This is a genomic window from Streptomyces sp. NPDC002669, from assembly GCF_042889165.1.
In the GTDB taxonomy this organism is placed as follows: Bacteria; Actinomycetota; Actinomycetes; order Streptomycetales; family Streptomycetaceae; genus Streptomyces.
This window is the reverse complement of record NZ_JBIAQQ010000003.1, coordinates 348,827-404,875: the sequence shown is the minus strand read 5'-3', so window position 1 is coordinate 404,875 and position 56,049 is coordinate 348,827. Positions and strand designations below refer to the sequence as shown.

The following is a 56,049-nucleotide window of genomic DNA, read 5'->3' as shown; positions in this document are numbered from 1 at the left end:
CCGCCGGGGCGGTGTGCGAGCATGAATGGAACAGGCAAGCGCTCGGCCCGGAATGAATCCGCGGCTCCGACGGTTGCAACGTCGGCAAGCAGTCTCCGTACAACCCGGGAGAGAAGCAGATGTCCGTATCGGACGAGACCACCACCGTGAGCGACGGCATCCTCCTGTCCGACGCCGCCGCAGCCAAGGTCAAGAGCCTGCTGGAGCAGGAAGGCCGTGACGACCTGGCGCTGCGCGTCGCGGTTCAGCCCGGCGGCTGCTCGGGCCTGCGCTACCAGCTCTTCTTCGACGAGCGTTCGCTCGACGGGGACGTCGTGAAGGACTTCGACGGCGTCAAGGTCGTCACCGACCGGATGAGCGCCCCGTACCTGGGCGGCGCCTCCATCGACTTCGTCGACACCATCGAGAAGCAGGGCTTCACGATCGACAACCCCAACGCCACGGGCTCCTGCGCCTGCGGGGACTCCTTCAGCTGACCCCCGCGGGCCGCACGCCCCGACAGGGCGGGCGGATCCCGGGAACGGCGGAACGGCACGACGGCGGCGGCGGTGGTTCCTGGCCAGGGACCACCGCCGCCGCCGTCGTGCGTGTGTGCGGTTCAGCCGCGGGGCACGGCGCCGCCCGAGGTCGCGTCGACCACCTTCCGGTCACCGAGCGGCGCGTCCAGCGTCACCGTGCGGGTCAGCTCCTTGGCGATCATGATGCAGACCTTCTTCTCCGGCTGCTTCGTCTCCGTCACCGTCACCGTGACCCGGTTCCCGTCCTCGGTCGCGCTCGCGGTGTACGTGCTGCACACCCCGCCCCAGAACTTCACCGACAGGGTCCGCCCGTCGGCGCTGTACGACAGCAGCCGGCCGGACTTCTCGCCGTCCCCGGGGGGCTGCGTCGGCGTCGGCACGGGCACGGCCGTCGCCGGTGCGTCCTTGGCCAGGTACGAGGGGGCCACGGCGACCCGCGGCATCGTGGTGCCCGGGCCCCCGGCATCCTGCCGCACCGAGAAGAGCCAGGACGGCACGAGCGTCCGCTCGCCCGCCACGTACTGCATCGACAGGCCGAAGACCGCCTTCTCGATCGTCACGGTCCTCGTCGGCGGCCGCTCCGCCCCGGTCCGCGTCCCGCAGTCCACCTTCGGCTGCTGCTTCGGGTCGCCCTTCCCGTCCTGCAGCGGTACGGGGGTGGCGCAGCCGCCGATGTCCTTCCGCAGGCCCCCGCGCATCGAGCGCCCGTTCAGCTGCTTCAGCGCCTCGCCCGCGCTGATCACCGGATAGCTGTCGCTCTTCTCCGGGGCCTTCAGGTTCCCGGCGCCGCCCACCACTTCACCGCCGGGGCCCACCTGGATGCCGGTCGACCAGCCGTACGTGGGAAGCCCGCCCACCTTCGGGTCGGCGTTCACCACCCGTACCGAGCCCATGAGCTGGCGGGTGTCGAGTGCGGCGTCGTCCTGCCCCACCGCCTTCAGGACCGGGGTCGCGGCGGCCTTGGCCGCGCTCTCGCCCAGCGGGTCGCCGGAACCGCCCGGGGACACCTTCTGGCTCGAACAGACCTTGGTGTCACGGCAGTTGTCCGTGCCGCCGGAGCCGTAACGGCTGAAGGACCAGGTGCCCGGGGCCTGCTTCTCCACCCGGAGGACCGGGCCCGAGCCGTCCCCGGCGGACCCCACCGTCCAGGTCGTGCCCTCCGCCCGGGGCGTCCCCCGCAGGCCCAGCGCCTTCGCCAGCCGGGTCACCTCGGCGGCCGAGACGGTCCCCGTCGCCCGCCGCACCGCAGCCCTGCCGGGGCCCTGGGGCAGCTCGCCGGACACCCGGTAGACCACCCGGCCGCCGCTCGGGTCGGGCTCGCCGGGCGCGATGCCCCGTGCGGGCCCGTCCGACCTCGCGGGGCCGTCCGATCCGGCGTCCAGGGCCAGCGGGGGAGGGGCGCCGCCACTGTCGTCCGCGCTGCCGGCCGTCGTGCGGTCACCGTCGGCGGCGGTCGCGGCCCAGTAGGCGCCGCCACCCCCGGCCAGCAGTACGGCTGCCGCCACCGAGGCCACGGCGAGCGGCGAACGCCGCCGGGGGCCGGTCACGTCGTTGTCGGGTCGCTCGGTGCTCACCGGATCGCTCCTTCGCCTGCGTGGCCGTCACGTGTCGTGATCCGGCCCGTCGTCCGTCCCCGGGGTCCGGGGACAACGGTGGGACGGGGCAGGGGCGCGAGCGGTTCCCTCCCGGGGCGGGCGCGATCGTTGCCGGTACCGGCACCGTGCCGGTACCGGCCGGAATCAGTCGCCGTACTCGGGCATGGCATCGACCAGCCGGGCGGAGGCCGCGGGCACGGTGACGCCGTGAATCCGGGACGGAGCCACCGGAACAGGGGCAGACTTCGGATGGGCCGCCCAGTGCGGAGCCATCTGCGCGCAGTCCCCGCGCAGCTCGGCCAGGCTCATTTCGGACTCGTGAGTGGCGATGTGGTTCGACATAACCGCACCGTAGGCACCACACGGCTCGGGAGGAAAGCCCTACTATCGGGTAGTTTTCCCCGCTTCAGCCGGGTCCGGGGAGCGGGTAGCGTGAACTGTCACGCCGCCCAGGGAACGCCGTCAACCGTTCCCCCCGATCTCCGCAGGAGCAGTCTCCCCGTGCGCATCGCAGTCACCGGCTCCATCGCCACCGATCACCTCATGACCTTCCCCGGCCGTTTCGCCGACCAGCTGGTCGCGGATCAGCTGCACACGGTCTCGCTCTCCTTCCTGGTCGACAACCTCGACGTGCGCCGGGGCGGTGTCGCCGCCAACATCTGCTTCGGCATGGGTCTGCTCGGTACGAACCCGATCCTGGTCGGCGCCGCCGGTTCCGACTTCGACGAGTACCGCGCCTGGCTCGACCGGCACGGCGTCGACACCGGTTCGGTCCGGATCTCCGAGGTCCTGCACACCGCACGCTTCGTCTGCACCACGGACGCCGACCACAACCAGATCGGCTCCTTCTACACGGGTGCGATGAGCGAGGCCCGGCTCATCGAGCTGAAGGCCGTCGCGGACCGGGTCGGCGGACTCGACCTGGTCTCGATCGGCGCCGACGACCCCGAGGGCATGCTCCGCCACACCGAGGAGTGCCGCAGCCGGGGCATCCCCTTCGCCGCCGACTTCTCGCAGCAGATCGCCCGGATGGACGGCGAGGAGATCCGGATCCTCCTCGACGGCGCCACGTACCTCTTCTCCAACGAGTACGAGAAGGGGCTCATCGAGTCCAAGACCGGCTGGACCGACGAGGAGATCCTGGGCAAGGTCGGCCACCGGGTCACCACGCTCGGCGCCCGCGGCGTCCGGATCGAGCGCGCGGGCGAGGACCCGATCGAGGTCGGCTGCCCGGAGGAGGAGATCAAGGCCGACCCCACCGGCGTCGGCGACGCCTTCCGCGCCGGATTCCTCTCCGGCCTCGCCTGGGGCGTCGGCCTGGAGCGCGCCGCCCAGGTCGGCTGCATGCTGGCCACCCTGGTCATCGAGACGGTCGGCACCCAGGAGTACACCCTGCGCCGCGCCCACTTCATGGACCGCTTCACCAAGGCGTACGGCCACGACGCCGCCGCCGAGGTCCGCGTCCACCTGGGCTGACCCGACGGGTGTCGGGCGGGCCTCCGGCCGGAGGCCGCCCGGCGGGCTCTCAGACGAGCCGGCGCACCACATGGGCCGAGCCGCGGTCCGCCGGCTCCTCGCCCACGTACTCCTGCTCGCGCATCGCGCACCAGGCGGGGATGTCCAGGCGCGCCGCCTCGTCGTCGGAGAGCACCGTCACCGTCCCGCCCACTGGTACCTCCCCGATCACCTTTGCGAGTTCGATCACCGGGATCGGGCAGCGCTTCCCGAGCGCGTCGACCACCAGGGACGCGGCCGGGGCGGGGGAGACGGCCGCCGACGCGGGCGCACCGAGCCTCGCCCGTACCTCCGCCACCGCCCGGGGCAGCGCCTCCAGGAAGGCGTCGACCTCCTCGTCGCGGGTGCCGTCCGGCAGCGAGACCCGTACGTTCCCCTCCGACAGCACCCCCATCGCCCTGAGCACATGGCTCGGCGTCAGCGTGCTGCTGGTGCAGGACGAACCGGACGACACGGAGAAACCCGCCCGGTCCAGCTCGTGCAGCAGGGCCTCCCCGTCGACATAGAGACAGGAGAAGGTCACCAGGTGCGGCAGCCGCCGCACCGGATCGCCGACCACCTCCACATCGGGCACCAGCTCCGGCACCCGGCTCCTGATCCGGTCCACCAGGACCCGCAGCCGCGCGGCCTCGGCCTCCGCCCCGGCCCGCACCGCCCGCAACGAGGCCGCCGCGGCGACGATCGCCGGAATGTTCTCGAACCCCGCCGACCGCCCGGACTCCCGCTCGTCGACCGGCCCGCGCGGCGCGAACCGCACTCCCTTGCGCACCACCAGCAGCCCCACCCCCGAGGGCCCGCCCCACTTGTGGGCGCTGCCCACCAGCAGCGACCAGCCGCCCGGCACCGGCACCCGGCCCAGCGACTGCGCCGCGTCCACCAGCAGCGGCACCCCCGCCTCCCGGCAGACCTCCGCGACCTCCGCCACCGGCTGCTCGGTGCCGACCTCGTGGTTGGCGGACTGCAGACAGGCCAGCGCGGTGTCCGCCCGCAGCGCCCGCGCCCAGTCCGCCGCGTCCACCGCCCCCGAGCGGTCCACCGCCACCTCGGAGACCGAGCCGCCCTCGGCTTCATGGGCGGCGGCCGAATGGAGTACCGACGAGTGTTCGACCGAGGAGACGAGCAGATGGCGGCCGACACGCCGACGGCCCGCGAGCGCCCCGGAAATCCCGGCGTGCACGGCCCGGGTCCCCGAAGGGGTGAATGTGAGCTCGTCCGGCCGGCATCCGACGGCCTCGGCGGCGGCCTCCCGGGCGGCGTCCAGCAGCAGCCCGGCCCGCCGCCCCTCGCGGTGGAGCCTGGCGGGATCGGCCCAGCCCTCGTCCAGTGCGGCAAGCAGCGCCTGCCGTGCGACGGGGTGCAGGGGAGCGGAGGATGCGGTGTCGAAGTAGGGCACCCGGCCACGCTAGCCCGCCCCGGGCCGGGGGGCCGGAACGGGCCTTCCGCGCCGCCGGGAGAGGGGGCGTCAGATGGCGGCCGGAGCCGTGCATTCCACCCCTTCGGGGAGTCGGACGGCGCGTTGGGCACCCTCCCCGCGCGACCCCAAATAGCGTCCAGTAGGGTTTGGTCCGCATAAACATCCAAACCCCTGCCCGCGTCAGGGCGGCGACCGACCAGAAAGACGGCCGCGCCGACCGCGCGGGCGAGACTCTCGGGAAGGCGCTACGTGAGTCCCAACGGCTCCGACCGCTCGTCGCGGCGCCCGATGCGGCGGAAGCTGCCGCAGGTGCTGACTGCGGGCCTGATCCTGGCGACCGCAACCGGTTGCACATACAAGGACTTCCCCCGCCTCGGTATGCCCACGCCGGTAACGGAAGAGGCACCACGGATCCTTTCTCTCTGGCAGGGCTCGTGGGCGGCAGCGCTCGCCACGGGCGTGCTGGTCTGGGGTCTGATCCTGTGGAGCGTCATCTTCCACCGGCGCAGCCGAACCAAGGTCGAGGTTCCTACGCAGACCAGGTACAACATGCCCATCGAGGCGTTGTACACCGTGGTACCCCTGATCATCGTCTCGGTGCTGTTCTACTTCACCGCACGCGATGAATCGAAGCTCCTCTCGCTCTCCGAGAAGCCCGCCCACACCATCAACGTGGTCGGCTACCAGTGGAGCTGGGGATTCAACTACATCGAGGACGTGGACGGCTCGGCCGCCACGGGCAGCGAGATCCCCAAGGAGCTCAACGCCATCCCCGACCGGTTCCAGAAGGACTTCCCGAAGAACGCCGAGGGCGTCTACGACTTCGGCATCCCGGGAACCCGGAACCCGCAGAACGGCAACCCGGGCCCGACCCTGTGGCTGCCGAAGGGCGAGAAGGTCCGCTTCGTCCTGACTTCGCGTGACGTCATCCACTCCTTCTGGGTGGTGCCGTTCCTCATGAAGCAGGACGTCATTCCGGGCCACACCAACGCCTTCGAGGTGACTCCGAACCAGGAGGGCACCTTCATGGGCAAGTGCGCCGAGCTCTGCGGCGTCGACCACTCCCGCATGCTCTTCAACGTCAAGGTCGTCTCCCCGGAGCGCTACCAGGCGCACCTGAAGGAGCTGGCGAAGAAGGGCCAGACGGGCTACGTGCCGGCCGGCATCGAGCAGACTGACCCGGCCAGGAATGCGGAGACGAACAAACTGTGAGCATCCTCAACGAACCTCAGGGTGCCGCGGCAGCAGACGACTCGTACGAGGACGAGCTGCCGGTCCGGCGCAAGCAGCCGGGAAACGTCGTCGTCAAGTGGCTGACCACCACTGACCACAAGACGATCGGCACGATGTACCTGGTCACGTCGTTCGCGTTCTTCTGCATCGGCGGTCTGATGGCGCTCTTCATGCGCGCCGAACTGGCCCGTCCCGGCACGCAGATCATGTCGAACGAGCAGTTCAACCAGGCGTTCACGATGCACGGCACGATCATGCTGCTGATGTTCGCGACGCCGCTGTTCGCCGGATTCGCGAACTGGATCATGCCGCTGCAGATCGGCGCGCCCGACGTGGCGTTCCCGCGGCTGAACATGTTCGCCTACTGGCTGTACCTGTTCGGCTCGATCATCGCGGTGGCCGGCTTCCTCACCCCGCAGGGTGCGGCGGACTTCGGCTGGTTCGCCTACTCCCCGCTCTCGGACGCGGTCCGTTCGCCGGGTGTCGGCGCCGACATGTGGATCATGGGTCTGGCCTTCTCCGGCTTCGGCACGATCCTCGGTTCGGTCAACTTCATCACCACGATCATCTGCATGCGCGCCCCCGGCATGACGATGTTCCGCATGCCGATCTTCACCTGGAACGTCCTGCTGACCGGTGTGCTGGTCCTGCTGGCCTTCCCGGTCCTCGCCGCCGCGCTCTTCGCGCTGGAGGCCGACCGTAAATTCGGCGCACATGTCTTCGACGCGGCCAATGGCGGCGCATTGCTCTGGCAACACCTCTTCTGGTTCTTCGGCCATCCAGAGGTGTACATCATCGCGCTACCATTCTTCGGAATTATTTCCGAGGTAATTCCGGTCTTCAGCCGGAAGCCGATGTTCGGTTACATCGGTCTGATCAGCGCGACGATCGCCATCGCCGGTCTTTCCGTGACGGTGTGGGCCCACCACATGTACGTCACGGGCGGTGTGCTGCTGCCGTTCTTCTCGTTCATGACATTCCTCATCGCGGTACCGACCGGTGTGAAGTTCTTCAACTGGATCGGCACGATGTGGAAGGGATCGCTGTCCTTCGAGACACCGATGCTCTGGGCCGTCGGCTTCCTGATCACCTTCACCTTCGGTGGTCTGACCGGCGTGATCCTGGCATCGCCCCCGATGGACTTCCACGTCTCGGACTCGTACTTCGTCGTCGCGCACTTCCACTACGTCATCTTCGGCACCGTGGTGTTCGCGATGTTCTCCGGATTCCACTTCTGGTGGCCGAAGTTCACCGGCAAGATGCTGGACGAGCGGCTCGGCAAGATCACGTTCTGGACGCTGTTCGTGGGCTTCCACGGCACGTTCCTGGTGCAGCACTGGCTCGGTGCCGAGGGCATGCCGCGTCGTTACGCGGACTACCTCGCGGCGGACGGCTTCACCGCGCTGAACACGATCTCGACGATCGCCTCGTTCCTGCTCGGCCTGTCGATGCTGCCGTTCTTCTACAACGTGTGGAAGACCGCCAAGTACGGCAAGAAGATCGAGGTCGACGACCCGTGGGGCTACGGCCGTTCGCTGGAGTGGGCGACTTCCTGCCCGCCGCCGCGGCACAACTTCCTCACGCTGCCCCGGATCCGTTCCGAATCCCCGGCCTTCGACCTGCACCACCCGGAGATCGCCGCGCTGGAACAGCTGGAGCACCACTCCGAGGATGACAAGGCCCTCGCTGGCGGCAAGGAGGCCGGCAAGTGAAGATCCAGGGCAAGATGTTCCTCTGGCTGAGCATCTTCATGCTCGCCATGGCCATCACCTACGGCGTGTGGGCGAAGGAGCCCGTCGGCACCACCGCGCTGTTCCTGTCCTTCGGTCTGAGCGTGATGATCGGCTTCTACCTGGCCTTCACGGCCCGGCGGGTCGACGCCATGGCGCAGGACAACAAGGAGGCCGACGTCGCGGACGAGGCCGGCGAGGTGGGGTTCTTCTCCCCGCACAGCTGGCAGCCGCTCTCGCTGGCGATCGGTGGCGCGCTCGCCTTCATGGGCGTCATCTTCGGCTGGTGGCTGCTCTACTTCTCGGCCCCGGTGATCATGATCGGTCTGTTCGGCTGGGTCTTCGAGTACTACCGCGGTGAGAACCGCACCCAGTGACACCGCTTCACCGCTCCACCTGACGGGGGGCCCGTACTTCTCCACCGAGAGGAGTACGGGCCCCCCGTTTGCAGTCACCCCGCGCGCTGACGCGGACGCGCCTCCATAACGTGGATCCATGAACCGCACGCCGCGCATCCGCCCCGTAGTGAGCTGCACTCTGCTGGCCGTGACCCTGGCCGCAGTCGCGACCGCCTGCGGCGGATCCGGCCATCCGCTGGCGGAGAAGCCGTACGACGCCGCGGACGAGATCTCCTCCAACGTCTCCGAGGGCGACCGGAAGGTCGACCCCGACAAGCCGCTGGAAGTCACCGCCGACGACGACGGCCGGATCACGGACGTGACGGCGGTGGACGCGACCGGACGCCATCTGGCGGGCGAACTCGACGCGGACGGGAAGCGCTGGCACTCCACGGCCCCGCTGGCCGCCGGCGCCCACTACACGGTCCGGGTCGGCGTGGAGGACGACGACGGCGCCCCGGGCAGCCGCACGCTCTCCTTCGGGACGACCACGGCCAAGAAGTTCCTGAAGGTCGCCTTCGGCCCCCGGGCGGGCACCTACGGCGTCGGGCAGCCCATCACCGCGGAACTCAGCGCCCCGGTCCGGGACCGGGCCTCCAGGGCCACCGTGGAGCGCGCCCTGCGGGTCCGCTCGACGCCCGCGGTGACCGGTTCCTGGTACTGGGTCGACGACAAGACCCTGCACTACCGCCCCAAGGAGTACTGGCCCGCCAGGGCCACCATCGAGGTCACCAGCGGCCTGGCCGGCATCAGGGTCACCGACACCCTCCACGGCGCCCCCTCCAAGGCGCTGAAGCTCACCACGGGCGACCGCATCGAGGCCGTCACGGACGCCTCGACGCACTCGATGACGGTCAAGCGCAACGGGAAAGTGATCAACACCATTCCGGTGACCACCGGGAAGCCCGGCTTCGCCACCCGAAACGGCGTCAAGGTCGTGCTGGGCAAGGAATACCGCGTACGTATGCGCGGGGAGACGATCGGCATCGCGGAGGGTTCCTCCGACTCGTACGACCTGCAGGTCTATTACGCCACCCGGGTCACCTGGAGCGGCGAGTACGTGCACGCGGCCCCCTGGTCCACCGGCTCGCAGGGGTACGAGAACGTCAGCCACGGCTGCACGGGCATGAGCACCAACCAGGCCGAGTGGTTCTTCAACACCGTGCGCGAGGGCGACATCGTCGAGGTCGTCGGCAGCCAGGGCGAGACGATGGCGCCGTTCGGCAACGGCTACGGGGACTGGAACCTCCCGTGGGCCACATGGCTGAAGGGCAGCGCACTGCAGAAGAACACCGCCCCGGACCGTTCGGACACGATCCAGGCGGCGCGACTGCGCCCCGAGGTCTGACCGGATCCGGGGAGTGCGCTGCCCCTCGGCAGAACCGCGCAGGAGCCCGCGTGGGGGCCCGTGGCAGGACTCAGGCCCCCACGGAGAGCCTGCTGCGCAGCAGGGCGGCCAGGGCGTCCGCGAACTCCACCGGTTCGACCGGCAGGGTCACCGCGGCGTCCGCGCGGCTCCAGGTGGCCAGCCAGGCGTCCTGCGGGCGCCCCATCAGCAGCAGCACGGGCGGGCAGCGGAAGATCTCGTCCTTGATCTGCCGGCAGACCCCCATGCCGCCCGCGGGCGCCGTCTCGCCGTCCAGCACGCAGACGTCGACGCCCCCGTGCTCCAGCGCCTCCAGGACCGCGGGCAGCGTGGCGCACTCCAGGAACTCCACCGGTGGCACGTCGGCCGCGGGCCTGCGCCCGGCTGCCAGCCTCACCTGCTCACGGGTGTTGGCGTCGTCGCTGTAGACCAGGACCGTGGCGGTCGGCTGCATAGTTCCTCCGTGACATCTGTGTCTTCGGGGCTTTACGGGCATGAACCGATGCGCGGATCGTACTCCGCCCGACGGCCTGTCAGCACCGGTCAGGACAGCTGTTCCATGGGCCGTTCGGGGCGGACACACCCCGCTGACACACCGAACGGCACCCCCCGGGGTGAGGGCTGGATAAGCGACCGACATAATGTCGGTCGTGGCGACAGCAACGACAGTAGAAACCGGGCACGCGCACCCGTCGGTCAATCGACCGAACCTCACCAGCGTCGGAACCATCATTTGGCTGAGTTCCGAGCTGATGTTCTTCGCGGCCCTCTTCGCGATGTACTTCACCCTGCGATCGGTGATGGGACCGGATCACTGGAAGGAGATGGCCGAGCACCTGAACTTCCCGTTCTCGGCGACAAACACCACGATCCTGGTGCTCTCCTCACTCACCTGCCAGCTCGGCGTCTTCGCCGCGGAGCGGGGCGATGTGAAGAAACTCCGCACCTGGTTCATCATCACCTTCGTGATGGGTGCGATCTTCATCGGAGGCCAGGTCCTCGAGTACACCGAGCTGGTCAAGGAGGCGGGCCTCTCGCTCTCCTCCGACCCGTACGGTTCGGTGTTCTACCTGACCACCGGTTTCCACGGGCTGCACGTGACAGGCGGACTCATCGCCTTCCTGCTCGTCCTGGGCCGGACGTACGCGGCCAAGAGGTTCACCCACGAACAGGCCACCTCGGCCATCGTCGTGTCCTACTACTGGCACTTCGTCGACGTCGTGTGGATCGGCCTCTTCGCCACGATCTACATGATCAAGTAATCGGGCCCGGCCCGACCCGCATGATCAAGTAATCGGGCTCGCACCCGAACCACATCCAGCATCGACGCAGAAGATCCTGACACCGGGGTAATCCGTGAAAAAGCTCTCCGCACGACGACGCCATCCGTTGGCGGCGGTCGTCGTACTACTCCTCGCGCTGGCGGCCACTGGGGGGCTGTACGCCGCGTTTGCGCCCGCGAGTAAGGCGCAGGCCGACGAAACCGCCCAGTCCCTCGCCATCGAAGAGGGCAAGAAGCTGTACTCCGTCGGTTGCGCCAGCTGCCACGGAACCGGCGGTCAGGGCACCACCGACGGGCCGAGCCTGGTCGGCGTGGGCTCCGCCGCCGTGGACTTCCAGGTCGGTACGGGCCGTATGCCGGCGCAGCAGCCCGGCGCCCAGGTACCGAAGAAGAAGGTCATCTACACCCAGGCGCAGATCGACCAGCTCGCGGCCTACGTCGCGTCGCTCGGCGCCGGCCCGATCACTCCGACCAAGAAGCAGGTCAACCCTGCGGGCGCGGACATCGCCAAGGGTGGCGAGCTGTTCCGCACCAACTGCGCGCAGTGCCACAACTTCACCGGTGAGGGCGGCGCGCTGACGAACGGCAAGTACGCGCCCAGCCTGGAGGGCGTGGACCCGAAGCACATCTACGAGGCCATGCAGACCGGCCCGCAGAACATGCCGTCCTTCCCGGACACCACGATGCCCGAGCAGCAGAAGCGGGACATCATCGCGTACGTCCAGACCGTGAACAGTGACCAGTCGGAGAGCCCGGGCGGTCTCAAGCTGGGCGGCCTGGGGCCGGTCAGCGAGGGCCTGTTCGCCTGGATCTTCGGTCTCGGCGCACTGATCGCAGTTGCCGTCTGGGTCGCGGCCCACACCGCTAAGGCCAAGAAGTCATGAGTAGCCAAGAGATTCCAGACGAGAACCTGCCCGCTGAGCAGGACCCCGCGCACGGCGCGGTGAAGGTCGCGGACGACCCGTTCGCGGACCCGGGGCTGCCGGCCCACAAGCCGCGCATCCAGGACATCGACGAACGGGCCGCGAAGCGCTCCGAGCGCACCGTCGCGCTGCTGTTCACGCTGTCCATGCTGGCGACGGTCGGCTTCATCGCCTCGTACGTCATCTTCCCGGTCGACAAGATCGTGTACATCTGGCCCTTCGGCCATGTGAGCGCGCTCAACTTCTCCCTGGGTCTGACCCTGGGCGTGGCCCTCTTCACGATCGGCGCCGGTGCCGTCCACTGGGCGCGCACGCTGATGTCCGACGTGGAGGTCGCCGACGACCGGCACCCCATCGAGGCCGCGCCCGAGGTCAAGGCGAAGGTCCTCGCCGACTTCGCGGACGGTGCCCGGGAGTCCGCGATCGGCCGTCGCAAGCTGATCCGCAACACCATGTTCGGCGCGCTGGCCCTGGTGCCGCTCTCCGGTGTGGTGCTGCTGCGCGACCTCGGCCCGCTGCCCGAGAAGAAGCTCCGCGAGACCATGTGGAGCAAGGGCAAGCAGCTCATCAACATGAACACGATGGAGCCGCTGCGTCCCGAGGACGTGATCGTGGGTTCGCTGACCTTCGCCATGCCCGAGGGCCTGGAGGAGGACGCGGAGGACTTCAACAACCAGATCGCCAAGGCCGCGCTGATGATCGTCCGGATCCAGCCGGAGAACATCAAGGACAAGCGCGAGCTGGAGTGGTCCCACGAGGGAATCGTGGCCTTCTCCAAGATCTGCACCCACGTCGGCTGCCCGATCAGCCTGTACGAGCAGCAGACCCACCACGTGCTCTGCCCGTGCCACCAGTCCACCTTCGACCTCTCCGACGGCGCCCGCGTCATCTTCGGTCCGGCCGGTCACGCCCTCCCGCAGCTGCGGATCGGCGTGAACAGCGAGGGCAACCTCGAAGCGCTCGGTGACTTCGAAGAGCCCGTCGGTCCTGCCTTCTTCGAGCGGGGATGACACGGATGACTACTGTGACCGATACGAAGCGCAAGGCGCCCGCCGGCGAGCGGGTGGCCGACTGGGCGGACGGCCGACTGGGGATCTACTCCCTGGCCAAGGCCAACATGCGCAAGATCTTCCCGGACCACTGGTCCTTCATGCTCGGGGAGATCGCCCTCTACAGCTTCATCATCATCATCCTCACGGGTGTGTACCTGACGCTGTTCTTCCACCCGAGCATGAACGAGATCGTGTACCACGGCTCGTACGAGCCGATGCAGGGCATCCGGATGTCCGAGGCCTACGCCTCGACGCTGGACATCAGCTTCGACGTCCGCGGTGGTCTGCTGGTTCGCCAGATCCACCACTGGGCCGCGCTGATCTTCCTGGCCGGCATGTTCGTGCACATGATGCGCGTCTTCTTCACGGGTGCGTTCCGCAAGCCGCGTGAGATCAACTGGCTGTTCGGCTTCCTGCTGTTCGTGCTGGGCATGTTCACCGGCTTCACCGGCTACTCGCTCCCGGACGACCTGCTGTCCGGTACGGGTGTCCGCTTCACCCAGGGCGCGATCCTGTCGATGCCGATCGTCGGCACGTACATCTCGATGTTCCTGTTCGGCGGGGAGTTCCCCGGCCACGACATGGTGGCCCGGTTCTACTCGATCCACATCCTGCTGCTGCCGGGCATCATGCTCGGCCTGCTGGTGGCGCACCTGATCCTGGTCTTCTACCACAAGCACACGCAGTTCGCGGGTCCCGGCCGCACCAACCAGAACGTCGTCGGCATGCCGCTGCTGCCGGTGTACATGGCGAAGGCCGGTGGCTTCTTCTTCCTGGTCTTCGGCATCATCGCCGTCATCGCGGCGATCGCCACGATCAACCCGATCTGGAACATCGGCCCGTACCGTCCGGACCAGGTGTCCACCGGCGCCCAGCCCGACTGGTACATGGGCTTCGCCGAGGGTCTGATCCGAGTGATGCCGGGCTGGGAGATCAACCTCTGGGGCCACACGCTCGTCCTGGGCGTGTTCATCCCGCTGATGGCCTTCGGACTGGTGCTCGCGGTTCTCGCGGTCTACCCGTTCATCGAGTCCTGGATCACCGGGGACAAGCGCGAGCATCACATCCTGGACCGCCCGCGCAACGCCCCGACCCGGACGGCCTTCGGCGTCGCCTGGATCACCGAGTACGTCGTCGTCTTCATCGGCGGTGGCAACGACCTGTGGGCCACGCACTTCCACCTGTCGATCAACGCCATCTCGTGGTTCGTCCGGATCTTCATCTTCGCGGGCCCGATCATCGCGTTCATCGTCACCCGGCGGATCTGCCTCGGCCTCCAGCGCCGCGACAAGGAGAAGGTGCTGCACGGACGCGAGTCCGGCATCATCAAGCGCCTGCCGCACGGTGAGTTCGTCGAGATCCACGAGCCGCTCGGCCCCGAGCAGCTGCACACGCTCACCGCGCACGAGCAGTACAAGCCGGTCGAGATCGGCCCGACGGTCGACGAGAACGGTGTCGAGCGCAAGGTGTCGCCGCTGGAGAAGCTGCGCGCCCGACTCAGCAAGGGCTACTACGGCGAGAACAACCAGATCGCCAAGCCCACCGTCGAGGAGTACAAGGAGATCACCAGCGGCCACGGTCACCACTGATCGCCTGAACTGATCGCCACGGCAGGAGCCCCGTCCACGCGTTGGACGGGGCTCTTCGCCGTCCTCTTCCGGTCGATAGGGTGGAGACGATTCTTTTACCGACTGTGGACCCCGGGAGCGGACCATGAACGTTGTGACCCCGATCGGCGGCGACAGCGTGGCGGACCGTTCCTGGCCCGGCGTGCTGAACGCCCTGCTGCGCGGCGAGAACCTCACCGCGGACGCCACCGCCTGGGCCATGGACCGCATCATGAGCGGCGAGGCGACCGATGTGCAGATCGCCGGGTTCGCGGTGGCGCTGCGGGCCAAGGGCGAGACCATCGACGAGGTGACCGGCCTGGTGCGGGCGATGTACGAGCACGCCCGCACCATCGAGGTGCCCGGCCGCACGGTCGACATCGTCGGCACCGGCGGCGACCTCGCCAAGACGGTCAACATCTCCACCATGTCGGCGATCGTCATCGCCGGCACCGGCGCCAAGATCGTCAAGCACGGCAACCGGGCCTCGTCCTCGGCGAGCGGCTCCTCCGACGTGCTGGAGAAGCTCGGCGTCAACCTGGACCTCTCCGCGGAGCGGGTCGTCGAGGTCGCCGAGGAGGCGGGCATCACCTTCTGCTTCGCGGTGAAGTTCCACCCCGCCCTGCGGTACGTCGCCAGGGCCCGCAAGGAGCTCGGCACGCCGACCACGTTCAACATCCTCGGCCCGCTCACCAACCCGGCCCGGGTGCGTTCCCAGGCCGTCGGCGTGGCCGACCCGAAGATGGCGCCCATCGTCGCCGGGGTGCTCGCCGAACGCGGCAACTCCGCGCTGGTCTTCCGCGGCGACGACGGCCTGGACGAGCTGACGACGACCGCGACCTCACGGGTCTGGGTGGTGCGCGACGGAGCTGTCCGCGAGGAGACGTTCGACCCGCGCGACGTCGGTCTGGAGCTGGTGCCCGTGGAGGCGCTGCGCGGCGCGGACGCCTCGTACAACGCCGATGTGGCCCGCCGGCTGCTGGCGGGGGAGCAGGGGCCGGTGCGCGATGCCGTGCTGCTCAACTCGGCGGCGGCCCTGACGGCGCTGGACCCGACGGACGGCACGCTGAACGAGCAGCTCGCCGCCGGGATGGCGAAGGCGGCCGAGTCCATCGACTCGGGCGCGGCGGCGCGGACGCTGGAGCGCTGGGTGGCGGCCAGCAACGCCTGAGAGCCCGTCGGGCGGTGTCACCCGATGACCGCCCGACGGGCCCCGACAGGTCCCGGCAGGCCCCGACGGGCTCTCGAACGGGCGGAGAGATGACGCAAGGCGCGGTCCGGATCCTGGACCGCGCCTTGCGCACGTCCGCGCGTATGGCAAGATGCTGGGCAGGTCATGAGTGACAGCGACTACGGCCCCGGCCCGCTGTCCGGCAACCCTCCGTCCGTGGCGGGGTGCCCCGGGTGAAGACCAGGCCGTGGGCAGCGAGGTCCACGGCAAGCGCGGGCCCCTCGGCATCTGTGAATGCCAACCCCCGGGGTCCTGGTCCCTAGGGAGCCTCTTGTGAGCACGCGAATGCGATAGGGCCGCCCGGCCCTCTTCCGCACACCCTTTTTTCTCCTTCCGCCGCACTGTCGCGTGTCCGCCGGTGCGCGTTCTTCGCCTGCCTCTTACGGGAGTTCGCCATGTCTGTACCCACCGCTGCCATCGACGAGTCGGTTTGTTCCCCGCTGCCCGTTCTGGGGGAGGACGTGACGGTTCCGCTGGTCACGGGCGGTGAAGTCGCGTACGCCGCCCTCGACTACGCCGCCAGCGCGCCCGCCCTGCGCCGGGTCTGGGACGACGTCGCCGCGTACGCCCCGTACTACGGCAGCGTCCACCGCGGCGCCGGCTATCTCTCCCAGCTCTCCACGGACCTCTTCGAGAACAGCCGCGCCACCGTCGCGGAGTTCCTCGGCTGCCGCGCGGACGACCAGGTGGTCTTCACCCGCTCGACCACCGACTCGCTGAACCTGCTGGCCGCGGCGCTCCCCGCCGACTGCCAGGTCTTCGTCTTCGAGACCGAGCACCACGCCTCGCTGCTGCCGTGGCGCGACGCGCGGGTGACCTACCTGAACGCCCCGCGCACCCCGGCCCAGGCCGTCGAGACGCTGGAGCGGGCCCTGGCCGCGCGCGACCCCTACGGCCCCGCGCTGGTCTGCGTCACCGGCGCCTCCAACGTCACCGGCGAGCTGTGGCCGGTCGGGGAGCTGGCGGCCGCCGCGCACGCGCACGGCGCCCGGATCGTGCTGGACGCCGCGCAGCTCGCCCCGCACCACCCCGTCGACATCGCCGAGCTGGACGTCGACTGGGTCGCCTTCTCCGGGCACAAGCTGTACGCGCCCTTCGGCTCCGGCGTGCTCGCCGGCCGGGCCGACTGGCTGCGGGAGGCCGAGCCCTACCTGGCCGGCGGCGGCGCCTCGCGCAAGGTCGCCCGCCGCCCCGACGGCGGGGTGGACGTCGAGTGGCACACCACGGCCGCCCGGCACGAGGCCGGTTCCCCCAACGTCATCGGCGCGTACTCCATCGCCTCGGCCTGCAAGGCGCTGAAGGAGGCGGGCTTCGACGCGCTGGTCGCCCGCGAGCAGCGCCTCGTGGCCGGTGTCCGGGCCGGTCTCGCCGCAATTCCCCAGGTCAAGGTGCTCTCGCTGTTCGGCGACGACGCCCCGAGGGTCGGCGTCATCTCCTTCGTGGTGGAGGGCTGGAACAGCTCGCACTTCGCCGCCGCGCTCTCCGCCGAGTACGGCATCGGCGTCCGCGACGGACTGTTCTGCGCCCACCCCCTGGTCCGCACCCTGCTGGGCGGCGACCCGCAGGAGGTCGGCGAGTGCGGTGCGCCCGAGGCCGAGCCGGGCGAGCGGTCCCTCAACGCGATCCGGGTGAGCTTCGGCGCCGGTACGCCGGACGAGCACATCGAGCGCTTCGTCCGCGCGGTCCAGGAGCTGGTGAGCGAGGGCGCCCAGTGGAAGTACCGCACCGAGGACGGCCGTTGCGTCCCGGACCGGGGCGCCGCGCAGCACTGACCGGCACACGGCACTTCGGCGGGGTACGGGCGGCTTCCGCCCGTACCCCGCCGAAGTGTCACGCGGGTGAATCCGTGGTGGTTACGCGTCGAGCCCGATGGCGAAGGCCGCCTCCAGGTCGTGCTGCGAGTAGGTGCGGAACGCCACGTGGGTGTCGGTGGCCTCGACGCCGGGAATCTTGCTGATCCGGCCCGGGATGATGTCCGCCAGATCGTCGTGCCTGGCCACTCGGACCATGGCGATCAGGTCGTACGTACCGGTGACCGAGAAGACTTCGCTGACGCTGTCCAGCGCGGCGATGGACTCGGCGATCTCGGGAATCCGGTCCACGCTGGTTTTGATGAGCACGATCGCGGTGATCACGGCTGACTTTCTCCCTCGGTGGCCGCGGCTGGTGCCTTCACTCTATCCGTACGCCGGTAACGCCCCCAGGCGTAGAGGAAGCCGAGGGCAAAGCCCACCACGTGGGCCAGATAGGCGACCCCCGGCCCCCCGCTGCCCGCGCCCTGGACCGCGAGCCACTGCAGGACGAACCAGAACACCAGCACGATCCAGGCGGGGAAGCGCAGCGGCAGGAAGAAGAGGAACGGGAACAGGCTGGTCACCCGGGCCCTGGGGAACAGGTACAGGAACGCCCCGAGCACCGCCGAGATCGCCCCCGAGGCGCCGACGAGCGTCTGGTCGGAGGTGGCGTGCGCGGCCGCGTAGGCGACCAGGGCGAGGTAGCCGCAGATGACGTAGAAGAAGGTGAACCCGATACGGCCCATGCGCTCCTCGGTCATCGCCCCGAACACGTACAGGAAGAGCATGTTGCCGAGCAGGTGCACCCAGCTGCCGTGCACGAAGAGGGCGGTGAGCGGGGTGAGCAGGACCCGCACCGGGCCGTCCCACAGCTCGTTCGGGATCACGCCCCAGCGCTCGAAGTAGCCGGCCTGGGCGGCCAGCCGGGCGGCGGCGCCGCCCGGCACCGGGTTGAGGCCGGACAGCGGACTGATCACGAAGACCAGCGAGCACGCCGCGATCAGGGCGTGGGTCATCGGCGATCCGCCCAGGGCGACCGTCCGCAGGTATCCGCCGGCCGGCCTGTCGGTCACAGTGCGCCGATCGATCATGAACAGAGCATGACGCAAGCGGAGGGAACGGGACAGACCGCCTCGCCGTGTCGGGCGGACGCGGCGAGGCCGTAGGGTTGCGGCAGGACATCCGCAGTTCGACGGCGCACCGCGAGATCCTTGAAGCAGCAGCACGAGGCTCGACGAAAGAGGACGCAACGATGACGACGGTTCCCCAGCCGACCGACGGGACCCGCTGGCGCTGCACGCTCTGCGGAAACCTCACCCGCTTCGACGTGACGCGCTCCTCGAAGGTCGTCGAATACGTCCATCTCGACCTGGCCGGTGAGGCCAGCGTCGAGGAACGGGAGGTGGTCAGTGAGACCATCGAGTCGGTCCGCTGTCGTTGGTGCAATGCGGTGGACCAGATCGAACTGGTGGACAGGCCGGGTGCCGACTCCTGACGGAGCCGCGCCCACAGACAATTTGGGGTGACGGAACGTGGAGCAGCCCGCTGATGGCGCCGAGGCGGCCGAGGCGGCCGACGACGCCGTCGAGGCGCTCGACCGCCCGCTGCCCGAAGGCGTACGGCGGAGGGTCGTGGCGCTGGTCTCGGACGCCTTCGGCGGGCTGACGGTCGGCGAACTTCCGGCCCAGCTGAGGCAGTACGCCCGGTTCACCCCGACCCGGCGTGCCAAGTTCGCCGGGAACGCGATGGCCGCCGCCCTGGAGAGCGACGCGCTGTTCCGCCAGCGCATCGGCGAGCGGCTCAAGGAGGGGCAGGCCGAACTGGCCGCCGCCCTGGAGTCCGGTGCGCCGCCGGCCGCCGCCGACCCGGTCGACGTGGCCGCCGCGGCCTATGTGCTGCGCCCGGCGGGCTGGGTGAAGCTGGTCGCCGCCGCCGGTGAGGAGGCCCAGCGCGCGGACGCCGAGCGGGCCGACGAGGAGAGCCGCCGCGAGCTGGAACGGCTGCGCGAGGAGCTCTCCCGGGCCCGCGCCCAGACGAAGAGCGAGACGGAGCGGCTGCGCGGCGAGCTGGACGCGGCCCGCAAGGAGGCCGAGTCCCTCCAGCGCAAGCTGCGCAGCGCCGTCAACGAGGTCAGGCGGGGCGAGGCCGCGCTGCGCCGCAGCCGGGCCGAGATCGAGGCCGTGCGGTCCGAGACGGCGGCCCAGGTCTCCGCCGCCGAGAGCGAGAGCCGTCGGCTCAAGGCCCGGCTCGGGGAGGCCGAGGCGGCCGTCGAGGCGGGCCGCCGGGCCGCCAGGGAGGGCCGCTCGGTCGAGGACATGCGGCTGCGGCTGCTGCTGGACACGGTGCTCGACGCGGCGAGCGGGCTGCGCCGCGAACTGGCCCTGCCGCCCTCCTCGATCCGCCCCGCGGACACCGTCGACGCGGTCGAGCCGGGCCGGATGTCGCCCAAGGACATCGCGGCCAGGGCCCTTTCGGAGACCGACCCGGCCCTGCTGGACCAGTTGCTCGCGCTGCCGCAGGCGCATCTGATCATCGACGGCTACAACGTCACCAAGACCGGCTATCCGCAGCTCCCGCTGGAGAAGCAGCGGTTGCGGCTGCTGGGCGGGCTCTCGGTGCTCGCCGCGCAGACCGGCGCCGAGGTGACCTGTGTCTTCGACGGGGCCGAGCTGGCCGCCCCGGTACTGCTCGCGCCGCCGCGCGGGGTCCGGGTGCTGTTCAGCAAGCCCGGGGTGACCGCCGACGAGCTGATCCGTCAACTGGCGCGCGCCGAACCCCCGGGCAGGCCCGTCGTGGTGGTCTCCACCGACCGGGAGGTCGCAGACGGGGTGGCGAAGGCGGGCGCCAGGCCCGTTGCGTCCGTCTTGCTCCTGAAGCGCCTTTCGCGTGTCTAGTCGCGCTTGCCGGTACTCGGCGGATATCAGGGAACGGACCGTCAAGTCGCCGCTACACCCCGTGTGATGTGGGTAAAGAAGTGCCTCCCGGAGTGAGAATTTTCCGGTGAGGATTTGAACTGATCACAAGATGGTCACTAGGGTCGGCCTTCGAACCTTCGCACGGTTGATCACCCATCCGGGGTGACGGCGAAGGAACCGCCGAGTCCGTGACGTGCACGGAGCCGGGGATTCACCTCCCCCACAGCCCGGTAGGCGGCTCGAGGAAGAAGGAGCTCGCCTCCGTGGCGTCCCACCGTCGTCCCAAGCAGCCGAGCCGCGCCCGTGTGACTGTGCTCACCGCGACCGCCGCCGCGGCCGTGGCCCTGTCCTCCCAGGCGGCCCAGGCAGACCCCAAGCCCTCCAAGAGCGAGGTCAAGGCAAAGGTCGACAAGCTCAACCACGAGGCCGGCGTCGCCAACGAGCAGTACAACGGCGCCAAGGAGAAGCAGAAGAAGCTCGAGAAGGAAGTCGGCGCGCTCCAGGACAAGGTGGCCCGCGGCCAGCAGGAGGTCAACAACCTGCGCAACGGCCTCGGTTCGCTCGCCGCCGCGCAGTACCGCTCCGGTGGCATAGACCCGTCGGTCCAGCTCTTCCTCTCGTCCAACCCGGACACCTACCTCGACGAGGCGTCGGCGCTCGACCAGCTGACGGCCAAGCAGACCGAGACGCTCCAGAAGATCCAGGAGAAGCAGCGCTCCCTCGCGCAGAAGCGCAAGGAGGCCCAGGACAAGCTGGGCGACCTCGCGGACATCCGCGAGACGCTCGGGGCGAAGAAGAAGAAGCTCCAGGACAAGCTCTCCGAGGCGCAGCGCCTGTACAACACCCTGACCGCCGCCGAGAAGGCGAAGTTCCGCGAGCAGGAGCAGCGCGCCAGCCGCGACGCCGGCGACCGGATCGAGCTGGGCAAGGAGGTTCCCGCCTCCTCCTGGGGTGCCGCCGCCCTGAACGCCGCCTCCTCCAAGGTGGGCAAGCCGTACGTCCGCGGTGGCACCGGTCCCGACGCCTTCGACTGCTCCGGGCTGACCCAGTGGGCCTACGCCCAGGCCAACGTCCAGATCTCCCGGGTCACGTACACCCAGATCAACGACGGGGTCCACATCGGGCGCAGCGCGCTGAAGCCGGGCGACCTGGTCTTCTTCAACAACACCTCGCACGTGGCGCTCTACGCGGGCAACAACACCGTCCTGCACGCCCCGTACCCGGGCACGTTCGTCCGCTACGAGTCGATGAACACCATCGGCAGCTTCCAGTTCGGCGTGCGCGTCGGCTGATACGCGCCCGAACGGGCGAATTCCCTCGCCCCCACGAACGGCCCGCCCCGCCGGAGACCACAGGTCACCGGCGGGGCGCCGTCGTTTCCGCCGTCCGAGCGCCCGGCCCGGTCTTTGTCCGCTCCGTGACCGTCCGACTACTGTCTGTCTGCTGTGCGGCTCCCGCTCGTCGGTCCGCCCGTCCGGGCGGCAGGGGCCGCGCGCGTCTGCGTAGCGCGGAAGGAGTGCGGCGTCCCGTGGTGTCCCATCGCCGTTCCACACAGTCCGGTATCGGTCCGGGGGTCCGGGCCACGGTCCTGTCGGCCGCCGCGGCGACCGCGGCCGCCACACTCGGCACGAGCGGCGCGCACGCCGAACCGCAGGACACGCCCCGGACCGCCCAGGCCCGCGTGGACCGGCTGTACGGCGAGGCGGAGCGCGCCACCGAGCAGTACAACGCGGCCGGTGAGAACGCCGAGCGGCTGCGCGGCGAGTTCGACCGGGCCCGGGACCGGGCGGCCCGCGGCCAGGAGCGGGTCAACCGGATGCGCACCGTGGTCGGTTCGGCGGCGAGCGCGCAGTACCGCTCCGGCGGCATCGACCCCTCGGTCGCGCTGCTGCTCTCCTCGGACCCGGACAGCTACCTCGACCGGGCGGCCGTGCTGGAGCGGGTGACCGGGCGTCAGGCCGAGGAACTGCGCGAGCTGCTGCGGGCCCGGCGCGACCTGGAGCAGATCCGGGCGGAGGCCAAGCACGCGCTGGCCGAGCTGGAGCGCAACCGGGCGGCCGCCGCCCGCCACAAGCGGACCGTCGAGCGCAAACTCGCCGAGGCCCGGCGGATCCTGGGCGCGATGCCCGCCGCCGACCGGGCCGGCTTCGAGCGGGCCTCGCGCTCCGGGCGGGACGGGGCGCTCCCCGGCCTCGCCGACCTGCCGGCCGGTTCCGCGCGGGCGGCCGTCGCCGTCCTGGCGGTCCGGCAGGCGCTGGGCCGCCCGTACGTCTGGGGGGCCAACGGGCCCGACGGGTTCGACTGCTCCGGGCTGATGCAGTGGGCGTACGCCCGCGCCGGGGTCGCCCTGCCGCGCACCTCGCAGGCCCAGCGGTACGCCGGACACATGGTGCCGCTCTCCGAGGCCCGCCCCGGCGACCTGGTCGTCTACCGCGCGGACGCCAGTCACGTCGCGATGTACGTCGGCCACGGCCAGGTGATCCACGCCCCGTACCCCGGCGCCCCGGTCCGCTACGACCCGGTCGGCATGATGCCGGTCTCGTCGGTCACCCGCGTCTGACCGTACCCTCGGTCGGGTGACCGACAGGTGGGTGCGCGACCGGAAGGGACGCACGGCGGGGGCGCTGCTCGCCGGGCTGCTCCTGGCCTCCGGCTGCGCGGCCCCCGAGGACCCGGCCGCCCCGGACGCCACCACCCGCGCCGTCCGCACCGCCCTGGAGCGCAGGGCGGCGGCCGTGCTGGACCACGACCCGGCCGCCTACCTGGCGGTGACCGACCCGCGCGCCACCGCCCTGCGCGCGGCCCAGCGCCGGGAGCTGGCCAACCTCGCCGACGTACCGCTCGCCTCGTGGACGTACCGGCTCCGCGGCGTGACCGGGCGGGGCGCCGACCGGGCCGTCGCGGACGTCCAGCTGCGCTACCGGATCAAGGGGTACGACGCGGCCCCGGTCCTCGACGACCGGGTGCTCGACCTGAGGCGGGAGGGCACCGACGGCCGCTGGTACATCTCCGGGGACCGGGCGGCGGACGGGGACGGCGGCGCGCAGCTCTGGCAGCAGGGCGACGTCCGGGTGGTGCCCGGCAGCCGCAGCCTCGTGCTCGGGGTGGGCCGCACGGAGCGGGAGCTGCGCGACATCGCCGGGGCCGCGGACCGCGCGGTGCCCGCCGTGTCCGGGGCCTGGCCGGAGCGCTGGGCGGGCCGCGTGGTGGTGCTCGTGCCGCGGACCGTCGAGGACATGGCGCGGCTGCTGGGGCCGCCGACGGACGACTACCGGGGCATCGCGGCCGTCACCACCGGGCGGACCGGCGGCACCGGCCGCGGCCCCGCGGACCGGGTGATCGTCAACCCGCAGGCGTACGGCACGCTCGGCACCTTCGGACGACGGATCGTCCTCACCCACGAGACCACCCACGTCGCCACCCGCGCCCGCACCTCCGCGGCCACCCCGACCTGGCTCTCCGAGGGCTTCGCCGACTGGGCGGCCTACCGCGCCGAGGACCGCCCCGCCGCACGGATCGCCCCGGAACTGGCGGACGCCGTCCGGCGCGGAGACGTACCCGCCGGACTCCCCACGGACGAGGACTTCGGCTTCGCGGGCGACCCCGCGCGCCTGGCGAGGGCGTACGAGGGCGGCTGGGCGGCCTGCGAGCTGATCGCCGACCACTGGGGCGAGGCGGAGCTGGTCGCCTTCTACCGGGCCGTCGGAGGGCATCCGGGACGGGACGGGGCGGTGGAGCGGGCCATGGAGGAGGTGCTGGACACGACGCCGCGGGAGTTCACCGCCCGCTGGCGGGACCACCTGCGCACCCGGCTGGGCCGCACGCCCGCGCCGTGACCCACGCCCCGTTCAGGGCGTGGCCGGCTCGGTCTCCCGGTCGGCGCCGGACCGGGAGGCGGGCACCCGGCCGCCGTCGCGCGGCGCCGCGACGACCGTCCGCCGCCACAGCCGCCGACAGGCCGTCAGCGTCGCCGCGACCAGCAGGCCGTTGCGCAGGAACATCAGCGTCACCCCCGTCGCGTCGCTGGACACCACGTGCACGAAGCCGAGCGGGAACTCCCACTGGGTGATGCCGGTGGCGACCAGCACCAGCACGGCGGGCAGCACCATCCGGCTGCCGCGGAACACCAGGCAGACCGCCGCCAGCCCCACCAGCCACAGCATGTACTGGGGGCTGATCACCCGGCTCGTCGTCGTGAACAGCAGCACCGCCGCGAACGCCGCGTCGGCCGGGGTGCTCGCCCCGAACTCCCGGGCCCGCAGCCGCCACACCAGCAGCCAGCCGAACGCGACGACGGACAGGCCGAGGGCCAGCGTGCTCACCAGCGGCACGTACGGCCCCAGGAACTCCATCGAGCCGTAGTGGTACTCCACCCGGCCCTGCCAGCCGAACTGCCGCGCCACGTGGAAGACCAGCGCCCCCAGCGACTCGACCTCCGTGCCCCGGTCGCGCTGGGAGCCGAGGAAGTCCAGCGCACCGGGCATCGCCAGGGCGCACACCCCCAGCAGCCCGCCCGCCGTCACCGCCGCCGCCGACCACGCCAGGCGGGTGTGCCGGCCGCGCGCCGTCCCGGCCAGCACCAGCGCGGGCCACACCTTCAGCAGCGCCCCGACGGCGGCCAGCACCCCCAGCACCCGCGGCTGCCGCAGCCCCGCCAGCAGCGCCGCCACCGCGACCGCCGTGACCATCACGTCGTACCGGGCGTACGCGGTCGTGCCGAGCAGCGGCACCCCCGCCACCCACACCCAGCCGCCCGCCGCCGACCGGCCGCCGCCCCGGCCCGCGTACAGCAGCAGCGCCAGCACCAGCCCGTCGCAGAGGAACGCGAGGACGAAGAACGCCGAGGCGTAGTCGAGGAACGGCAGCAGCGCGGGGGACAGGACGGCCAGCGCGGCCAGCGGCGGGTACTGCCAGGTGACGTCGGACTGCGGATACGTACCGGTCTTCAGGACCTCGGACCAGCCGTGGTAGATCACCGAGACGTCACTGGTCACGTCCGGGCCGGGCAGTGTGATCACCTTGGTGACGCAGAGCAGCAGCGCGACCCTGGTCAGGGCCCACACCGCGACGGCGAGCCGGGCGCCGGTCGATCCCGTCATGAACGCCTCATCCGTTGTTCGTCGGCCGGTACCGCGGGGTTCGGCCGGGTGGGTACGAGGGGCCATGATGCCCGTACGGCCGGTGCGGGAGCCATCGGGGCAGGGCCTGCCGGTACTGTCGGCCGGGATGGACAAGACCCTGATCGTGACCAACGACTTCCCGCCCCGCCCCGGCGGCATCCAGGCGTTCCTGCACAACATGGCCCTGCGCCTGGATCCCGGACGGATCGTCGTGTACGCCTCGACCTGGAAGCGGAGCCCCGAGGGCCGCGCGGCCACCGCCGCCTTCGACGCCGAGCAGCCCTTCCCCGTCGTGCGCGACAGCACGACCATGCTGCTGCCGACCCCGGCGGTCACCCGGCGCGCCGTGCGGCTGCTGCGCGAACACGACTGCGCCTCCGTCTGGTTCGGGGCCGCCGCCCCGCTCGGTCTGATGGCACCCGCGCTGCGCCGGGCCGGCGCCCGCCGCCTGGTCGCCACCACCCACGGCCACGAGGCGGGCTGGGCCCAGCTGCCCGCCTCCCGGCAGCTGCTGCGCCGGATCGGCGAGGGCACGGACACGATCACCTACCTGGGGGAGTACACCCGTTCCCGGATCGCCCCCGCACTCACCCCCGCGGCGGCCGGCCGCATGGTCCAGCTGCCGCCCGGCGTCGACGAGAAGACCTTCCACCCGGGATCGGGCGGCGACCGGGTCCGGGCCCGGCTCGGCCTCGCCGACCGGCCCGTCGTGGTCTGCGTGTCCCGGCTCGTGCCGCGCAAGGGCCAGGACACCCTGATCCTCGCGATGCCGAAGATCCTCGCGCAGGTGCCCGACGCGGTCCTGCTGATCGTCGGCGGCGGCCCGTACGCCGACGACCTGAAGCGCCTGGCGGTGCGGACCGGGGTCGACGCCTCCGTACGGTTCACCGGGCCGGTGCCGTGGGAGGAACTGCCCGCGCACTACGGCGCGGGCGACGTCTTCGCCATGCCGTGCCGCACCCGCCGCGGCGGCCTCGACGTGGAGGGCCTGGGCATCGTCTTCCTGGAGGCGTCCGCGACCGGGCTCCCGGTGGTGGCGGGCGACTCGGGCGGCGCGCCCGACGCGGTGCTCGACGGCGAGACCGGGTGGGTGGTGCGCGGCGGTTCCGCCGACGAGGCGGCCGAGCGGATCGTCACGCTGCTCCACGACCCGGAACTGCGCCGGCGGATGGGGGAGCGGGGACGGGCCTGGGTCGAGGAGAAATGGCGCTGGGACCTGCTGGCCGAGCGGCTGCGGGCCCTGCTCTGACCCCGCCACGAGCCGGCCCGCCCGGCCCCCCCGCGACGGGCACGGCGCGGAAGGGCGGCCCGCGCATTCCGTGCGGGCCGCCCTCTCCTCTGCGCAGGTATGGATCAGCGCTGGTAGATCGACTCGATCTCGTCCGCGAAGTCCTTCGTCACCACGTTCCGCTTCAGCTTCAGCGACGGCGTGATGTGGCCCGCCTCCTCGGTGAACTGGGAGGACAGGACACGGAACTTGCGGACCGACTCCGCCTTGGAGACCGCCGCGTTCCCGTCGTCCACCGCCCGCTGCACCTCGGCCAGCAGCTCCGGGTCCTCGCGCAGCGACGCGGCCGTCGCCCCGGCCGGCTTGCCGTGCTCCGCGGCCCAGCGGCCCAGGAACTCCTCGTCCAGGGTGATCAGCGCGCCCACGAACGGCCGGCCGTCGCCGACCACCAGGCACTCGGCGATCAGGGCGTGCCCGCGGATGCGGTCCTCGATCACCGCAGGAGCGACGTTCTTGCCGCCCGCGGTGACGATGATCTCCTTCTTGCGGCCGGTGATCGTGAGGTAGCCGTCCTCGTCGAGCGTGCCGATGTCGCCCGTGTGGAACCAGCCGTCGGCCAGTGCGTCGGCCGTCGCCGCCTCGTTGTTCCAGTAGCCGGTGAACAGGTGCTCGCCGTGCAGCAGCACCTCGCCGTCGTCGGCGATCCGCACCACCGAACCGGGCAGCGGCTGGCCGACCGTGCCGATCTTCTGCCGGTCCCACGGGTTGAAGGCGGTGGCCGCACAGGTCTCGGTGAGGCCGTAGCCCTCCAGGACGGTGAAGCCGATCCCGCGGTAGAAGTGGCCGAGCCGCTCGCCCAGCGGCGCGCCCCCGGAGATCGCGTGCTCGCCGCGCCCGCCGAGCACCGCCCGCAGCTTGCCGTAGACCAGCCGGTCGAAGATCCTGTGCTTCAGCCGCAGCCCGAAGGACGGGCCCTGCGCGGTGCCCAGCGCGCGGCTGTAGGCGATCGCCGTGTTCGCGGCCCGGTCGAAGATCCTGCCCTTGCCGTCGGCCTGCGCCTTGGCGCGCGCCCCGTTGTACACCTTCTCGAAGACCCGGGGCACGCCGAGGATCAGCGTCGGCCGGAACGAGGCCAGTTCGTCGGTGAGGTTCTTGATGTCCGGCACACAGCCGAGCTTGATCGGGGCCATCACCGAGGCCACCTCGACCAGCCGGCCCAGGACGTGCGCCGCGGGCAGGAAGAGCAGCACGGAACACTCACCGGTACGGAACAGCGGCTTCAGCCGTTCCACCACGTTGCCGCACTCGGCGAAGAAGCTGCGGTGCGTGAGCACACAGCCCTTGGGCCGGCCGGTGGTGCCCGAGGTGTAGACGATGGTGGCCGGGTCGTCCGCCTTGGCGCCGGCCATCCGCAGGTCGAGGGTCTCGTCGGAGACCTCCTCCTCGCCGAGCGCCGACATCTGCGCGATCGTGTCGTCGTCGATCCGCCAGATGCCCTTCAGAGCCGGCAGACCGTCCTGCACCGAGACCACGGACTCCTGGTGCGCCCCGGTCTCCACGACGCACAGGGTGGCGCCGGAGTCGCCGAGGATCCACTGGATCTGCTCCGGCGAACTGGTCTCGTACACCGGCACGGTGACCGCGCCCGCGCTCCAGATCGCGAAGTCGAGCAGCACCCACTCGTAACGGGTGCGCGAGAGCAGGGCCACCCGGTCGCCGGCCTCCACGCCCGCAGCGATCAGACCCTTGGCCACGCCCCTGACCTCGGCCAGGAACCGAGTGGCGTCGACGTCGGTCCACACTCCCCCGACCTTGCGGCTCATCACCGCGACATCGGGATGCTGAGCGGCATTGCGGCGGATGAGATCCGTCAGGTTGCCGTCCGAGGGGACCTCGTACAGGGCCGGAAGGCTGAACTCGCGCAAGACTGCTGCTCCTCATCGGGCTCCGGTGCCACGGCTCTGTGTGACGCACCGGCTGCGGTCCAAGACGGGCGGTGCTCCGTGAAGTGAGCACGACTGGACTGCCCGGACGTTACCCACCGGTACTCGGTTCCCGATAGGGGGTCCGGACCAGATGTCTTACGTGTCACACACAACGGTGGTCCTTGCGCGCACAGTAGTCCACCGACCCGGCCGCGCGAGGGTAAGCGCAGGTCCGGCGGCCTCTACCCAGGTGGACGGCGGCGTTCTAGGGTGGCCGTCATGCGAGCCGGACCGGACAGCCGGGGTACATCGACCCGACAGCGCACCCGCATCCACGTGGTCAGCGACGTGCACGGGAACACCGAGGCGCTGGCCCGTGCCGGGGACGGCGCCGACGCCCTGGTCTGCCTCGGCGACCTGGTGCTCTTCCTCGACTACGCCGACCACTCGCGCGGCATCTTCCCCGACCTCTTCGGGGTCGAGAACGCCGACCGGATCGTCGCGCTGCGCACCGCCCGCCGCTTCGAGGAGGCCCGCGCGTTCGGCCGCTCCCTGTGGGCGGGCATGGACCGCGACGCGGCGATCGTCTCGGCGGTGCGCAAGCAGTACGCCGAACTCTTCGCCGCCTTCCCCACCCCCACGTACGCCACCTACGGCAACGTCGACATCCCCGGCCTGTGGCCCGAGTACGCGCGCGCCGGCACCACCGTCCTGGACGGCGAGCGCGTCGAGATCGGCGGCCGGGTCCTCGGCTTCGTCGGCGGCGGCCTGCGCACCCCGATGAAGACCCCGTACGAGATCGACGACGAGGAGTACGCGGCCAAGATCGAGGCGATCGGCCCGGTCGACGTGCTCTGCACCCACATCCCGCCCGACGTGCCGGAGCTGACGTACGACACGGTGGCGCGCCGCTTCGAGCGCGGCAGCCGGGCCCTGCTCGACGCCATCCGCAGAACCCGCCCCCGCTACGCGCTGTTCGGCCACGTCCACCAGCCGCTGGTCCGCCGGATGCGGATCGGCGCCACCGAATGCGTCAACGTCGGCCACTTCGCCTCCTCCGGCAGGCCCTGGGCCCTGGAGTGGTGACGGCGCCGGAGCGCACCCCGGGACGAGGCGCCGCGCACACGCGATAGCCTTCAGGCGGCAGTCCACTGCCGACGCACCGGTACACCGCACTGGAGGAGCCACGGCGATGGCTGAACACACCAGCTCGAGCATCACGATCGAGGCGGCGCCGGCCGACGTCATGGGAGTGATCTCCGACTTCGACCGCTATCCCGAGTGGACCGGCGAGGTCAAGGAGGCCGAGGTCCTCTCCACCGACGACCAGGGCCGCGCCGAGAAGGTCCGTCTCGTCCTCGACGCCGGAGCGATCAAGGACGACCACACCCTCGCCTACACCTGGACCGGCGACCACGAGGTCAGCTGGACCCTCGTGAAGTCCCAGATGCTGCGCGCCATCGACGGCTCGTACGTCCTGGCCCCGCTCGGCGGCGACCGCACCCAGGTCACCTACCGGCTGACCGTCGACGTCAAGATCCCGATGCTCGGCATGATCAAGCGCAAGGCCGAGAAGGTCATCATCGACCGGGCCCTGGCCGGACTGAAGAAGCGCGTCGAGTCCGGCCCGAGGGCCTGACCCCCATGCGTACGGTCCTCGTCACCGGTCCCGGCGGCGCGGGCCGTACCACCCTCGCCGCGGCGACCGCCCTCGCGGCGGCCCGCCGCGGCCGCCGCACCCTGCTGCTCTCCGCCGACGCCGTGCCCGGCCTGCCCGCGGAGACCGGGCCCGTCGAGGTCGCCGACCACCTGTGGTCGGCCCGCGTCGACTCCGGCGAGCACTTCCGCGACGAACTCCTCGCCCTCCAGGACCGGGCCTCCGGCGTGCTCGACCTGCTCGGCGGGAACCGGCTGGACGGCGAGGAGCTCACCGAACTCCCCGGCAGCACCCAGCTCGCCCTGCTGCACGCGCTGCGCCGGGCCGCCGAGGGCGACTGGTCGGACGGGCGCTTCGACCTCCTGGTCGTCGACCTGCCGCCGCTGCGCGAGGCGCTCGCCGTGCTCGCCCTGCCCGAACAGCTGCGCCGCTACCTGCGCCGGCTGCTGCCCCCGGAACGCCAGGCCGCCCGCGCCCTGCGCCCGATGCTCGCCCAGCTCGCCGGCGTCCCCATGCCCGCCCAGTGGCTGTACGAGGCCGCCGCCCGCAAGGACGCCGAGCTGGCCGCCGTCCAGGCCCTGATCGAGGACCGCACCACCACCGTCCGGCTGGTCGCGGAGCCCGGCCCCGCGGCCGAGGACGCCCTGCGCACCGCCCGCACCGGCCTCGCCCTGCACGGACTGCGCGTCGACACCCTCGTCGTGAACCGGACGCTGCCCCGGCACTCCGCCGACCCCTGGTTCGCGGCGCTGGCCGCGCAGCAGGAGAAGACCGTGGACCACTGGTACGAGCAGTGGGCGCCCGACACCGCCCTGTGCGAGGTCCCCCACCTCGGCCGCGACCCGCGCGGCCTCGACGACCTGGCCCTCCTGGACACCGCCCCCGACGGCCCCGGCGCGGACGGCGGACTGGCCGGACGCCTGGACGGGCAGCCCCCCGGCCGGGCCGACGACCCCTGGTGGACCGAGGACCCCGACGCCCCCGAGGGCTTCGACGGACCCCGCTCCGGCGGCCGGGTCGTGCCCGCCCCGCGCTCCGCCGACGGCGACCCGGTCCTCGTCTGGTGCCTGCCGCTGCCCGGCGCCGTCAAGGAGGACCTCCAGCTGGTCCGCCGGGGCGGCGAACTGCTGCTCACCGTGGGCCCGTTCCACCGGATCGTCCCCCTGGAGTCCGGGCTGCGCCGCTGCACCGTCTCCGGCGCCGCCCTCACCGACGGGGTGCTCCGGGTCCGGTTCACGCCGGACCCCGGCCTGTGGCCCCGTACGGACTGAGCGGACCCGGCGGCGGGCGGTGCGGCATCCGCCGCCGGACCCCCTGAACGGCGGGTCGCGGTTCGGGTAACGTCGGTAGTACGTGCCCCGTACGCCGGGCCCCCGCCACACCGTGTCGCGGGCCCACCCCGTCGCAGGAGTCCGCCATGAGCGAAGCCACCGATCGTCCCGTCGACGACGACGCGTGGGCCAGGGCCTGCGCCGAGGACCTGGAGGCGGAGAAGGCCCGCCGCCGCGAGCGGCAGGGACCGCCGCCCGGCTCCGCCGCCGAGGAACTGCGCAAGCTGGTCGACGCCGTGGCCGACAAGGTCTCGTCCCTCCAGACGCCGCTGCTCGGCGCGGCGGCCCAGGGCACCGTGCAGCAGATCATCAAGCAGGCGAAGTCCGCCGTCGGGCCCGTCATCGAACGCAACCCCGAGGTCTTCGACCACATCGCGGCGGCCGGCGGCGAACTCCTCGCCGCCTACCGCTCCGCCGTCGAGGGCCAGGAGCGCCGCTGGACCCGGGAGGCCGGGGACCCCGAGGGCACGAAGAAGCAGGCCGGTGACCCCACCGACCCGCGCGACGAGCCCCCCGCCGCGGGCGAACACATCGACCTGGACTGACCGGCGGCGAAAGGACCGGGGGCTCGGCTCGGGTACGGTTGGCACCAGCGGGGCTCGACCGGAACTGAGGGATTCATGGGACTCACCATCGGCGTCGACATCGGCGGCACGAAGATCGCGGCCGGCGTGGTCGACGAAGAGGGCCGCATCCTCTCCACGCACAAGGTGGCGACCCCGCCGACCGCCGAAGGCATCGTGGACGCGATCGCGACGGCCGTGTCCGGCGCGAGCGAGGGACGGAGCATCGAGGCCGTCGGCATCGGTGCCGCCGGCTACGTCGACGACAAGCGCGCCACCGTGCTGTTCGCCCCGAACATCAACTGGCGTCACGAACCGCTGAAGGACAAGGTCGAACAGCGCGTCGGCCTCCCCGTCGTCGTCGAGAACGACGCCAACGCCGCGGCCTGGGGCGAATACCGCTTCGGCGCCGGACAGGGCCACGACGACGTCATCTGCATCACGCTCGGCACCGGCCTCGGCGGCGGCATCATCATCGGCAACAAGCTGCGCCGCGGACGCTTCGGCGTGGCGGCGGAGTTCGGCCACATCCGGGTCGTCCCGGACGGCCTGCTCTGCGGCTGCGGCAGCCAGGGCTGCTGGGAGCAGTACGCGTCCGGGCGCGCCCTGGTCCGGTACGCCAGGCAGCGCGCCAACGCCACCCCGGAGAACGCCACCGTCCTGCTGTCGCTCGGCGACGGCACGGTGGAGGGCATCGAGGGCAAGCACATCAGCCAGGCCGCCCGGCAGGGCGACCCGGTCGCGATCGACTCGTTCCGGGAGCTGGCCCGCTGGGCCGGTGCCGGACTCGCCGACCTCGCCTCGCTCTTCGACCCGTCCGCCTTCATCGTCGGCGGCGGTGTGTCGGACGAGGGCGAACTCGTCCTCGACCCGATCCGCAAGTCATTCCGGCGCTGGCTGATCGGCGGCCAGTGGCGCCCGCACGCCCAGGTGCTCGCGGCCCAACTGGGCGGCGAGGCAGGACTGGTGGGTGCGGCGGACCTCGCCCGCCAGGGCTGAGAGCCTGCCGGGCGGCCTTCGACCGGACAGCGGACGCGGTCCGGTGCGTGCGATTCCAAGGCGCCGGGATGTCCTCGTAGCGGAGCTACTTGGGCATTTCGGCAACGCCGGAAGAGTGCGTGCCAGGGCGTGGCCGCCCGGCCAGAGGCCACCCGGCAGGCTCTGAGAGAGCCTGCCGGACGCCCGTCGCGCCCCCGGGGGGAGCGGCGGGCGTCCGTCGTATCGTGAGACACATGGTCCTGACACCATTGCCCGACTCCCGTACCGAGCCGGATGGTTCGGCCGTCATCAGGGTGCTCTCCTACAACATCCGGTCGATGCGCGACGACTGCGAGGCACTGGCCCGCGTCATCGGCGCCTGCGCCCCCGACCTGGTCCTCATCCAGGAGGCGCCGCGCTTCTTCCGCTGGCGCAAGCGCGCCGCCTGGCTCGCGGCCCGCACCGGACTGGTCGTGCTCGGCGGCGGTGCCACGGCGGCCGGACCGCTGCTGCTGTGCTCGCTGCGGGCCCAGGTGGAGCGGACGGAGGACGTCCTGCTGCCACTCACCCCCGGACTGCACCGCAGGGGCTTCGCCACCTCGGTGGTACGGATCGCGGGCACCCGGATCGGCCTGCTGAGCTTCCACCTGAGCCTCCAGCGCGACGAACGCCTGACCCAGGCGGAGCTGCTGCTGGAACGGCTGGAGACGATGGGCGCCGAACACGCCGTCGCGGCCGGCGACCTCAACGACGTACCGACCGGCCCGGCGTTCCGGCGGCTGGCCGGGCGGCTCCAGGACTGCTGGGCGGTCCGGCCGTGGGGCGAGGAGAACACCTCCCCGGCCGACGGGCCGCGCAAGCGCATCGACGCGATCTTCGCGACCGGGGGCATCGAGGTGCTCGGCTGCGGCGTCCCGGCCGGGCTGCCCGGGGTCACCGAGGCGGACCTGCGGGCGGCCACGGACCACCTGCCGGTACTGGCGGCGCTACGGGTCCCGGCGACCCGCCTCCTGCCGCCCGGCGCGCCGGGCGGCTGAGAACCCGGCGGCGCGGCGGGCCACCGGGTTCCCGCGCCGGATCAGACGACCGCCCCGCGCCCGGGGTCGTCGTCCTCCTCGTCGTCGTCCTCCATGCGCGCCACCAGCGTGACGAAACCGCCCAGGAAGCCGCCGACGCAGACCGTCGTGAGCCACCAGGTCATCTCCCACTGGAGCAGGATCGCGACCAGCATCAGCACCGGGCCGCCGACGACCGCGAGCCAGGCGAACTTCGCCGTGACGTCGGCCTCCGGCAGCGGCGGCGGCTCCGGCGGGACGAAATGCCCCTCGTCGCCCTCGTCGAGGTCGTCGTCCTTCGGCTCCGCCACCTCGTAGTCGCGCGGGCCGCCGACGCCGACGCCGGGGGCGAACACCACCGAGCTGCCGAGCGGCCGCTCCGGCGGCTTCGGGGCCTTCTTCCCGAGCCCCTTGTCCGGGTCGAGCACCTCCGACCGGCCCTCGTCCTCCAGCAGCGCGAGGTCCTCGACCGACCTGAACGGCTTGGCGCCCGGCGGGTCCGGCGGCTCCTCGCCGTACCCCGCGACGATCGCCTGCCACGCGGCGTCCTCGTCGAGCCCCGGGCCGGGCCGGTCGCCCCCGGACACCGGCGGCGCCTTCTGGGCCGGGGCGTCCTGCGGGCCCGTACCGTCGTCGGGCACGGCCGCGCCCTCCGCGGGAAGGGGTTCGCGTCCTTCCGCGGGAAGGGGCCTGCGGCCCTCCGCGGGGAGGGACTCGCGCTCCTCCTCGCCGTCCGCGCGCTCCGCGTCGTGCTCAGCCACCTGACGTGCTCCCCTTCTGTCCGACGCTCGGGGCGAGGCGGCCGATGAATCGATGGCTCTCGTCGAAGATCCGCTCCGCGTCGTGGTCCAACGTCGCCACGTGGTAGCTCTGTTCCAGCAGGATCTCCTCGACGTCCGTCGACGACACCCGGCCGAGGATGCGGGCCGAGTCGGCGGGCGGCACCACATGGTCCTGCGGGCTGTGCAGCAGCACGATCGGCTGGGTGACCTGGGGCAGTTCGGCGTCGACCAGCCGGAAGAACTTCCGCACCGAGTGCGCCGCGTGCAGCGGCACCCGGTCGTACCCCACCTCCGCGGAGCCCTCCAGGGCGATGTCGTCGGCCAGCCCCTTCGTGGTCCGCACCAGATGACGGGCGACCGGCAGCGCGTGCGCGGCCAGGCCGTGCACCTTGTTCGCCGGATTCACCAGCACCAGACCGCTGATCGCGTCCCCGTGCTTCGCGGCCAGCCGCAGCGCCAGCGCACCGCCCATGGACAGCCCGAAGACGAAGACCCGCTCGCACCGCTCCAGCAGACCGCGCAGCTCCCGGTCCACCTCCGCGTACCAGTCCTGCCAGCCGGTGAGCTGCATGTCCTGCCAGCGGGTGCCGTGTCCGGGCAGCAGCGGCAACGAGACCGTCAGCCCGCGCTCCGCCAGGTATTCCGCCCAGGGGCGCAGCGACTGCGGGGAGCCGGTGAATCCGTGACAGAGGAGGACGCCGACCTCTCCGCCGTCGTGGCGGAACGGCTCGGCTCCGGGAAGGACCGGCACCAAGGTCTCCTGTTCGTGAGGCTCGCGAAGGGAGCGGAAAAAGGGTGTGCGGAAGGATTACGGCCTCGGCCGCTACTTCACCGTACGCGACCGGGCCGACACCGACCAGGGCCGTCGCGGCCCCGGCCGCGGCGTCGGCCCCGTGCCGGGCGGGAGCGCGGGCGCCCGCACGGGTTAAGGTCTGTCGGACAGCACACAGGAGGCACCCGAGTTGATCTACGGCGCAATGAAGTTCTCCATCGGCGGGGGCCTGAAGCTCGCCTTCCGGCCATGGGTGGAGGGCCTGGAGAACATCCCCGCGCAGGGGCCGGCGATCCTCGCGAGCAACCACCTGTCGTTCTCCGACTCGTTCTTCCTGCCGGCCGTCCTGGACCGCAAGGTCACCTTCATCGCCAAGTCCGAGTACTTCACCGGCTCCGGCGTGAAGGGCAAGCTCACCGCCGCCTTCTTCAAGGGCGTCGGCCAGCTTCCGGTGGACCGCTCCGGCGCCCGCGGCGCGGGCGAGGCGGCCATCAAGGCGGGCATCGCGGTCGTCGAGAGCGGCGGCCTCTTCGGCATCTACCCCGAGGGCACCCGCTCGCCCGACGGCCGTCTCTACCGCGGCAAGCCCGGCGGACTGGCCAGGGTGGCCCTGGCCACCGGGGCGCCCGTCATCCCCGTCGCGATGATCGACACGGAGAAGATCCAGCCGCCCGGCCAGGTGGTGCCCAAGCTGATGCGCCCGGGGATCAGGATCGGCAAGCCGCTCGACTTCAGCCGCTACCACGGCATGGACGGCGACCGCTTCATCCTGCGCTCGGTCACCGACGAGGTGATGTACGAGATCATGAAGCTCTCCGGCCAGGAGTACGTCGACATCTACGCGACGGCGGCCAAGCGGCAGCTCGCGGACGAGGCGAAGCACCGCGCCGAGGCGGAGAAGAACGCCGGTGCGGAGAAGAACACGGGCGCAGGGACCGGAACGCGAGGGTGACGGAACGGTACGGCGCGTCCGCGCGTCGTTTCCGTCCGGGGGGTGGGGACCATGGCCAGGCGCGAGCGGGTCGTACGGATGTCGGTCGAGCAGCCGCTGTGGCGCGCGCTGACCGGGTACCGCGTCCTGACGATGCTGTACGCGGTGCTGCTCTCCGTCTACGGCCGGGACAAGTACGAACGGCCGTGGGTGGCCGTCGCCTACCTGGCGGTGCTGGTGGTCTGGACGCTCGCCACCCTCCCGAAGGTCTCGGGCGCCGTCGCCTGCACCAAGCGCTTCCTCGGCACCGACCTGGCGATCGCGCTCGCCGGCATACTCCTCACCCCCCTCGCCAACGTCGAGGCCCGGTCCATGGACGGCCCGACGCTGCCGTCCATCTGGACCGCGGGCTCCGTACTGGCCTTCGCGATCAAGGGCGGCTGGCGCTGGGCGGCCTTCGCCTCCACCTTCGTGGCCGTCGCCAACATCGTCGAGCGCGGCAATCCGAGCCGGGACACCTTCCACAACGTCCTGCTGGTCTGGGTCGCCTCGGTCGCCATCGGCTACGTCGTCGAGGTCGCCCGGGCCAGTGAGCGCACCCTCGCCCGCGCCCTGGAGATCGAGGCCGCCACCCGCGAGCGGGAACGCCTGGCCCGGGACATCCACGACAGCGTGCTCCAGGTCCTGGCGATGGTCCAGCGCCGCGGCACCGCCCTCGGCGGGGAGGCCGCCGAACTGGGCCGGATGGCCGGGGAACAGGAGGTGGCCCTGCGCACCCTGGTCTCCAGCGGGCTCGTCCCCACCACCAGGGTCTCCGAGGACGCCGCCGAGGGCGCGGTCGTCCGCAGCGTCGAGGTCGACGAGGACGAACCGTCCGGCCGGGCCGACTGCGACCTGCGCTCCCTGCTCGCCCCGCACGCGGGCTCCCGGGTCAGCTTCGCGGAGCCCGGCGCCCCGGTGCTGCTCGCACCCGCCGCCGCGAAGGAGCTGGCGGCCGCGGTCGGCGCCGCACTGGACAACGTCAGGGTCCACGCGGGGGAGAATGCCCAGGCGTGGATCCTCGTCGAGGACTGGCCGGACGAGGTGATCGTCACGGTCCGGGACGACGGCCCCGGAATCCCGGAGGGGCGGCTCGCCCAGGCCGAGGGGGAGGGGCGGATGGGGGTCGCCCTGTCGATCCGGGGGAGACTGCGTGACCTGGGCGGCACGGCGGAGTTGATTTCGGTGCCCGGCCAGGGCACCGAGGTCGAGTTGAAGATACCGAAGGTTTCACGGGGGAAGGCGGGATCAGCAGGATGAGCACGGAGAACACCCGGGGCACGGAGGAACGGCCCATCAAGGTCATGGTGGTCGACGACCACCCGATGTGGCGCGACGCCGTCGCCCGAGACCTCTCCGAGTCGGGCTTCGAGGTGGTGGCCACCGCCGGTGACGGGCCGCAGGCCGTCCGCCGGGCGAGGGCCGCGGCGCCGGACGTCCTCGTGCTCGACCTCAACCTGCCCGGCATGCCCGGGGTCCAGGTCTGCAAGGAACTGGTCGGCTCCAACCCCGGGCTGCGGGTCCTGGTGCTCTCCGCCAGCGGCGAGCACGCCGACGTCCTGGAAGCGGTCAAGTCCGGCGCCACCGGCTACCTGCTCAAGTCGGCCAGTACGCAGGAGCTGACCGAGGCCGTGCGGTCCACCGCCGTCGGCGACCCCGTCTTCACCCCCGGCCTGGCCGGACTGGTCCTCGGCGAGTACCGCAGGCTCGCCTCCGACCCCGCGCCCGCCGCGTCCGACGAGCCCAAGGCCCCGCAGCTCACCGAGCGCGAGACCGAGGTGCTGCGACTGGTCGCCAAGGGACTCTCGTACAAGCAGATCGCCGAGCGCCTGGTCATCTCGCACCGCACCGTGCAGAACCACGTCCAGAACACCCTGGGCAAGCTCCAGCTGCACAACCGGGTGGAGCTGGTGCGGTACGCGATCGAGCGCGGCCTCGACGACGTCTGAGCGCCTGCCGGGGCCGTCGGCCGGGCGGCGGGCCGGGGCCCCGGGCCGTATATTCGCGAAAGCCGGGGCCGGGGGACCGGCCCATGCCCCAGCTCCGCGCGGTGAACGGGAGAAGTCGTGGAAATCCTGGCCTTCGGCGTGCAGTCCGACGAGAAGCCGCTGATCGAGAAGGCGTTCGCGGGCCGGCACGAGGTCCGCTGCCTGGACGTCTTCCTGAACAAGGACACCGCCCCCATCGCGGCGGGCCACGAGATCATCTCCACCAGCGTCAACGCCGACCTGGGCAGCGGGGTGCTGCAGACCCTCGCGGCCGGGGGCACGCAGATGATCGCCCAGCGCTCCACCGGCTTCAACAACATCGACCTCGACGTCGCCGAGCGGCTCGCCCTGCGGGTCGCCCGGGTCTCCTCCTACTCGCCGTACTCGGTCGCCGAGTTCGCCTGGACCCTCGCGATGGCCGTCAACCGCCGCGTCGTACGGGCCGCGGGCCGCACCCGCGACTTCGACTTCCGGCTCGACGGCCTCCTCGGCCGCGATCTGCACGGCCGCACGGCGGGGGTGATCGGCACCGGCAAGATCGGCGAGGCGTTCACCCGGATCGCCCACGGCTTCGGCATGGAACTGCTCGGCTGGGACGTCGCCGAGAACCCCGCCTGCGTCGAACTCGGCATGAGGTACGTGGACAAGGAACGGCTGCTCGCCGAGTCCGACCTGGTCAGCCTGCACGTCCCGCTGCTGCCCGAGACCCACCACATCATCGGTGCGAAGGCCCTGGCGCGGATGAAGGACGACGCGATCCTGATCAACTCCAGCCGCGGCGGACTCATCGACACCACGGCCCTGATCGCCGAACTGCGCGCGGGCCGCTTCCTGGGCGTCGGACTGGACGTGTACGAGGCGGAGGCCGGGCTCTTCTTCCTCGACAAGTCCCTGGAGGGCATCGACGACGACACCCTCGCCCGGCTCGTCACCTTCCCGAACGTCATCGTGACCTCGCACCAGGCGTACTACACCCGCGACGCCGTGGAGCAGATCATCGACGCCACGGTGCGGAACGTCGCCGACTACCTGGCCGGCCGCCGCAGTGAGAACGTCCTCGTCCCGGCGCTCCCGAAGGCCTGAGCCCCGCACGGTCCCGAAGACCTGAGCCCCGGCCCGCCCCGAAGAACCGGGGCCCCGGACCCTCCGGGAGGACCGGGACCCCGTCCGCTTCCTCCGGCTCCTCAGCCGGCCACCGGCAGCCCCGCCAGCAGTTCCGTCACGATCGCCGAACCGCGCAGCGTCAGCACCGACTCCGGGTGGAACTGCACCGAGGCGAAGCCCGGCCCGCGCAGCGCGTGCAGCTCACCGGTCGCCGTGTCCCGGCTCGCCTCGACGCCGCGCGCCGCCAGTCCGGCGGCCGCGTCCCCGTCGCAGCGCGCGGTGAAGCTGTTGTAGAAACCGACCGTCTCCGGCCGCCCGAACAGGTCGATCCGGGTCTGCGCGCCCTGGTACGGCACGCTCTTGCGGACGATGTCCAGCCCCAGCTCCGCCGCGATCAGCTCATGGCCGAGGCAGACCCCCAGCAGACCGTGCCGGTGCTCCCGGAGCAGCTCCGCGGCGAAACCGCGCAGCAGCCGCATCTTCGGATCGGCGGCGTCGCCCGGGTCGCCCGGCCCGGGGCCCAGCACGACGGGCCCCTCGTGGGCCCGCACCAGTTCGCGCAGCCCCGGCTCGTCGTAGCGGCGCACCGACACGTCCAGCCCCGAGGAACGCAGCAGGTGCGCCAGCATCGCGGTGAAGGTGTCCTCCCCGTCGATCACCAGCGCCCGGCCCGACAGCTCGTGGGCGCGCTCCTGCATCCGCAGCCAGAACGGCGCGAGGCCGTCCCGCCGGGCGTCCAGCGCGGCCCGCACCCGCGGGTCGCCCGCCAGCCGGGGCCGGGCCCCCTCGGCCCGCGGCCGGCCCGGCCGCACCCCGAGCGCGGTGAGCACCCCGGCCGCCTTCGCATGGGTCTCGGCGACCTCGCCGTCCGGGTCGGAATGCCGTACGAGCGTCGCCCCGACCGGCACCCGCAGCCGCCCGTCGGCCGAGACGTCGGCGGTACGGATCAGGATCGGCGAGTCCAGGGTCTGCGTCCCGTCCGGCTCCTGCCGCAGCAGGGCCAGGGCCCCCGCGTAGTAGCCGCGCCCGCCGGCCTCGTACCGCTCGATGACCCGGCAGGCGTTCTGCACCGGGGAGCCGGTGACCGTCGCCGCGAACATCGTCTCCCGCAGCACCTCCCGCACGTCCAGCGAGGAGCGTCCGCGCAGCTCGTACTCGGTGTGCGCCAGATGGGCCATCTCCTTGAGCCGCGGCCCGACCACCACCCCGCCCATGTCGCCGACGGTGCACATCATCTTCAGTTCCTCGTCGACCACCATGGAGAGCTCCTCGGTCTCCTTGCGGTCGGCGAGGAAGGACAGCAGGCTCCCGGTCGTCGGTCCCTCGGCGGGATAGCGGTACGTTCCGCTGATCGGGTTCATCACGACGGTCCCGCCGGACATCCGCACATGGACCTCGGGGCTGGCCCCGACCAGCGTCCTGTCCCCGGTGTGCACGACGAAGGTCCAGTACGCGCCCCGCTCACCGGCCAGCAGCCGCCGGAACAGGGCCAGCGCGTCGGTCCGGCCGAAGCCGGGGATCTCGCCCCGGAAGGTCCGCCGGATGACGAAGTTCGCCCCCTCGCCCCGGCCGATCTCGTCCTCGACGACCCGCCGCACGATCCCGGCGTACTCCTCGTCCCCGATGTCGAAGGCACCGCCCTCGACGCGCACGTCCTTCACCGGCAGGTGGTCCAGCACCTCGGCGAGCGGCAGCCCGTACGCCTCGTCGGCGACCAGCACGGACAGCGGCGTCCCGTCGTCGCGCACGTCGAAACCGCGCTCGGCGATCTGCCGGAACGGCACCAGGGCCAGCGTGGGCAGCGCGCCGACCGGGAGGTCGGCGAGCCGGGCGGCCTCGTGCACCCGGCCGATCAGTACGTCGACGACGTCGTGGTCGTGGCCGGGGGTGCGCCTGCGCAGCAGCGCGAACGGCGGGCAGTCGTCGCCCAGCAGCCGCTCGACGACGGCGGCGGTGCGAGGGTGCAACGGGTTCATGGGTCGTTCCTTCCATCGGAGGAACGGCTCCCCGGAACACGGAGAAGGCCGCCCCTCGGGCGGCCTTCGCGTGGTCTGTCGCGCGATCGATCAGTGGGCCGCCGGACGAGCGGTCCACCACCAGTTCTGGTTCTTCTGCGCGAACATGTCCCGAACCCTAGCGGACGCCGAAGCCGTCGGGACGCGCGTGTCTCACCTATTGAGCTTTCGGATGGACGCCCGGCCGGACCCCGTAGTGTTGGGGACGTGACCGTGAACGCCAATACCTCCGTCGCCGGTGGCAACACCTGGCAAGACCTTCCCGCGGCGCAGCAGCCCGAGTACCCCGATGCCGAGGCTCTGCGCGATGTGATCGCGGACCTCGCGTCGTATCCGCCGCTCGTCTTCGCGGGCGAATGCGACCAGCTGCGCGCCCGTATGGGAGCCGTCGCCAAGGGCGAGGCGTTCCTGTTGCAGGGCGGCGACTGCGCCGAGGCATTCGACGCCGTGTCGGCCGACCACATCCGGGCCAAGCTGAAGACGCTGCTCCAGATGAGTGCCGTCCTGACCTACGCGGCCTCCGTGCCCGTGGTGAAGGTGGGCCGGATCGCCGGGCAGTACTCCAAGCCGCGCTCCAAGCCGACCGAGACCCGCGACGGCGTCACCCTGCCGACCTACCGGGGCGACTCCGTCAACGGCTTCGCCTTCACCGAGAAGGACCGGGTCCCGGACCCGGAGCGCCTGAAGCGGATGTACCACGCCTCCGCGTCCACGCTGAACCTGGTCCGCGCCTTCACCACCGGTGGTTACGCCGACCTGCGCCAGGTGCACGCCTGGAACCAGGACTTCGTGAAGTCGTCCCCGTCCGGCCAGCGCTACGAGGCGCTCGCCCGCGAGATCGACAACGCGCTGAACTTCATGAAGGCGTGCGGCACGGACCCGTCCGAGTTCAAGGCGGTCGAGTTCTACGCCTCCCACGAGGGCCTGCTGCTGGACTACGAGTCGGCGCTGACCCGCACCGACTCGCGCACCGGCGAGCTGTACGACACCTCCGGCCACATGATCTGGATCGGTGAGCGCACCCGCCAGATGGACGGCGCGCACATCGAGTTCGCCTCGAAGATCCGCAACCCCATCGGCATCAAGCTCGGCCCGACGACCACCGTCGACGAGGCGCTCGGCTACGTCGAACGCCTCGACCCCGAGCGCGAGCCCGGCCGGCTGACCTTCATCGTCCGCATGGGCGCCGACAAGGTCCGTGACAAGCTCCCGGCCCTGGTCGAGAAGGTGACCGCGTCCGGCGCCGCCGTGGCCTGGGTGACCGACCCGATGCACGGCAACACCTTCGAGGCCGCCTCCGGCCACAAGACCCGTCGCTTCGACGACGTCCTGGACGAGGTCAAGGGCTTCTTCGAGGTCCACAAGGCCCTCGGCACCCACCCGGGCGGCATCCACGTCGAGCTCACCGGCGACGACGTCACCGAGTGCGTCGGCGGCGGACACGAGATCTTCGTGGACGATCTGCACCAGCGCTACGAGACGGCCTGCGACCCGCGGCTCAACCGCAGCCAGTCCCTCGACCTGGCGTTCCTGGTCGCCGAGATGTACCGGGACCAGTAGGCATCACCGCAGGTGGCAGGCGTATGACTGTGGGGCACGGATCGATGTGATCCGTGCCCCACGGGCCGTTCGGAGGGTTTCAACGCCTTCTCGCGCCAGGTAAGGTTAGGTTCGCCTCACCATTCAACGGGGAGGCGGCGAACGACCGATCCCGCCGGGAGGTGAACCGCGTGTACGTCTGCTCGTGCTTCGGCATCACGGAGAAGCAGGTCAAGGAGCACGCGGACGCCGGGGCCTGCACGCCCCGGCAGATAGCCTCCGCCTGCAAGGCGGGCACCGACTGCGGCGGCTGCGTCCGCGCCATCCAGGCCATGCTGGGCCGGGGCAGTTGCCCTCGGCGCGAGGCACCGGCCCGGAACCGGGCGTCCGGCGCCGCGGACGACGACGTCCCGGCCACCGCAGCCGTCCCCGGGACCGACGACCGGACCGTCGCCCCCGGCACCGTCCCGGGTGCGAGGCCCGACGCCGCACCCGGCATCCGGCTCCCCGAAGCGGCCTGACCCTCCGGTCCGGATCAGCTGTCCGGCTGCTCGATCAGCTGGGCGATGTACAGCGGCTCACCGAGCTTCTCGACCAGTTCCAGCTGGGTGTCGAGGTAGTCGATGTGGTGCTCCTCGTCCTCCAGGATCGACTCGAAGATGTTCGCCGACGTGATGTCGCCCTTGGCGCGCATCAGCTCGATGCCGCGCTTGAGGCGGTCGATCGCCTCCACCTCGACCTGGCGGTCGGCCTGGAACATCTCGGTGACGGTCTGGCCCACCCTGACGTGGAACAGCCGCTGGTAGTTGGGCAGCCCATCGAGGAAGAGGATGCGGTCCGTGAGCACCTCCGCATGCTTCATCTCGTCGAACGACTCCGAGCGGGTGTACTTCGCGAGCTTCGTCCAGCCGAAGTTGTCCTGCATCTTCGCGTGCAGGAAGTACTGATTGATGGCGGTCAGCTCTGCGGTCAGCTGCTCGTTCAGGAACTCGAGGACCTCGGGGTCGCCCTGCATCGCAGAGGCTCCTTCCAACCGATGAAAACGGGCAAGTTGGCCGCATCCTCGCATTGCGTCCCGTAACCGTCCAGTAAGTACAGGCTTACTATGAGTTGTCCGAATCGCCCCCTCCTTGGTCGGGACCACCCCTGCCTGTCTGTCACCATGGAGGCATGGGTCAGCCGGAAAGCCGGGAACACCGCGCGTCAGAGCAGTCCGAGCTTCCACCGGGACAACGACTCCAGCGAGGCTGGCCGGTCACCCACTACGGGCCCGTTCCCAAGTTCCGGCCCGAGCGCTGGGAGTTCCGGGTCTTCGGGGCCACGGCGGACGGCGAGAAGCACTGCTGGAACCACCAGGAGTTCTCGGAGCTGCCGTTCGCCTCGGTCGTCGCCGACCTGCACTGCGTCACCAAATTCAGCATGCTGGGCGCCGAATGGGGCGGGGTCCTGGCCCGTACGGTCCTGGAACTCGCGCCCCCGGCACCGAACGTCACTCATGTGATGGTGTGGGCCGAGTACGGCTTCAGCTCGAACCTGAGGCTCGCCGACTTCGCCTCGGACCGAACACTTTTCGCCACCCACAAGGGCGGGGAACTGCTCACCGCGGAGCACGGTTTCCCGCTCCGCCTCGTCGTGCCGCACCTCTACGCCTGGAAGGGGCCCAAGTGGGTCCGGGGCGTCGAGTACATGACGGCCGACCGCCGCGGCTTCTGGGAGGAGCGCGGCTACCACAACATCGGTGACCCGTGGCGCGAGCAGCGGTACTCCTACCAGGAGGAACCCGGGGACGGCCCCGAGCTCTGACCGGGCGGCCCCGGGGCCGCGGCCACGCCCCGGGAGGAGGCCCGGCTCAGTCGGTGTCGCGCAGCTTCTTCAGCCGGGCCACGTCCGCCGCGTGCCCCTCCTTGCCGCCGGGCGTCTCGATGATCAGGGGCACACCGGCGGTCGCCGGGTGGCGGAACAGCTCGCGGAAGGGCTCCTCGCCGATGTGGCCGGAACCGATGTTCTCGTGCCGGTCCTTGTGGGCCCCGACCACGTCCTTGGAGTCATTGGCGTGGATCAGTTTCAGCCGTCCCTCGCCGACCGTCTCCACCAACAGGTCCAGGGTCTGCCGCATGCCCGCGGGCCCCGCCAGGTCGTGGCCCGCCGCGTAGATGTGACAGGTGTCGAGGCAGACGCCGAGCTTGGGGTGGGCGTCGAGCGCCTCGAAGTACGGCCCGAAGTCCCAGGTCCGGGAGCAGAGCGAGAACCCCTGCCCGGCGGTCGACTCCAGCAGCAGGTACGGGTCGTCGTCGTGGGTCAGCTCGTCCAGCAGCGGTCGCATGTGGGTGCGGACCTGGGCCAGGGCCTGTTCGCGCGGCCGGCCGCCGGTCGCCGAGCCGGTGTGCACCACGACGCCCAGGGCGCCGATCTCCCGCGCCCGGCGCAGCGAATGGCGCAGCGACAGGACGGACTTCTCGACCGTCGCCTCCGTGTGCGACCCGAAGTTGATCAGATACGGGGCATGGACGTACGCCGGTACGGACCGCTCGGCGCACCCCTCCCGGAACCGTTCGTCCTGGACGGGGTCGCCGACCGGGGTCGCCCAGCCGCGCGGGTTGGCGACGAAGACCTGGACGGCCTCCGCCCCCATCTCCCGGGCGTAGGGGAGGCCGACCTTGGCGAGGCCGCCGGCCACCGGGACGTGGCCGCCGACTGGGTTGCGCATGTGGATCTCAGAGTCCCTTGGTCTTGATGGTGATGGTGCTGCCCTCGGGGGCCTGTTCGCCCCCGTCGACGGACTGGCTCGCGACGGTGTCGCTGAACGAGAGGAACGGGCGGTCGACCTTGACCTCGAAGCCCGCGTCCTCCAGTTCGGCCGTGGCCTCGTCGACGTCCTTCCCGGTGACCTCCGGGACGTCGATCATCCGGGGGCCCTTGGAGACCGTGAGCGTGATGGTGTCGCCCTCGGCCGCCTCCGCGCCCTCGCCCGGCGACTGGCGGGCGATGTCGCCCGCGACCTCGGGGGAGTTCACCCGGTCGGGGAGCACCTCGGCCTTCAGGCCCTCCTCCTCCAGGGCCGCGGTGGCGTCCTCCACGGACAGCCCGGTGACGTCGGGGACGTCGACCGGGGTGCCCTTGCTGAGGACGAGGGCGACCGCGGAGTCCGGGTGGCGCCCGGTGTTCGCGCCGGGATCCGTGCGGATCACATCCCCCCGCACGATGTCCTCGCTGAACTCCTTGGTGACCATGCCCGGCACCAGGCCGACCTTCTTCAGTTCCTTCCTGGCGTCGGCCAGCGAGAGACCCCGGAGCTCGGGCACCTTCACGATCTCCGGCCCCCGCGAGACGACGAGGGTCACCGAGTCGTTGCCCCTGATGCGGGCCCCGGGCTCGGGTTCGCTGCTGATGACCTTGCCGCGCTCCACGGTGTCGCTGTAGCCCCGCTCGACGGTCTTGACGTCCAGACCGGCGTCCGCGAGCCGCTTCTCGGCGTTCTTCTGGGTCTGGCCGAGCAGCGCGGGGACCCGGGTGAACTGCCCCGAGTTGATGTACCAGACGCCGGTGCCGATCCCCAGCGCCAGCAGCACGGCGACGACCGCGACGAGGACGGAGCGCGGCGGGCCGCCGCGGCGCCGGTCCCGTGCCGCGGGCCGCGCGGGCTCCGGCGGGGGCATCTCCAGCCGGCTGGTGTGGTGCGAGACGCCCTGGTCGGCCGGGAGCAGCCGCGGGATCACGCTGGTGCGGTCCTCGGTGGCGTCGTGCGCATCGGCGGTGGCCTGCGGCGGTACGGCGTCCAGCTGGGCGTCGGTGAGTCCGGCGCGCGCCTCGCGGGTCCGGGCCAGCAGGGCCACCGCGTCGAACGGGCGGGCCTCGGGGTCGCGGGCGGTGGCGGCGGCCACCAGCCCGTCGAGTTCCTCCGGGAGCCCGGGGACGACGGCCGACGGCGGCGGGACGTCCTCGTTGAGGTGCTGGTAGATGACCTGGGCGGGGGTCTCACCGCCGTGCGGCTTGGAACCGGTCAGCATCTCGTACAGGACGACGCCGCAGGCGTACACGTCGGTACGGGTGTCCGCCGTGCCGTGCTCTATCTGCTCGGGGGCGAGGTAGGAGACCGTGCCCAGGACGGACCCGGTGGTGTTGGTGACGGAGCCCACCGCCCGCACGAGTCCGAAGTCGGCGACCTTGACCCGGCCGTCGTCCCCTATCAGGACGTTCTCCGGCTTCATGTCGCGGTGCACGAAACCCGCCCGGTGCGCGGCGCCGAGGGCGGCCAGGACCGGCTCCAGGATGTCCAGCGCGGCCCTCGGCTGCAGCGCGCCCCGGTTGCGCAGCACGTCGCGCAGGGTGCAGCCCGCCACGTACTCCATCGCCAGATAGACGTACTGCCCCTGCGCGCCCTGGTCGAAGACGGCGACTACGTTCGGGTGCGCGAGGCGGGCCACGGACTTGGCCTCGCGGATGAAGCGCTCGACGAACGTGGCGTCGGTCGCCAGCGCCGGATGCATCACCTTGAGGGCGAGAACCCGGTCGAGCCGGGTGTCCACGGCCCGGTAGACCGTGGCCATGCCGCCCACGGCGATGCGGGCATCGACGCGGTAGCGGCCGTCGAGCAGCTGCCCGACGAGAGGGTCCTGGAGGGTCGTATCCACGCAGGCGAGTCTACGAGCCGCCACGGACCCGGCTCACGGCCCGGGGCGGACCCGGGGCCGTACTGCAGCCGAGCCGTGACAGGGACATGAACCGCAGCTCGTCCCGGCGGCTCAGAAGGCCGGGCGCTCCGGATCCAGCCGGGCGCGCCCCTCCACCGGCGACGACGCCTCGGCGAAGTGGCGGCGCGGAATCCGGCCCGCCCGGTACGCCAGGCGCCCGCCCGCCACCGCGTGCCGCATCGCCGAGGCCATCAGCTCGGGCTCCTGGGCCCGGGTCACCGCGGACGCCAGCATCACCGCCGCGCAGCCCAGCTCCATCGCGAGCGCCGCGTCCGAGGCCGTCCCGGCACCCGCGTCGAGGATCACCGGCACCCGGGCCTGCTCGACGATCAGCCGGAAGTTGTGCGGATTGCGGATGCCGAGGCCGGAGCCGATCGGGGAGCCCAGCGGCATGACCGCGGCGCAGCCCACGTCCTGGAGCCTGCGCGCCAGCACCGGGTCGTCATTGGTGTACGGCAGTACGGTGAAGCCGTCGTCCACCAGGATCTCCGCGGCGTCCAGCAGCTCGATCGGGTCGGGCAGCAGGGTCCGCTCGTCGGCCACCACCTCCAGCTTGATCCAGTCGGTGCCGAGGGCCTCGCGGGCCAGCCGGGCGGTCAGCACCGCCTCGCCCGCGGTGAAGCAGCCCGCCGTGTTCGGCAGCACGCGGATGGCGAGCCGCTCCAGGACGGAGAGCACCGAGCCCCGCACGGTCGGGTCGAGGCGGCGCATCGCGACGGTGGTCAGCTCGGTGCCGGAGGCGATCAGCGAACGCTCCAGCACGTCGAGGCCGGCCGCCCCGCCCGTCCCCATGATCAGCCGGGAGCCGAAGTCGGTGCCGCCGAGGGTGAAGAGGTCGTCGGACACTGTCAGCCCCCCTGGACCGCGGTCAGGATCTCGACGCGGTCGCCGTCGGCCAGCACGAGGGCGGACCACCGGCCCCGCGGCACGACGGTCTCGTTGACGGCGGCGGCCACCCCGGAGCCCGCGGCGGTGAGGGTGGCGACCAGGGCGTCCAGGGCGGTGCCCGCGGCGAGGAAGCGGACCTCGCCGTTCACGGACACGGAGAGGGCGGCGGGCCCGGAAGACGTCCCGGGGCCGGGACGGGATGCGGAGTCGGTCATGCGGGCTGCTCCTGACGTACGGGGGCGGCGGCGGACGGGAACCGGTGCGGGGTGAAGGGGCGGGCCTGCTCGGGCGGTTCGCCGCCGGTGAGGAACTCCGCCATGACCTCGCCGGTGACGGGGGTGAGCAGCACCCCGTTGCGGTGGTGGCCGGTGGCGAGATGCAGACCGGGCAGGGCGGTGGGGCCCAGCAGCGGGGCGTTGTCGGGGGAGGTGGGGCGCAGACCGGCCAGGGCCTCGGTGAGCGGCAGCTCGGTGATGCCGGGGACCAGCTCGTGGGCGTCCCGCAGCAGTTCGTAGACGCCGCCCGCGGTGACGGTGGTGTCCCAGCCCAGCTCCTCGCTGGTGGCGCCGACGACCAGCTCGCCGTTCTCGCGCGGGACCAGGTAGACGTGGCTGCCCCGGACCACGGCCCGCACCGTCCGGCTGAGGAAGGGCGCGTACGGGGCGGGCACGGTCAGCCGGAGCACCTGCCCCTTGACCGGCCGGACCGGCGGCACGACCTCGTCCGGCAGCCCCGGGAGCCGGCCGCTGAGACTGCCCGCGGCGAGCACGACCTGGTCGGCCGCCAGTTCCCCGCCCCCGTCGAGCACCGCCCCGGCGGCCCGGCCGCCCCGCACCGTCAGGCGCTCCACCCGTTCGCGGTGGAAGGCCACCCCGGCCCGCTCGCAGGCGGTCAGCAGGGCGGCGGCCAGCCGGCGGGGATCGATCTGGTGGTCGCCGTCGACCCGCAGCCCGCCCCGGACACCCGGCGCCAGCATCGGCTCCAGCCGACGGCACTCGCGCCCGGTGAGCCACTGGGACACCAGCCCGGACCGCTGCTGGAGGGCGTGCAGCTCCCGCAGATGGGCACGGTCGTCGGCGTCCAGGGCGACGGCCAGGGTGCCGCAGGTGCGAAAGCCGGTTTCCCGCCCGCTCGCCTCCTCCAGCTCGGCCACGAAGGCCGGGTAGCGGGCGGCCGAGGCGACGTTGAGAGCGAGCAACAGCTCCTCGCCGTAGTGGAGTTCGGTGACGGCGGCCAGCATGCCGGCCGCCACCCGGGCGGCCCCGCCGCCCGGTTCGGGATCGGCCACCGCGGTGCGCAGTCCGCGCTGCGCGGCCCGCCAGGCGGTCACCAGACCGATGATCCCGCCCCCGATGACGAGGACGTCGGATCCCTTCCAGTTTCCGGAAGAACGCATGGGCGTCCAGCCCCTCCCTTCGCCGGCATGACCCGGATCAGGTTCGTACGGTCGGAGGCCGCCCAGCCTCCCTCTCAGCCCGGTGCGTCCGGGCTCCCGCGTGTGACTTACGTTGGCCACCCTAAACCCCGCCGTCCCGGCCCAGTAAGGGAGCAGTCATCGTGGCCCGTTCGCTCGACGGACTCGTCCTCGCCCCGGTCGCCGACCAGGCCCCGGGCCAGGTCGGCACCCGCACCCGCTTCGCGTACCACGAGCGGGACGGCCGGATCTGGGCCGACTACGCGGGCGGCGACGTGGTTCGCGGCCACCTCGTCGGCACCCGGGACGGTGACGTCCTCGACTTCAGGTACGTCCAGCTGAAGCAGGACGGGACGACCTCCGGCGGCCACTGCGTCTCCACCGTCGTGGACCTCGCGGACGGCCGGGTCCGGCTGGAGGAGCGATGGGCATGGGAGTCGCAGGAGGGCTGCGGGACGAGCACGGTCGAGGAGATCCCCTCTTCCTGACGAAATGTCAGGTGCTTATGGTGTACGGGTGAGCGATCAGCAGCAGGCAGAGCAGCCGGACCGGCGGCCGGGGCGCCGCGTCGTCGTCGTGGGCGCGGGCATGGCGGGCGTGCAGACCGCGGTGGCCCTGCGGGAACAGGGCTTCACCGGTCCCGTCACCCTGATCGGTGCCGAACCCCACCAGCCCTACGACCGGCCCCCGTTGTCCAAGGCGGTGCTGCTCGGCAAGGCCGAGGACTCCGCCTTCGAGGTCGATTTCGAGGCGCTGGACATCGAACTGAGGCTGGGCGTCGAGGTCACCGGCGTACGACCGGACGCCCACGAACTGGACACCCCCGCGGGCCCCGTCGGCTACGACGTCCTGGTGATCGCGACCGGCGCCGAACCGGTCGTGCTGCCCGGCACCGAGGGCGTTCCCGGCGTCCACCTGCTGCGCACCCTCGACGACGCGGCCCGGCTGCGCCCGGTCCTCGACGGACGGCAGGACGTCGTGGTCGTCGGCGCGGGCTGGATCGGCGCCGAGTTCGCCACCGCGGCCCGCGCCGCGGGCTGCGGGGTCACCGTCGTAGAGGCCGCCGACCGCCCCCTCGCGGGCGCGATGCCCGCCGAGGTCGCCGCCCCGATGGCCGACTGGTACGCCGGGATCGGCGCCGAACTCCTCACCGGCGCCCGGGTCGACCGCGTCGAACCGGGCCGGGTGGTCCTCGCGGACGGCCGTACGCTCCCGGCCGGGGCGGTCGTCGTCGGGATCGGCGCACGGCCCGCCACCGGCTGGCTGGCCGGCTCCGGCATCGAGCTCGGCCCCGACGGATCGGTGACCGCCGACGGGGCGCTGCGCACCTCGGCCCCCGACGTGTACGCGGTCGGCGACTGCGCCTCGTTCCCCTCCGCCCGGTACGGCGAACGCCTGCTCGTCCACCACTGGGACAACGCCCTCCAGGGCCCGCGCACCGCCGCCGCCAACATCATCGGCGCGGCGTCCGACGGCGCCTCCGAGCCGCTGACGTACGACCCCGTGCCGTACTTCTGGTCCGAGCAGTTCGACCGGTTCGTGCAGTACGTGGGCCACCACGGGAACGCCGACACCCTGCTGTGGCGCGGCGACCCGGCGGACCCCGCCTGGTCGGTGTGCTGGCTGCGCGACGGCGTCCTGGTCGCGGTCCTCGCCGTCGGCCGCCCGCGCGACCTGGCGCAGGGGCGCAGACTCATCGAGGCGGGGGCGTCGCTCGACCCGGAGCGGGCCGCCGACCCCGCCGTGCCGCTGAAGGCGGCGGTCCGCGGCTGAGGAAGCGCCGGACGGCGGAGCCCGTGACACCCGGGACGGGGAAGGGTCGAAGGGGCCGGCGGGAGGGCGGCGAGGGGCCGGGGGAGCGGTTCGCGACGCCCTGAAGGGCCGAGTCCGGGTATCGGCTGTCAGTGCGGGATGGCAGGCTTGTACTCGTGACCGAGATTGACGCAAAGATCGATGCTCTCGTCCCTGCCTGGCTCCACCTCCCCGACATCGCCGAAATGCTCGATGTCGAGGTGACGCGTGTGCGGCAGCTGGTCAAGGAGGGCCAGCTGATCGCCGTACGCCGTGGTGAGAACCGGGCACTTCAGGTGCCGGCCGCCTTCATCGACGGCACCAAGGTGGTCAAGGGCCTCTCCGGCACCCTGACGCTCCTGAAGGACGACGGCTACACCGACGAAGAGATGCTGGAGTGGCTCTTCACCCCCGACCCGACCCTGCCGGGCACCCCCGCCCAGGCCCTGAGCGAGAATCGCGGCACGGAGGTGAAGCGCCGCGCCCAGGCGCTCGCCGTCTGACCACAGGCCCGGTGCGAGCGGGTGGGCGGCGCGGTCCCGCGCCGCCCACCCCTGCCCCGCACCGCTCTCCCAGGGGGGAACCGCACCGATGTCCACGCTCCGCGCCGCGCTGTCCGAAGCCCGGCTCTACCTGTGCACGGACGCCCGCAGGCGCCAGGGCGACCTCCCCGCCTTCCTCGACACCGTGCTCGCCGCCGGGGTGGACATCGTCCAACTGCGCGACAAGGGCATGGAGGCGGCCGAGGAGCTCGACCGCCTCGCCGTGTTCGCCGACGCGTGCCGACGCCACGGCAAGCTCCTCGCGGTGAACGACCGGGCCGATGTCGCCCACGCCATCGGCTCCGACGTGCTGCACCTCGGCCAGGGCGACCTGCCGGTGCCCGCGGCCCGTGCCGTCCTCGGCGACGACGTGCTGATCGGCCGCTCCACGCACGCCGGGTCCGAGGTCGACGCGGCCGTCGCCGAGCCCGGCGTGGACTACTTCTGCACCGGCCCCTGCTGGCCCACCCCGACCAAACCCGGACGGCACGCCCCCGGTCTCGGCCTCGTCCGGTACGCCGCCTCGCTCGACCAGCCACGCCCCTGGTTCGCCATCGGCGGCATCGACGCGGGCAACCTCGACGAGGTGCTGGACGCCGGGGCCCGCCGGGTGGTCGTCGTACGGGCGATCACCGAGGCCGCCGACCCGGGTGCCGCCACCGCCGAGCTGGCCCGCCGGATCAGGGCGCGCGCCGGAGCGTGACCCCGGCCGGGCCGCCGGCCCCGTGACCGGGCCGGATGCCCGGACCGGAACCGGATACGGACGCCCGGAACGGACCGGACACGGACGTTCGGGGGCGTGATCCGGCCCGGGTGTCCGAAGGATGGACAAACAACCCGTCAATTCGGGCAATTCGCCCTGGTCCGGTCCTATGGCCGTCAGGCTCTGGTTAACCTGCCGGTATGGCCCTTGGCACACCATCCACCAGGACGGATCACGCACGTACGGTGCGTGAACTCCTCGCGACCGGCAAGACCTCCTACTCCTTCGAGTTCTGGGCTCCCAAGACCGAGCGGGGCGAGCGGAACCTCTGGAACGCGCTGCGCCGGGTCGAGGCGGTGGGGCCGAGCTTCGTCTCCGTGACCTACGGGGCCGGCGGTTCCACCCGGGCCGGGACGGTGCGGGCCACCCAGCAGATCGCGGCCGACTCCACCCTCACCCCGGTCGCCCACCTCACGGCGGTCAACCACTCCGTCGCCGAGCTGCGCAACATGATCGGGCAGTACGCGGACGCCGGGATCCGGAACATCCTCGCCGTGCGCGGGGACCCGCCGGGCGACCCGATGGGCGAGTGGGTCAAGCACCCCCAGGGCGTGCGGTACGCGGCGGACCTCGTCCGGCTCATCAAGGAATCCGGCGATTTCTGCGTCGGCGTCGCGGCATTTCCCGAGATGCACCCGCGTTCCACCGACTGGGACACCGACATCCGGCATTTCGTGGACAAGTGCCGGGCCGGCGCCGACTACGCGATCACCCAGATGTTCTTCGACCCGGAGGATTACCTGCGGATGCGTGACCGAGTGGTCGCCGCGGGTTGCGAAACCCCGATCATTCCCGAGGTCATGCCGCTGACCAGCGTCAAACAACTGGACAGATTCGCGCAGCTCAGCAACGCGTCCTTCCCCTCGTCCCTGAAAGAACGGATCCTCGCGGCCAAGGACGATCCCGCCGCTGTACGCTCCATTGGAATCGACTTCGCAACGCGGTTCTGCGCGAGGCTGCGATCCGAGGGTGTGCCCGGACTGCACTTCATCACGCTCAACAACTCGACGGCGACGCTCGAAATCTACGAGAATCTCGGACTGCACAAGCAGTCGTGACCGGCCGTACCCGCCGCTACCCGGGGCGGTGGCCGTAGGAGGGGGCGGGCATGGGCTGGACGGTCCTCTACATCGCGTTCGGAATCGTCGCGCTGTGGCTGCTCGGTGAAGTGCTCCTGCAGTACAAGGCGCGCCTTCGCTGGAGACTGCTGGCCTTCGCGGGCTTCGCCTGCGTGGTCATCGGGGTCCTCATCCCGTCCGTGCTCGTCATCGTCCTCGGCGCGATCGCCTTCGCGACCGGGCAGACCCAGGTCACGCTGTCCTTCCGGCGGGGCTTCTCCACCGGCTGGGCCATAGGGGGCAACCCCGGCGTGAGCCGGCGACGCCGGGGCGGGAGCGGGGAGGGGCGGCAGGGCCGCGGACCCACGCTCCAGGTCTCGGACCTGGAGCTGGAGCACAACGGACAGGCCCCGCCGCCGCCCGCCGAGGCCCCCGCGGTCTACGAGCCGGAGCCCATGCCGGACGACACCGGGCAGTACGGCGTCTACTCCGACGGCCGGCGGGGGCACCAGGACGACCGGTCCGCCCCCCTCCCGCAGCAGCCCCCGTACGCCCCGTACGACTCCTACGCCGAGCCCACCGCCGCGTACGGCGCACCGGGCCAGGACGCGTACGCCGCCCAGGACCCGCTCGCCGGGCAGTACGACTACGGCACGCAGCAGCAGTACGCCGCGTACTCCGACCCGTACATCGGGACCGGCACCGCCGGGGGCCCCGCGGGGTACTCCTCGTACGACGGCTACCCCAACGGCAACGACTACGACAGCTTCGGTGGGCAGCGGCAGTACGCCCCCGAGCCGTACGCCCAGCAGCCGTACGCCGACACCCCGCCCGGCGGTGTCTGGGTGCCGCAGCAGCGCGAGGGCGAGCAGTACCCCGTCACGCCCCCGGAGCAGCCCGCCCACCCCACCCCGCCCCCGAACGGCTACAACAACGGCAGCGGCTACGACGAACAGCAGTACCGCTACTGAGCCGGAGCCGGAGCCGGAGCCGGAGCCGTAGCCGTAGCCGACGGCGGCGGATGGCCCCGCGGTCCGGACGGCCCCCGGGCGCTCACCGGGAGCCCCGGAACCCGTCCCCCTCCACGATCAGCCCGGCGACCAGGGCCCCCGACATGCCCGCATGGGCGAGCCCGCCGCCCGGGTGCGACCACCCGCCCGCGGCGTAGAGCCCCGGCAGCCGGGTGCGGTTGCCCGGCCGCAGATACGCGCCGCCCGCCCCGGCCAGTACGGGCGCGGGCACCGAACCGCCCTCCGCGCCGGTCTGCGCCGCCGTGTCCGCCGGGGTCCGCACCTCGGCGTGC

At 71.8% G+C, this 56,049-nt stretch carries 57 protein-coding genes and 2 riboswitches (1 of these 59 running past the window's edge); of the genes, 38 read left to right on the top strand and 19 right to left on the bottom strand.

Features of this window, described 5'->3' with window-relative positions; genetic code table 11:
• Positions 1-119 precede the first annotated feature (119 nt).
• Positions 120-476, top strand: coding sequence for an iron-sulfur cluster insertion protein ErpA (erpA, locus tag ACFYW1_RS06660; RefSeq protein WP_189540679.1), 357 nt, complete (start codon positions 120-122; stop codon positions 474-476).
• A 122-nt stretch (positions 477-598) separates the two neighbouring features.
• Here erpA and ACFYW1_RS06655 read toward each other — a convergent pair whose 3' ends face one another.
• Positions 599-2,092, bottom strand: a complete 1,494-nt coding sequence (locus ACFYW1_RS06655) for a hypothetical protein (RefSeq protein ID WP_388987981.1) — start codon at positions 2,090-2,092, stop codon at positions 599-601.
• 165 nt (positions 2,093-2,257) lie between these two features.
• Positions 2,258-2,455 carry a hypothetical protein gene (locus ACFYW1_RS06650; RefSeq protein ID WP_388987978.1) on the bottom strand — a complete coding sequence of 66 codons (198 nt, stop codon included), beginning with the start codon at positions 2,453-2,455 and terminating at the stop codon, positions 2,258-2,260.
• Between the two features lie 159 nt (positions 2,456-2,614).
• Here ACFYW1_RS06650 and ACFYW1_RS06645 point away from each other — a divergent pair, with 159 nt between their 5' ends.
• Positions 2,615-3,589: a carbohydrate kinase family protein gene (locus ACFYW1_RS06645; protein ID WP_388987975.1), complete on the top strand. Its 975-nt coding sequence runs from the start codon at positions 2,615-2,617 to the stop codon at positions 3,587-3,589.
• A 49-nt stretch (positions 3,590-3,638) separates the two neighbouring features.
• Here ACFYW1_RS06645 and ACFYW1_RS06640 read toward each other — a convergent pair whose 3' ends face one another.
• On the bottom strand, positions 3,639-5,021 hold the full coding sequence (locus ACFYW1_RS06640; protein WP_388987972.1) for a cysteine desulfurase/sulfurtransferase TusA family protein: 1,383 nt from the start codon (positions 5,019-5,021) through the stop codon (positions 3,639-3,641).
• Positions 5,022-5,291: 270 nt separating this feature from the next.
• Here ACFYW1_RS06640 and coxB point away from each other — a divergent pair, with 270 nt between their 5' ends.
• From coxB to ACFYW1_RS06620, 4 genes are all read left to right on the top strand, one after another.
• Positions 5,292-6,254 carry a cytochrome c oxidase subunit II gene (coxB, locus tag ACFYW1_RS06635; RefSeq protein ID WP_388987969.1) on the top strand — a complete coding sequence of 321 codons (963 nt, stop codon included), beginning with the start codon at positions 5,292-5,294 and terminating at the stop codon, positions 6,252-6,254.
• Complete coding sequence (gene ctaD, locus ACFYW1_RS06630) at positions 6,251-7,987, top strand: cytochrome c oxidase subunit I (RefSeq protein ID WP_388987966.1); 1,737 nt, start codon at positions 6,251-6,253, stop codon at positions 7,985-7,987. Before coxB ends, ctaD begins: the two co-directional genes overlap by 4 nt.
• Positions 7,984-8,382, top strand: a complete 399-nt coding sequence (locus ACFYW1_RS06625) for a cytochrome c oxidase subunit 4 (protein ID WP_356932196.1) — start codon at positions 7,984-7,986, stop codon at positions 8,380-8,382. Before ctaD ends, ACFYW1_RS06625 begins: the two co-directional genes overlap by 4 nt.
• 118 nt (positions 8,383-8,500) lie before the next feature.
• Entirely contained in the window at positions 8,501-9,751 is a 1,251-nt protein-coding gene (locus ACFYW1_RS06620) for an Ig-like domain-containing protein (RefSeq protein ID WP_388987962.1), read from the top strand.
• A gap of 70 nt (positions 9,752-9,821) precedes the next feature.
• Here ACFYW1_RS06620 and ACFYW1_RS06615 read toward each other — a convergent pair whose 3' ends face one another.
• Entirely contained in the window at positions 9,822-10,223 is a 402-nt protein-coding gene (locus ACFYW1_RS06615) for a hypothetical protein (RefSeq protein WP_356932198.1), read from the bottom strand.
• Between the two features lie 187 nt (positions 10,224-10,410).
• Between ACFYW1_RS06615 and ACFYW1_RS06610 the strand changes: the two genes are divergently transcribed.
• The 6 genes from ACFYW1_RS06610 to ACFYW1_RS06585 all read left to right on the top strand — a co-directional run bounded on the left by ACFYW1_RS06610 (position 10,411) and on the right by ACFYW1_RS06585 (position 17,636).
• Positions 10,411-11,031, top strand: coding sequence for a heme-copper oxidase subunit III (locus ACFYW1_RS06610; protein WP_148834517.1), 621 nt, complete (start codon positions 10,411-10,413; stop codon positions 11,029-11,031).
• A 94-nt stretch (positions 11,032-11,125) separates the two neighbouring features.
• A complete protein-coding gene (locus ACFYW1_RS06605; RefSeq protein WP_388987957.1) occupies positions 11,126-11,935 on the top strand; it encodes a c-type cytochrome in 810 nt (269 codons plus the stop codon).
• Entirely contained in the window at positions 11,932-12,984 is a 1,053-nt protein-coding gene (locus ACFYW1_RS06600; RefSeq protein ID WP_388987952.1) for a Rieske 2Fe-2S domain-containing protein, read from the top strand. Before ACFYW1_RS06605 ends, ACFYW1_RS06600 begins: the two co-directional genes overlap by 4 nt.
• 5 nt (positions 12,985-12,989) lie before the next feature.
• Entirely contained in the window at positions 12,990-14,615 is a 1,626-nt protein-coding gene (locus tag ACFYW1_RS06595; protein ID WP_388987950.1) for a cytochrome bc complex cytochrome b subunit, read from the top strand.
• Between the two features lie 124 nt (positions 14,616-14,739).
• Complete coding sequence (gene trpD, locus ACFYW1_RS06590; protein WP_388987948.1) at positions 14,740-15,804, top strand: anthranilate phosphoribosyltransferase; 1,065 nt, start codon at positions 14,740-14,742, stop codon at positions 15,802-15,804.
• Positions 15,805-15,965: 161 nt separating this feature from the next.
• Positions 15,966-16,083, top strand: a riboswitch (SAM riboswitch).
• A gap of 176 nt (positions 16,084-16,259) precedes the next feature.
• Positions 16,260-17,636, top strand: coding sequence for an aminotransferase class V-fold PLP-dependent enzyme (locus ACFYW1_RS06585; protein WP_388987945.1), 1,377 nt, complete (start codon positions 16,260-16,262; stop codon positions 17,634-17,636).
• An 81-nt stretch (positions 17,637-17,717) separates the two neighbouring features.
• Here ACFYW1_RS06585 and ACFYW1_RS06580 read toward each other — a convergent pair whose 3' ends face one another.
• Positions 17,718-17,999, bottom strand: a complete 282-nt coding sequence (locus ACFYW1_RS06580) for an Lrp/AsnC family transcriptional regulator (protein WP_388987942.1) — start codon at positions 17,997-17,999, stop codon at positions 17,718-17,720.
• Positions 17,996-18,748 (bottom strand): rhomboid family intramembrane serine protease, encoded by a 753-nt coding sequence (locus ACFYW1_RS06575; protein ID WP_388987939.1) that lies wholly within the window; start codon positions 18,746-18,748, stop codon positions 17,996-17,998. The genes ACFYW1_RS06580 and ACFYW1_RS06575 overlap by 4 nt, the downstream gene beginning before the upstream one ends.
• A 161-nt stretch (positions 18,749-18,909) precedes the next feature.
• Between ACFYW1_RS06575 and ACFYW1_RS06570 the strand changes: the two genes are divergently transcribed.
• The 5 genes from ACFYW1_RS06570 to ACFYW1_RS06550 all read left to right on the top strand — a co-directional run bounded on the left by ACFYW1_RS06570 (position 18,910) and on the right by ACFYW1_RS06550 (position 24,408).
• On the top strand, positions 18,910-19,152 hold the full coding sequence (locus ACFYW1_RS06570; RefSeq protein WP_136328374.1) for a hypothetical protein: 243 nt from the start codon (positions 18,910-18,912) through the stop codon (positions 19,150-19,152).
• 37 nt (positions 19,153-19,189) lie between these two features.
• The gene (locus ACFYW1_RS06565) at positions 19,190-20,551 is read left to right on the top strand and encodes an NYN domain-containing protein (RefSeq protein WP_388987935.1); all 1,362 of its coding nucleotides are present in this window, start codon (positions 19,190-19,192) and stop codon (positions 20,549-20,551) included.
• 284 nt (positions 20,552-20,835) lie between these two features.
• Complete coding sequence (locus ACFYW1_RS06560; RefSeq protein WP_388987931.1) at positions 20,836-21,864, top strand: C40 family peptidase; 1,029 nt, start codon at positions 20,836-20,838, stop codon at positions 21,862-21,864.
• 236 nt (positions 21,865-22,100) lie between these two features.
• Entirely contained in the window at positions 22,101-23,132 is a 1,032-nt protein-coding gene (locus ACFYW1_RS06555; RefSeq protein ID WP_388987928.1) for an NlpC/P60 family protein, read from the top strand.
• A gap of 16 nt (positions 23,133-23,148) precedes the next feature.
• Positions 23,149-24,408 (top strand): hypothetical protein, encoded by a 1,260-nt coding sequence (locus ACFYW1_RS06550; protein ID WP_388987925.1) that lies wholly within the window; start codon positions 23,149-23,151, stop codon positions 24,406-24,408.
• A 12-nt stretch (positions 24,409-24,420) separates the two neighbouring features.
• On the opposite strand, the gene ACFYW1_RS06545 is transcribed toward ACFYW1_RS06550, so the two are convergent.
• Positions 24,421-25,671: a glycosyltransferase 87 family protein gene (locus ACFYW1_RS06545; RefSeq protein WP_388987922.1), complete on the bottom strand. Its 1,251-nt coding sequence runs from the start codon at positions 25,669-25,671 to the stop codon at positions 24,421-24,423.
• A gap of 127 nt (positions 25,672-25,798) precedes the next feature.
• Here ACFYW1_RS06545 and ACFYW1_RS06540 point away from each other — a divergent pair, with 127 nt between their 5' ends.
• A complete protein-coding gene (locus ACFYW1_RS06540; RefSeq protein ID WP_388987918.1) occupies positions 25,799-26,941 on the top strand; it encodes a glycosyltransferase family 4 protein in 1,143 nt (380 codons plus the stop codon).
• 104 nt (positions 26,942-27,045) lie between these two features.
• Here the strand turns inward: ACFYW1_RS06540 and ACFYW1_RS06535 are convergent, their stop codons facing one another.
• Positions 27,046-28,845 carry an AMP-dependent synthetase/ligase gene (locus ACFYW1_RS06535; RefSeq protein WP_388987915.1) on the bottom strand — a complete coding sequence of 600 codons (1,800 nt, stop codon included), beginning with the start codon at positions 28,843-28,845 and terminating at the stop codon, positions 27,046-27,048.
• A 279-nt stretch (positions 28,846-29,124) separates the two neighbouring features.
• Here ACFYW1_RS06535 and ACFYW1_RS06530 point away from each other — a divergent pair, with 279 nt between their 5' ends.
• The 6 genes from ACFYW1_RS06530 (at position 29,125) to ACFYW1_RS06505 (ending at position 34,411) form a co-directional block, all read left to right on the top strand.
• Positions 29,125-29,931, top strand: coding sequence for a metallophosphoesterase (locus ACFYW1_RS06530; protein ID WP_388987912.1), 807 nt, complete (start codon positions 29,125-29,127; stop codon positions 29,929-29,931).
• Positions 29,932-30,037: 106 nt separating this feature from the next.
• Positions 30,038-30,484, top strand: a complete 447-nt coding sequence (locus ACFYW1_RS06525; protein WP_388987909.1) for an SRPBCC family protein — start codon at positions 30,038-30,040, stop codon at positions 30,482-30,484.
• A 5-nt stretch (positions 30,485-30,489) separates the two neighbouring features.
• Positions 30,490-31,773 carry an ArsA family ATPase gene (locus ACFYW1_RS06520; RefSeq protein WP_388987906.1) on the top strand — a complete coding sequence of 428 codons (1,284 nt, stop codon included), beginning with the start codon at positions 30,490-30,492 and terminating at the stop codon, positions 31,771-31,773.
• A 146-nt stretch (positions 31,774-31,919) separates the two neighbouring features.
• Positions 31,920-32,378 carry a DUF5304 domain-containing protein gene (locus ACFYW1_RS06515; RefSeq protein WP_388987903.1) on the top strand — a complete coding sequence of 153 codons (459 nt, stop codon included), beginning with the start codon at positions 31,920-31,922 and terminating at the stop codon, positions 32,376-32,378.
• 75 nt (positions 32,379-32,453) lie between these two features.
• Positions 32,454-33,395: an ROK family glucokinase gene (locus tag ACFYW1_RS06510; protein ID WP_388987900.1), complete on the top strand. Its 942-nt coding sequence runs from the start codon at positions 32,454-32,456 to the stop codon at positions 33,393-33,395.
• Positions 33,396-33,628: 233 nt separating this feature from the next.
• Positions 33,629-34,411 carry an endonuclease/exonuclease/phosphatase family protein gene (locus ACFYW1_RS06505; protein WP_388987897.1) on the top strand — a complete coding sequence of 261 codons (783 nt, stop codon included), beginning with the start codon at positions 33,629-33,631 and terminating at the stop codon, positions 34,409-34,411.
• A 41-nt stretch (positions 34,412-34,452) separates the two neighbouring features.
• On the opposite strand, the gene ACFYW1_RS06500 is transcribed toward ACFYW1_RS06505, so the two are convergent.
• On the bottom strand, positions 34,453-35,190 hold the full coding sequence (locus ACFYW1_RS06500) for a hypothetical protein (protein ID WP_388987895.1): 738 nt from the start codon (positions 35,188-35,190) through the stop codon (positions 34,453-34,455).
• Entirely contained in the window at positions 35,183-35,962 is a 780-nt protein-coding gene (locus tag ACFYW1_RS06495; RefSeq protein ID WP_388987892.1) for an alpha/beta hydrolase, read from the bottom strand. Before ACFYW1_RS06495 ends, ACFYW1_RS06500 begins: the two co-directional genes overlap by 8 nt.
• 46 nt (positions 35,963-36,008) lie before the next feature.
• Here ACFYW1_RS06495 and ACFYW1_RS06490 point away from each other — a divergent pair, with 46 nt between their 5' ends.
• The 5 genes from ACFYW1_RS06490 (at position 36,009) to ACFYW1_RS06470 (ending at position 40,024) form a co-directional block, all read left to right on the top strand.
• Positions 36,009-36,140, top strand: coding sequence for a hypothetical protein (locus ACFYW1_RS06490; protein WP_388987889.1), 132 nt, complete (start codon positions 36,009-36,011; stop codon positions 36,138-36,140).
• Between the two features lie 33 nt (positions 36,141-36,173).
• The gene (locus ACFYW1_RS06485) at positions 36,174-36,935 is read left to right on the top strand and encodes a lysophospholipid acyltransferase family protein (RefSeq protein ID WP_388987886.1); all 762 of its coding nucleotides are present in this window, start codon (positions 36,174-36,176) and stop codon (positions 36,933-36,935) included.
• A 51-nt stretch (positions 36,936-36,986) separates the two neighbouring features.
• Complete coding sequence (gene macS / locus ACFYW1_RS06480; RefSeq protein ID WP_388987883.1) at positions 36,987-38,213, top strand: MacS family sensor histidine kinase; 1,227 nt, start codon at positions 36,987-36,989, stop codon at positions 38,211-38,213.
• Positions 38,210-38,902 (top strand): response regulator, encoded by a 693-nt coding sequence (locus ACFYW1_RS06475; protein ID WP_388987880.1) that lies wholly within the window; start codon positions 38,210-38,212, stop codon positions 38,900-38,902. The genes macS and ACFYW1_RS06475 overlap by 4 nt, the downstream gene beginning before the upstream one ends.
• 117 nt (positions 38,903-39,019) lie before the next feature.
• Positions 39,020-40,024: a 2-hydroxyacid dehydrogenase gene (locus tag ACFYW1_RS06470; protein WP_388987877.1), complete on the top strand. Its 1,005-nt coding sequence runs from the start codon at positions 39,020-39,022 to the stop codon at positions 40,022-40,024.
• 101 nt (positions 40,025-40,125) lie between these two features.
• Here the strand turns inward: ACFYW1_RS06470 and ACFYW1_RS06465 are convergent, their stop codons facing one another.
• A complete protein-coding gene (locus ACFYW1_RS06465) occupies positions 40,126-42,021 on the bottom strand; it encodes an anthranilate synthase family protein (protein ID WP_388987875.1) in 1,896 nt (631 codons plus the stop codon).
• Positions 42,022-42,111: 90 nt separating this feature from the next.
• The gene (locus tag ACFYW1_RS06460; protein ID WP_388988175.1) at positions 42,112-42,168 is read right to left on the bottom strand and encodes a trp operon leader peptide; all 57 of its coding nucleotides are present in this window, start codon (positions 42,166-42,168) and stop codon (positions 42,112-42,114) included.
• A 105-nt stretch (positions 42,169-42,273) separates the two neighbouring features.
• Between ACFYW1_RS06460 and ACFYW1_RS06455 the strand changes: the two genes are divergently transcribed.
• Both ACFYW1_RS06455 and ACFYW1_RS06450 read left to right on the top strand, forming a co-directional pair.
• Positions 42,274-43,620 (top strand): class II 3-deoxy-7-phosphoheptulonate synthase, encoded by a 1,347-nt coding sequence (locus tag ACFYW1_RS06455; protein ID WP_388987871.1) that lies wholly within the window; start codon positions 42,274-42,276, stop codon positions 43,618-43,620.
• A 170-nt stretch (positions 43,621-43,790) separates the two neighbouring features.
• Positions 43,791-44,120 (top strand): bacterioferritin-associated ferredoxin, encoded by a 330-nt coding sequence (locus tag ACFYW1_RS06450; RefSeq protein WP_388987868.1) that lies wholly within the window; start codon positions 43,791-43,793, stop codon positions 44,118-44,120.
• 14 nt (positions 44,121-44,134) lie between these two features.
• Here ACFYW1_RS06450 and bfr read toward each other — a convergent pair whose 3' ends face one another.
• On the bottom strand, positions 44,135-44,614 hold the full coding sequence (bfr, locus tag ACFYW1_RS06445) for a bacterioferritin (RefSeq protein WP_388987865.1): 480 nt from the start codon (positions 44,612-44,614) through the stop codon (positions 44,135-44,137).
• Between the two features lie 155 nt (positions 44,615-44,769).
• Between bfr and ACFYW1_RS06440 the strand changes: the two genes are divergently transcribed.
• On the top strand, positions 44,770-45,402 hold the full coding sequence (locus ACFYW1_RS06440; protein ID WP_388987862.1) for a sulfite oxidase-like oxidoreductase: 633 nt from the start codon (positions 44,770-44,772) through the stop codon (positions 45,400-45,402).
• Between the two features lie 46 nt (positions 45,403-45,448).
• Here ACFYW1_RS06440 and ACFYW1_RS06435 read toward each other — a convergent pair whose 3' ends face one another.
• The 5 genes from ACFYW1_RS06435 to thiO all read right to left on the bottom strand — a co-directional run bounded on the left by ACFYW1_RS06435 (position 45,449) and on the right by thiO (position 50,574).
• On the bottom strand, positions 45,449-46,306 hold the full coding sequence (locus ACFYW1_RS06435) for a deoxyribonuclease IV (protein ID WP_388987859.1): 858 nt from the start codon (positions 46,304-46,306) through the stop codon (positions 45,449-45,451).
• Between the two features lie 7 nt (positions 46,307-46,313).
• A complete protein-coding gene (pknB, locus tag ACFYW1_RS06430) occupies positions 46,314-48,230 on the bottom strand; it encodes a Stk1 family PASTA domain-containing Ser/Thr kinase (protein WP_388987857.1) in 1,917 nt (638 codons plus the stop codon).
• A gap of 111 nt (positions 48,231-48,341) precedes the next feature.
• Positions 48,342-49,136: a thiazole synthase gene (locus ACFYW1_RS06425; RefSeq protein ID WP_388987854.1), complete on the bottom strand. Its 795-nt coding sequence runs from the start codon at positions 49,134-49,136 to the stop codon at positions 48,342-48,344.
• A gap of 2 nt (positions 49,137-49,138) precedes the next feature.
• On the bottom strand, positions 49,139-49,393 hold the full coding sequence (thiS, locus tag ACFYW1_RS06420) for a sulfur carrier protein ThiS (protein ID WP_388987851.1): 255 nt from the start codon (positions 49,391-49,393) through the stop codon (positions 49,139-49,141).
• A complete protein-coding gene (gene thiO / locus ACFYW1_RS06415; RefSeq protein ID WP_388987849.1) occupies positions 49,390-50,574 on the bottom strand; it encodes a glycine oxidase ThiO in 1,185 nt (394 codons plus the stop codon). The genes thiS and thiO overlap by 4 nt, the downstream gene beginning before the upstream one ends.
• Positions 50,572-50,684: riboswitch (TPP riboswitch) on the bottom strand. Its footprint overlaps the gene before it by 3 nt.
• A gap of 51 nt (positions 50,685-50,735) precedes the next feature.
• Here thiO and ACFYW1_RS06410 point away from each other — a divergent pair.
• The 6 genes from ACFYW1_RS06410 to ACFYW1_RS06385 all read left to right on the top strand — a co-directional run bounded on the left by ACFYW1_RS06410 (position 50,736) and on the right by ACFYW1_RS06385 (position 55,717).
• Positions 50,736-51,080 carry a hypothetical protein gene (locus ACFYW1_RS06410; protein WP_388987847.1) on the top strand — a complete coding sequence of 115 codons (345 nt, stop codon included), beginning with the start codon at positions 50,736-50,738 and terminating at the stop codon, positions 51,078-51,080.
• Between the two features lie 28 nt (positions 51,081-51,108).
• Complete coding sequence (locus ACFYW1_RS06405; protein ID WP_388987844.1) at positions 51,109-52,365, top strand: NAD(P)/FAD-dependent oxidoreductase; 1,257 nt, start codon at positions 51,109-51,111, stop codon at positions 52,363-52,365.
• Between the two features lie 155 nt (positions 52,366-52,520).
• Positions 52,521-52,886: an Rv2175c family DNA-binding protein gene (locus tag ACFYW1_RS06400; protein ID WP_388987841.1), complete on the top strand. Its 366-nt coding sequence runs from the start codon at positions 52,521-52,523 to the stop codon at positions 52,884-52,886.
• A gap of 88 nt (positions 52,887-52,974) precedes the next feature.
• Complete coding sequence (gene thiE / locus ACFYW1_RS06395; RefSeq protein WP_388987838.1) at positions 52,975-53,628, top strand: thiamine phosphate synthase; 654 nt, start codon at positions 52,975-52,977, stop codon at positions 53,626-53,628.
• A gap of 200 nt (positions 53,629-53,828) precedes the next feature.
• Positions 53,829-54,746 (top strand): methylenetetrahydrofolate reductase [NAD(P)H], encoded by a 918-nt coding sequence (metF, locus tag ACFYW1_RS06390; protein WP_388987835.1) that lies wholly within the window; start codon positions 53,829-53,831, stop codon positions 54,744-54,746.
• A gap of 50 nt (positions 54,747-54,796) precedes the next feature.
• Positions 54,797-55,717, top strand: a complete 921-nt coding sequence (locus tag ACFYW1_RS06385) for a hypothetical protein (RefSeq protein ID WP_388987832.1) — start codon at positions 54,797-54,799, stop codon at positions 55,715-55,717.
• Between the two features lie 82 nt (positions 55,718-55,799).
• Here ACFYW1_RS06385 and ACFYW1_RS06380 read toward each other — a convergent pair whose 3' ends face one another.
• Positions 55,800-56,049 carry the 3' end of a phytoene desaturase family protein gene (locus ACFYW1_RS06380; protein WP_388987830.1) on the bottom strand. Its footprint extends 1,268 nt past the window's final position, so the window shows 250 of its 1,518 coding nt (coding positions 1,269-1,518); its start codon lies off the right edge, out of view; it ends in the stop codon at positions 55,800-55,802.

Bases quoted from the DNA above. Each gene is read 5' to 3' on its own strand.
- erpA (WP_189540679.1), top strand. From the start codon at position 120: ATGTCCGTATCGGACGAGACCACCACCGTGAGCGACGGCATCCTCCTG.
- ACFYW1_RS06650 (WP_388987978.1), bottom strand. From the start codon at position 2,455: ATGTCGAACCACATCGCCACTCACGAGTCCGAAATGAGCCTGGCCGAG.
- ACFYW1_RS06620 (WP_388987962.1), top strand. From the start codon at position 8,501: ATGAACCGCACGCCGCGCATCCGCCCCGTAGTGAGCTGCACTCTGCTG.
- ACFYW1_RS06615 (WP_356932198.1), bottom strand. From the start codon at position 10,223: ATGCAGCCGACCGCCACGGTCCTGGTCTACAGCGACGACGCCAACACC.
- ACFYW1_RS06610 (WP_148834517.1), top strand. From the start codon at position 10,411: ATGTCGGTCGTGGCGACAGCAACGACAGTAGAAACCGGGCACGCGCAC.
- ACFYW1_RS06600 (WP_388987952.1), top strand. From the start codon at position 11,932: ATGAGTAGCCAAGAGATTCCAGACGAGAACCTGCCCGCTGAGCAGGAC.
- ACFYW1_RS06595 (WP_388987950.1), top strand. From the start codon at position 12,990: ATGACTACTGTGACCGATACGAAGCGCAAGGCGCCCGCCGGCGAGCGG.
- trpD (WP_388987948.1), top strand. From the start codon at position 14,740: ATGAACGTTGTGACCCCGATCGGCGGCGACAGCGTGGCGGACCGTTCC.
- ACFYW1_RS06585 (WP_388987945.1), top strand. From the start codon at position 16,260: ATGTCTGTACCCACCGCTGCCATCGACGAGTCGGTTTGTTCCCCGCTG.
- ACFYW1_RS06575 (WP_388987939.1), bottom strand. From the start codon at position 18,748: ATGATCGATCGGCGCACTGTGACCGACAGGCCGGCCGGCGGATACCTG.
- ACFYW1_RS06570 (WP_136328374.1), top strand. From the start codon at position 18,910: ATGACGACGGTTCCCCAGCCGACCGACGGGACCCGCTGGCGCTGCACG.
- ACFYW1_RS06545 (WP_388987922.1), bottom strand. From the start codon at position 25,671: ATGACGGGATCGACCGGCGCCCGGCTCGCCGTCGCGGTGTGGGCCCTG.
- ACFYW1_RS06540 (WP_388987918.1), top strand. From the start codon at position 25,799: ATGGACAAGACCCTGATCGTGACCAACGACTTCCCGCCCCGCCCCGGC.
- ACFYW1_RS06530 (WP_388987912.1), top strand. From the start codon at position 29,125: ATGCGAGCCGGACCGGACAGCCGGGGTACATCGACCCGACAGCGCACC.
- ACFYW1_RS06525 (WP_388987909.1), top strand. From the start codon at position 30,038: ATGGCTGAACACACCAGCTCGAGCATCACGATCGAGGCGGCGCCGGCC.
- ACFYW1_RS06520 (WP_388987906.1), top strand. From the start codon at position 30,490: ATGCGTACGGTCCTCGTCACCGGTCCCGGCGGCGCGGGCCGTACCACC.
- ACFYW1_RS06515 (WP_388987903.1), top strand. From the start codon at position 31,920: ATGAGCGAAGCCACCGATCGTCCCGTCGACGACGACGCGTGGGCCAGG.
- ACFYW1_RS06510 (WP_388987900.1), top strand. From the start codon at position 32,454: ATGGGACTCACCATCGGCGTCGACATCGGCGGCACGAAGATCGCGGCC.
- ACFYW1_RS06505 (WP_388987897.1), top strand. From the start codon at position 33,629: ATGGTCCTGACACCATTGCCCGACTCCCGTACCGAGCCGGATGGTTCG.
- macS (WP_388987883.1), top strand. From the start codon at position 36,987: ATGGCCAGGCGCGAGCGGGTCGTACGGATGTCGGTCGAGCAGCCGCTG.
- ACFYW1_RS06475 (WP_388987880.1), top strand. From the start codon at position 38,210: ATGAGCACGGAGAACACCCGGGGCACGGAGGAACGGCCCATCAAGGTC.
- ACFYW1_RS06465 (WP_388987875.1), bottom strand. From the start codon at position 42,021: ATGAACCCGTTGCACCCTCGCACCGCCGCCGTCGTCGAGCGGCTGCTG.
- bfr (WP_388987865.1), bottom strand. From the start codon at position 44,614: ATGCAGGGCGACCCCGAGGTCCTCGAGTTCCTGAACGAGCAGCTGACC.
- ACFYW1_RS06440 (WP_388987862.1), top strand. From the start codon at position 44,770: ATGGGTCAGCCGGAAAGCCGGGAACACCGCGCGTCAGAGCAGTCCGAG.
- ACFYW1_RS06435 (WP_388987859.1), bottom strand. From the start codon at position 46,306: ATGCGCAACCCAGTCGGCGGCCACGTCCCGGTGGCCGGCGGCCTCGCC.
- thiS (WP_388987851.1), bottom strand. From the start codon at position 49,393: ATGACCGACTCCGCATCCCGTCCCGGCCCCGGGACGTCTTCCGGGCCC.
- thiO (WP_388987849.1), bottom strand. From the start codon at position 50,574: ATGCGTTCTTCCGGAAACTGGAAGGGATCCGACGTCCTCGTCATCGGG.
- thiE (WP_388987838.1), top strand. From the start codon at position 52,975: ATGTCCACGCTCCGCGCCGCGCTGTCCGAAGCCCGGCTCTACCTGTGC.
- metF (WP_388987835.1), top strand. From the start codon at position 53,829: ATGGCCCTTGGCACACCATCCACCAGGACGGATCACGCACGTACGGTG.
- ACFYW1_RS06385 (WP_388987832.1), top strand. From the start codon at position 54,797: ATGGGCTGGACGGTCCTCTACATCGCGTTCGGAATCGTCGCGCTGTGG.